Raw genomic sequence first — 55661 nt, 5'->3', positions numbered from 1 at the left:
ACGCCAATTTGCCTACACAAAGTCTTGAGGATTTGTCATCAAACAACCTGTCGGCCCCATCTGACAAGTCGACTGATATCAAGGAGAGATTTCCCCGTGTCCGACGATCAAAGCCGACTGGATCTGTTCATTGACCGTATGGTGTCGCAACGTGCCTGCCTGGATTTCGCCATTGCCGAGACGCGCGGCATGTCGGGTCCCGTGTTCGAACTTGGGCTGGGCAATGGGCGCACCTATCATCACTTGGCGCAATACGTGAAGAACCGCCCGGTCTATGTGTTCGAACGTGCGGTGGCGTCTCACCCGGATTCGACACCTCCTGAAGATCGCGTGATCCTGGGTGATGTGCGCGAGACATTGCCTGCTGCGCTGGATCGTTTTGGTGCGACCGCCAGCCTGATCCACGCTGACCTTGGCGGACATAACCGGAAAAAAAACGACGCCTTCGCCCGGTTCGTCTCACCCCTGATAGAGCCGCTGCTGGCCGAGGGCGGGCTGATGGTGTCCAGCGACCGGATGTATTTCGACACGCTGACCGAACTGCCTTTGCCGATAAATGCCGTTGACGGACGGTGTTTCATCTATCGCCGCTGACCCAAAGGGTTTCCCCATGCTGTTTTATGATTGCTCCACTGCCCCGAACCCGCGCCGTGCCCGCATGTTCATCGCGGAAAAAGGGCTGCAGATCGAAACCCGCGACATCTCGATAGCCAAAGGGGAACAGCTGGGCGACGCGTTCAGGGCGATCAACCCAAGCGCAACCCTTCCGGTTCTGGTTACTGATGAAGGCACGGTACTGGCCGAGAACCTTGGTATCGCCGCGTATCTTGAGGCGCGGTTTCCCGAGCCGCCGCTGATGGGACGCACCCCGGACGAGCAGGGTCTGGTCTTGATGTGGAACAGCATCGTCGAACAACAGGGCGGTATGCCCATTGCAGAGACGCTGCGCAACGCCCATCCCGCATTCGCCGATCGGGCGATTCCAGGCCCCGAGAATCACCCTCAAATCCCCGAGCTGGCGCAAAGGGGCGCGGCACGGGTCGGGTATTTCTTCGATCTGTTGGAAAGGCGATTGGCGGACAGCCGCTATATCGCTGGGGCAGAATTCACTCTGGCCGATATCACCGCCTTTGTATTTGTCGACTTCGCTCGCGTGATCAAAAGACGGATTCCACAGGAAAACTCGGCAACACTGGCGTGGTTCGAAGCGGTCTCATCACGGCCCAGCGCACAGCTTTAAAGCGTTGAAATCCGTATGTCGGCTGCGCGTGACCAGGACTGTACATAAATGTCTAGACAGAAGTGAATAGTGCGTCTAGCGTCCACAGCGTGTCATGCAGGAGAGGGCAGGATGAAATCTCAGTATCGCGTTGTGGTCATCGGGGGCGGCGTTGTGGGCGCCTCGGTTCTGTATCACCTGGCCAAGTTCGGCTGGTCGGATGTGGTTATGCTGGAACGGCGGCGGTTGGCGTCGGGTTCGTCATGGCATGCAGCTGGCGGGATTCACGCGTTGAACGCGGATCCGAACATGGCCTCTCTGCAGGCCTATACCATCGACCTGCTGAGCGAGATCGAAAAAGAATCCGGTCAGAATATCGGACTGCACATGACTGGTGGCCTGACCTTGGCCGGCACGCCCGAACGCTGGGAATGGCTGCAGGCGAACTATCGCATCTTCCAATCCATCGGCATTGATGACTGTGAGTTGCTGTCTCCGGAAGAGGCGCAACGGCGCTGCCCGATCATGTCCACCGACGGCGTTCTGGGTGCCATGTGGGCGGACCGTGAGGGTTATATCGACACAACCGGCACGGTGCAGGCCTATGCGACGGCGGCTAAAAAACGTGGCGCGGAATACTATGAAGAAACCAAGGTTGAGGAGCTGATCCAGACCGCGGATGGCTGGCAGGTGGTGACCGATCGGGGCACAATCACGTGTGAACATGTGGTCAACGCCGCGGGGCTTTGGGCCAAGCAGGTGGGCCGTATGGCGGGGATTGAGCTGCCGGTCTCACCGCTGAAACACCACTATCTGATTACCGACACGGTGCCCGAGGTGGCTGAGGCCGATTTCGAGATGCCGATGACCGTGGACCTCGAAGGATTCACCTATATGCGACAGGATCAGAAGGGCGTTCTGGTCGGCATATACGAAGTCGACCACGAACACTGGGCCATGGACGGCGCGCCGTGGAACTATGGCGAAGAGCTGTTTCAGGAACAGCTGGATCGGATCGAAAATGAACTGACGCTGGGCTTTGAACGCTATCCGTCGATCCAGAATGTCGGCATCAAGACATGGGTAAACGGCGCATTTACCTTCTCGCCCGATGGTAACCCGCTGGTTGGCCCGGTACCGGGCAAGCCAGGTTATTGGTCGGCCTGTGCGGTGATGGCGGGTTTCCTGCAGGGCGGCGGCGTTGGCAAGACGCTGGCCGAGTGGATGATCCATGGCGAACCCGAAGCCGACGCATGGCCGATGGATGTGGCGCGCTATGGCGATTTTGCCCAGAACAAACGCTATATCCGCGAAACCACCGGTCAGTTCTATTCCCGCCGTTTCGTGATGACTTACCCGAACGAGCAATTGCCCGCCGGACGTCCGCTGAAAATGGCCCCGGCCCATGACGCGATGACCGACGCCGGATGCAAGTGGGGTGTCAGCTGGGATCTGGAGGTGCCGCTGTACTTCGCGCCGAAGGGGTTCGAGGAAACACCGACGCTCAAGCGTTCGAACGCGCATGACATCGTGGCCCAGGAATGCAAGGTGATCCGCGAGGGCGTAGGCCTGCTGGATATCTCGGGCTTTTCGCGGTTCGAAATCAGTGGCCCAAATGCAGAGGTCTGGCTGGACAAAGTGATGGCCTCGAAACTGCCTGCACCGGGCCGTGCCAAGCTGGCCCCGATGCTGGGTGAGAACGGGCGGCTCAAGGGCGATCTGACTGTTCTCAACTGGGGCGATGGCACGTGGTGGATCATGGGCAGCTACTACCTGCGCGCCTGGCACATGCGGTGGTTCGATGATCACATGATCGACGGCGTCGATATTCGCGATCTGGGCGAGGAATACTGCGGTTTCGCCGTCGTCGGTCCAAGATCGCAGACCGTGGTCGAGAAACTGGCAGAACAGGATATCTCGGGGCTGAAATTCATGGGCTGCGGTGATTTCGACATCGGTCTGGTCCGCGCTCGCGTCGCGCGCATGTCGGTGACCGGCGAAAAGGGCTATGAGATCAACTGCCGCTATGGTGATCACATCAAGCTGCGCCGGATGCTATTGGAGGCGGGCGCTGACGAGGGCATCCGCGAGTGCGGTTTCAACGCGATGCTCTCGACGCGGTTGGAAAAGAGCTTTGGTATCTGGTCGGCAGAATTCACTCAGCTCTATACGCCCGGGATGACCGGGATGGACCGTTGGATCGATTGGGATAAGGATTTCGTCGGCAAGGATGCCGCCGTGGCTGAACGAGAGGGCAACGGCCCCGCGCAGGTTCAGGTGACGCTTGAGGTGGATGCGCTGGACGCGGATGCCAGCGGGTATGAGCCGATTTGGTCGGGCGAAGATCGGATAGGCTTTGTAACCTCTGGTGGCTATGGGCACTATACCGGCAAGTCGCTGGCAATGGCGCTGGTCAACCGCGACAAGGCCGAACCGGGCACGGAATTGACCGTGCATGTGGTTGGCGTCGAACGCTCCGCGAGGGTGGTTGCACCGTCCCCATACGACCCGCAGGGCAAGGCGATGAGGGGCTGATGGTGATTTCGCAGACATCCGAACGCGGTCGGCGACGGCGCGGGCGCGGTGTTGACGCCGCGCCGCCGCCCAGTCGCAATGTGAACTACCGCCAACTGACGAACCCGTTCCCGCCGATGGAGGTGTTTTCGGCGGACCAGATTGCGGACATGCACGAAACGGCCCTGCGGACGCTTGAGGAACTGGGGGTCAAGGTTCTGCTGCCCGAAGCCCGACGGATTTTTGCTGCGGGTGGCGCACGCGTGGATGAAGGCTCTGAAATGGTCTTCGTCGGGCGCGATATTGTCGAGGCCGCCGTCGCCTCGGCCCCCAACTCGATCGCCTGCCACGCGGGCGCGCGCCGCCGCGATTTCGCACTGGAACTGGGAAGTCTGGTGTTCCAGCCGGGGGCAGGGGCACCTAATGCCACCGATCTGGAACGGGGCCGCCGCCCTGCGACCGGGCAGGACTATCTTGAGTTTCTGAAACTCACGCATCATTTCGACGTGTTCCAGATGATCTCGCCTCAGGTCGAGCCGCAGGACGTGCCGACACATCTGCGCCACTACTTCACGACGCAGGCGCAGATGGAGCTGACGGACAAGTTCCCGTTCTTCTTCTCGCGCGGGACGCCGCAGGTTATGGACTGCTTCGAGATGCTTTCCACCGCACGGGGCCTGTCAGATGAAGATTTCCGCGGCAACGCGCATTGCTACACGATCATCAATACCAACAGCCCGCGGACGCTGGACATCCCTATGGCGCAGGGGCTGATCGACTTTGCCCGCCATGGGCAGATGTCGATCATTACACCTTTTACCTTGATGGGGGCGATGGCACCTATCACGGTGGCAGGAGCAATCACGCTTTCCCATGCCGAAGCCTTGGCGGCACTGACGCTGACCCAACTGACCAACCCAGGCGCGCCGGTGTGCTATGGGACCTTCACCAGCAATGTAGACATGAAATCGGGTGCGCCTGCCTTCGGGACGCCTTCGCATTTTCAGGCGTCACTGGCGGCCGGGCAATTGGCGCGGCATCTGGGGCTGCCTTGGCGATCTGCTGCCGGGTCAGCATCGAACATCAATGACGTACAGGCCGCGAATGAAAATCAGTTCGGCCTCTGGGGTTGCCTGATGGCTGGGGCGACAGTGATCATCCACTCGGCCGGGTGGCTCGAGGGCGGGCTGTCAGTGTCGTTCGAAAAGCTGGTCTGCGACGCCGAGGTGCTGAACATGGTCGCCGAACTTTGTGCCGGGGCGCAGGCGGGGGCCGCCGAGATCGGCTTTGACACCGCCCTGCGCGAGGTCGAACCAAGCGGACACTTCTTTGCAACCAGCCAGACGATGGAACGCTACAACACTGAATTCTACCAGCCCCACGTGCACGACTATGCCAATTTCGGCACGTGGACCGAGCGCGGATCGGTTGACGCCAATCATCGGGCAACGGGTGTATGGAAGGCCATTCTTGAAGATTTCAAAGCTCCTGCCGGCGATAGCGACCGGCTTGGTGCCTTGCAGGATTTCATCGCGCGCCGTACCGCCGAAGGCGGCGCGCCACCGGAGAGTTGAATGAACACCAAACCGATCCTGCACCGCGACGACCCCAAGGCCGAGCCCTTGGTCGGCAACATAAAGGTCACGCGTGACGACTGGCTTAACGTGGCGATGGATGTGCTGATTTCGGACGGGGTGGACCAGATCAAGGTGCTGAGCTTGGCCGAGCGGATGGCGGTCTCGCGATCTTCCTTCTACTGGTATTTCAAATCACGTCAGGAACTGCTCGACGCTTTGCTCTCCCGCTGGCAGGCCACGAACACGGTGGGTCTGATTGCACAGGCTGAGGCTCCGGCGGAAACCATTACGGCGGCGGTCTGCAATGTGCATCGCTGCGTGGTGAACACCGATCTGTTCGATACGGCGCTGGATTTTGCCGTACGGGATTGGGCGCGCAAATCGGGCAAGGTACGCCGTGCATTGGATCAATCGGACGCCCGGCGGTTGGAAGCTCTGCACGCCATGTTCGTGCGTTTTGGCTATTCTGCGGTTGAGGCAGAAACCCGTGCCCGTGTGCTGTACTACATGCAGATTGGATACGATCTCGCCCAGCTGAATGAGCCGATGGAAACCCGACTGCAGATGGTACCGCACTACCTTTACGTTTTCACCGGAGTCGAGCCACGACCCGAGGAAGTCGAAGAATTCAGCGCCTATTCAAAGCGCTATTGGGAAGGAGACAGAGAATGAGCCAACCAGACGCAATCATCATCGGTACCGGTGTCATAGGGGCAGCTATCGCGTTCGAAATGGCCAAGGCCGGTTGGAAAACCCTGTCGCTGGACCGCAATTCTCAGGTCGGCCATGGCTCAACTGCGGGGTCTTGCGCGATCATTCGGATGCATTACTCGACCTTCGACGGCACCGCTTTTGCGTGGGAAGGCTATCATTATTGGCGCGATTGGGCTGATTACTTGGGACTGCCCACGAAGGCCAATCTGGCACAGTTCCGCGAGACGGGATGTCTGGTGATGAAAACCGACGCCAACGGGATGTTGGAAAAACACATGAAGAACAGTGCCGATCTGGATTGCCCGTTCGAAGAGTGGTCGGCTGCGAAAATCACTGAACGCCTGCCGGTTTACTCGCTGGATAGTTTCGCGCCGGCGCGTCGCATGGATGACCCGGAATTCGGTCAGCCGAACGGGCGCAAGATGCAAGGCGGGGTGTATTGGCCTCAGGCTGGCTATGTCACCGATCCGGCCTTGTCGGCGCAAAACCTGATGGATGCCGCGAAACGGCACGGGGCTGAGGTGCGCACCGGGGCTGAAGTGGTCGAGATCCTGACCGAAGGCGGGCGCGTGTGCGGGGTCAAGTTGGCCTCGGGCGAAGAACTCCGCGCCAAGGTGGTGGTGAATGTGGCCGGACCGGGCTCGGCGATCATCAACAAGATGGCAGGCGTTTTGGATGACATGACCATCGAAACACGTCCCCTGCGGCAGGAAGTAGTACACGTTCCTGCGCCCGAGGGGTTCGATTTCGAAAACGATGGCACGATCGTGTCGGACAGTGATATAGCCTGCTATTGCCGTCCCGAGCACGGCAACCACATCCTGGTCGGCTCGGAAGACCCGGAATGTGACCCGCATCAGTGGTGCGAGGACGACGTCCACTATAACCACGACTTTACCGATCAATGGACGACGCAGGCCATGCGCTATGCGCAGCGGGTGCCCAGCCTGGGTATCCCTTCCAAGACACGTGGAGTTGTAGACCTGTACGACGCTTCGACCGACTGGATTCCGATCTATGACAAATCCAGCCTTCCGGGGTTTTACATGGCCTGTGGCACCAGCGGGAACCAGTACAAGAATGCGCCGATCGCAGGAAAGATGATGACGGCCCTGATCGACTATTGCGAAGGTGGGGCGGATCACGATGCCCAGCCGCTGCAGTTCGAGTTGCCTTATATCAAGCGGACGATCGACGTGGGTTTCTATTCCCGCAAGCGCCCGATCAACGAAGAAAGCAGTTTTTCGGTTCTGGGCTAGCCGGTACGAGAGAACGCACTAGCTATCTGGGGACCGCATGGAACGGGGCCCAGCATGGCCGAGCCGACGAACCGAGTTCTGATACTGGGCAGCGCCCCGGGCGCAGTGGCCGCGCAGCAGTGGCCGCGCGCGACATTTACGCACATCGTTGCCATCAACAATGCCTGGCGCATCCGGCCGGATTGGGACGTGTTGATCCATCCTGAGGATTTCCCGGCCCAAAGACGACCAGACAGGATCCGTGACCATCAGCGGGTTGTGACGGCCAGGGATTACGTTCCTGTTCAGAACGGCTTCGGCGGTTTCGTCTATGCCGGTGGTACGATGGCGTTCACTGCGGGGTATTGGGCGCTTGCGGTGACTCGCCCTGCGGTTCTGGCCTATTTCGGTTGTGACATGATCTATCCTGGAACCGGTAATACGCATTTCTACGGGACCGGTACGGCTGATCCGTTGCGTGCGGATGTCACCCTGCGGTCGCTCGAGGCGAAGTCAGCGCGTCTGGCGATGTTCGGCGCGGCACAGGGGTGCCGGGTCGTCAGGCTGTCGCATGGGGACAGTCGGTTACTGTTCCCGTCTGTGGGATTGGGAAATCTGACAGACGCCGGTTTGCCCGCTACCGATGCGATGGAAGGGGTTCTGAATGCGGAACAGGAGCTGGGATATATCGTCCCGTCGGGCCGGTATTGGGAGGTTGCGGAAAGATTCGATACCACGGAACTTGATGCGTTGGATCAGCTTTGGTTAGAGGCTTACTGTCATTCCACTCGGGAAATCATGGGGGATCAGGTGGCGAAACTCACCCAAGCCCAGACCATCGCAATATAGGTCAGGTTGTGCATACACTGGTCCAGCCCTGCTGCACGCCAGAACGCTGCCTGCGTTGGTGACAGCTGTTTCTTGTCCGAATAGCTGGCTTTGGCAAAGTCGATATTGAAATGCACGATCCATTCCAGTGCGGCAATGATCAGGATGAATGACCACGGCGCCCCGAACAGTAGAAAAACAATAACGGATCCGACAACATGCACGCCAGCATGCTGCGCACGGCCCCAGTGTAAATACACACCGCGACCGGACAACATTTTCGGAGTCTGGAGGAAATAGTCCGCAAACATATGTTTGATCTGCAATAAGCAGAGCATCAATAACACTGCGCCTATGCTGGCATTCAAATTGCTCCTCCCGATATCGTCCTGAAGCGAATCTTAGGGGCTAAACCGTTGCGGTGCAAATGAACTTGTTCACACATGGCGGAGATATGACCAAACTGGAAACCATTTGCGTCACGGGCCACGATTGCTGTAAATTCAGAGTGTTTGATTTGCGGTACTTTCTTCAGGATCGGTTCAATGATTCAGAATAGGGGCGGGTTCCATAGAACGTTCGATTTTCCGGTTTATTTGGAAGTATTCCAAACGCGATCAGCTTGTCCTGCTGGCCGTGACCTCTACGCTGTTTCCGTTGTTGTACCTGACGCTGGAACTGCCCAAACGCATCATCAACGATGCGATCGGTGCGGCCAGCCCTGTGGTGAACGTTCTTGGTTATGACCTGCCGCAGACCACGTTCCTGATCATCCTGTGCGGGGCGTTCTTGCTGGCTGTGCTGTGCCACGGCGTAATGAAGATGCGCATCAACACTATGAAAGGGGTGCTCAGCGAACGGATGCTGCGCCGCTTCCGGTATCAGTTGATCAATCGAGCCCTGCGCTTTCCTCAACCCTATTTCGAGCGGGTTAGCCAGGGCGAGATGGTTTCGATGATCACTGCGGAAAGCGAGCCGATGGGCGGGCTGATGGGCGATGCGATCAGCCAACCGGTGCTGCAGGCCGGTCAGATGATCACGATCCTGTCTTTCCTGTTTCTGCAAAGCGTCTGGTTCGGCCTGGCGGCCGTGTCGTTGATTCCGTTGCAGGCCTGGCTGATCCCCAAGCTGCAGCGGCAGATCAATCTGCTGAACAAGAAGCGCATTCAGGAAGTCCGTGTTCTGGCCGCACAGATCGGTGAGAACGCCGCCGGGGCCTCGACTCTGCGGGGCAATGGTGGTTGGCGCTATCGTCGGGCGATGATCTCGGAGCAGCTGGGGCGACTGTTCGGTATTCGGTTCGAGATCTACCAGAAGAAATTCTTCATGAAGTTCATCAACAACTTCATCTCACAGCTGACGCCCTTCATGTTCTACTTGGTTGGCGGCCTTCTGGTGTTGCAGGGCTCAGTCTCGCTGGGGGCGCTGGTGGCTGCGCTGGCGGCGTACAAAGACCTGAGCTCGCCGTGGAAGGAGCTGCTGACGTATTACAACCAGACGCAGGACATGTCGCTGCGTTGGGATGTGGTGATCGAACGGTTTGCTCCGCCCGGGATGCCCGATGAAAAGCTGTTTGAGGGCGAGTCCGAATCCCGTCCGCGCCTAAAGGGCGATATCGTGCTGGATCGTGTTTCGGTTCGGGATATGGATGGCAATCAGGTGCTGGATGATCTAAACCTCACCTTTGCGGGTCAGCAAACAATCGGCATTGCCGCCCCCAGCGAAGAAGACAGGCGCGCAGTGGCCGAATTGCTGACACGGGAAATCCTGCCCAGCTCGGGGCGGGTTGAAGTGGGCGGCGAAAACCTGGCGACCCTGCACCAAAGCGTCGTGGCCGCACGCATTGGCTATGCCTCGTCGCGCCCGGTCTTGTTTCAGGGCACGTTGGGGGACAACGTCATGATGCCGATGCGTCAGAGGCCGCTGACGACCCAATTCGATGACCCCGACTTTGCCGAGACACAGCGCGCAGGTAACAGCGCCGACCCTTTCCGGTCAGACTGGCTGGATCCATCCTTGGCCGGATTGGACAGTCCCGAGGCGTTGCGGGACTGGTGGCTGCATCTGATCGACGGGCTGGGGTCGGGGGCCGCTTTGTTCCAGCGCGGGTCGGATCAGGTATTCGACGCCGCTGAACACCCGGAGCTGGCGCAGAAACTGGTCGAGCTGCGCCCGCTCGTGCAACAGGCCGTGCAGGCAGCCGGGTTGGATCAACAGGCGCTGGTCTTCGACTGGTGCACGTATAATTCAGCATTGCCGGTCGCGGAAAATCTGCTGTTCGCTACCCCGAGGGTTCCGGTTACGCAGGACCTGCTGGCCCGCCAGACCGTTTTCCTTGGCCAACTGCGCGATTTGGGGCTGGACAAAACGCTGGTCAGACTGACCCAGGACGTGATCGAGATGCTGCGCCAGATTTTTGGTCTGGATGGAACGGATCATCCGTTGTTCCGCAAACTTGGTCTGGAAGCCAAGACTTATGAGACTGCGCTTGAGCTCGTCGAGAAAACCCGTAGCGAGGGTGTGTCGGGGCTGGATGACGAAAAGCTGGCGAACCTTTTGGCGGTACCGTTCGTGATCTCGGCCGAGCAAATCGGGCCCGCCTTTACGGATGAGCTAAAAAACCGCATCCTGGAACTGCGCCATAGTCATTCTGAAAAGCTGTTGGAGCGGTTGCAGGATGTCTTTTTACCACTGCACAAAGACGCTTTTGCCCCCGGTTTGACGGTGATGGAGAATGCCCTGTTCGGCAAAGTCAGCCAGATTGGCGGCGGACGCTCGGACGAGGCGCGCAAGCTGATTGTCGATGTGCTGGACGAAAACGGTGCGCGCCCGCTGGTGGTGGAACTGATCTATGACGTGCCGGTTGCGATCGGCGGCCAGAACCTGCCCGCTGTTTTTGCCGAGCCGCTGGCCTTTACCCGTGCGACGATCAAGAAACCCGACATTCTGATCCTGGAAAACGCACTGGCCAGCTATGACATGGCGACCCAGGTCGCCGTTTACAAGAACCTGCGCGAGTTGCTGCCGGATACAACCGTAATCTATCTGAATGACCATTTTGAGAACCCGGACAAGTTCGACATGTATGTCGAAATCCGTCAGGGTCGGGTGGTGACGGATGAAGGGGATGCCATGGTGGAAGAGGATAGTGCCGCCTCGGCCGATCTTGCACGCAAGCTGCGCGCGTTGGAGCAGACACCGCTGTTTTCCGGTCTCGACCGCAGACAGCTGCGCCTGCTGGCCTTTGGTGCGCGCTGGTACAATGCCAAACCGGGTGAGGTTGTGTTCCTGAAGGACGACCAGCCCACTGACGGCGCCTATGTGGTGCTTGAGGGTGAGGCTGGGCTGTACCTGCCGCAGATGGAAGGCCCTGATCAACTGATTACCAAGGTCGGGCCGGGGGCGCTGGTGGGTGAACTGGGGCTTATTCGAAAGGAACCCCGCGCCCTGAGCATGATTGCCGAGACCGAGCTCTCATGTTTGCGGATCGGTGAGGAAGAATTCCTGGCCGTGGTCGAAAATGACGCCGCGACCGCCTTCAAACTGTTGCAGGTGATTGCGGGTTATATCTCGAACTAACCATTCGGATTGCAGAACAGGTCGTAGAGCAACCTGATGACCCGCACCGTGTCACCGTCCTGGAGCGAGTAATAGATTGTCTTGCCATCCCTGCGGGTTGAGACCAGCCGTTCCTGACGCAGACGGGCCAGCATCTGGCTGACGGCGGCCTGCCGGATTTGCAATAGGTCCTCAAGCTCACCGACAGATTTTTCGCCCTCGCCCAGGTGACACAGGATCATCAGCCGCCCCTCATGGGCCAGTGTTTTTAGAAAAGCCGCAGCCCGCGCGGCGTTTTCCTGCATATCCTCGAGGGTTTCGGGGTGAGCGCTTGTGGTGTCGTGGGCTTTGATGGTCACGCGCGGCCTGTTTGGATTTTGGGTGCTGGCAATATGCCCCAAATCGGGTTTGCTTGTCACCCCTCGGTCGCTGGTGCACCGCCTTGAAAGGCGTTTCCGTTGACATAATCGCAAGGCTCTTCCTGCATTTGCAGATGCAGGCCATCGCCGGTGTAGGGATGCGCGCGCGCGAGGTCCTCATCCACCTCGATTCCAAGACCGGGCGCGGTTGGGGCAGTCACAAAGCCCTCATCCACGCGCAGCGTACCGTTGATCAATTGATCGTGGAACGGGGTTTCGATGGTTTCCAGCAGCAGAAGGTTCGGGATCGATGCAGCGAGATGGATATTGGCGGCCCATTCGACCGGCCCTGCGTAAAGATGCGGGGCCATCTGAGCGTTGAACACCTCGGCCATGGCGGCGACTTTCTTCATCTCCCATATGCCTCCGGCACGGCCCAACGCGGGTTGCAGGATTTCCGCGGCCCCTGCGCGCAGGACGGCCCCGAACTCGGCTTTGGTGGTCATGCGTTCTCCGGTCGCGACGGGGATGCGAACGTTGCGGGCGACGCGGGCCATGTCTTCGATCATGTCGGGCGGGGTGGGTTCCTCGAACCACAGCGGAGAGTACGGCTCCAACGCCTGACCCAACCGGATGGCGCCCGCTGTGTTGAACTGGCCGTGCGTGCCGAACAGCAGGTCGGCCTTGTCGCCCACAGCCTCTCGGATCGCTTTGCAGAATGCCACCGACAATGAGATATCGGACATCGCAGGCATATGCCCGCCACGGAGAGTGTATGGACCCGCAGGGTCGAATTTGACCGCCGTGAATCCGCGCCGCACCATCTCTGCCGCGCAATCCCCAGCCTGTTTGGGCGAGGTCCAGAAATCGGTCAGGTTATGCTGCGGCAGGGGGTAGAGGTACGTATAAGCGCGGATGGGTTCGTTCATCAACCCGCCCAGCAGGGCGTAGACCGGGCGGTCGCGGTCTTTTCCCAGAATATCCCAACAGGCGATCTCAAGCCCCGAAAACGCGCCCATGACGGTCAGGTCCGGGCGCTGGGTAAAGCCGCTGGAATAGGCGCGGCGGAACATCAGCTCGATATTCTCGGGGTTTTCGCCCAGCATATGCCGTTCAAACACGTCGCGGATGACGTGGCGCATCGCCTCAGGACCGACGGACGAGGCGTAACACTCACCCCAACCGGTGATCCCGGTATCGGTGGTAACTTTTACCAGTATCCAATAGCGCCCGCCCCAGCCTGGTGCGGGTGGCGCAGTGACGATGATGTCTAGGTCGTGAAGTTTCATCCGCCTCTACCCCCTATCGAACAGGATCACGTTACGCTTGGCCGATCCGGTCTTGGTGTCCTCGATCGCCTCGTTGATCTGGTCCAGAGCCCAGCGGCCCGAAATCAACTCGTCCAGTTTCAGCCGCCCCTGTTCGTACAGATCGATCATCCACGGGATATCGCGCTGTATGACCACATCGCCCATTTTCGAGCCGACAAGCCCCTGACCCAGCGCTGCCAGAACAACGGGTTCATAGCTGGACATTTGGCCGGAATGAGGCATTCCTATCATGATCGCTTTGCCGCCAGGGCCCAGGTAACGCGGGGCCTGATCATAGGCCGGGATCGCACCAACGGTAATCAGAACCGCATCCGCGCCACGCCCGCCCAACGCCTTGTGGGCGGCTTTCCACGGCTGTTCTTGGCCAGCCAGAACACCATGTGTCGCGCCGAATTCCTTGGCGATCTCAAGCTTCTCTTCGGTCATATCGACGGCCACGATCCGCCGTGCCCCGGCGATATGCGCGCCCTGAATCGCATTCAGTCCGACGCCGCCCGCACCGATGACAACCACGTCCTGACCGGGGCGGAGCTTGGCGGCGTTCACCGCAGCACCGACGCCGGTGATTACCCCGCAAGACAACAGGCTGGCCACGTCTTTTGGCATTGCGTCAGGGATCTTCACGATCTGCCGATAGCTGATCACCACTTTCTCGGCAAAAGCACCGCAGGCCATTGCCTGATCCAAGGCGCCGCCTTCTGCCGTGCGCAGCGGACCGTTGACCGAGTCATAAGGTGTTTCGCATATCGTCGGTTGACCTCCCGCGCAGGACGGGCAGGACCCGCAGGCCCGGATCAGCGTGACGACGACCGCATCACCCACCTGAAACCCACCGGCCGCGTCACCGGTTGCAGTGATCACGCCCGCGGCTTCGTGCCCGTAGACGGCCGGCAGGTGCCCGCCCCACGCCCCGCTGGCGTAAGTAATGTCCGAATGGCAGATCGCCACCGCATCCAGCGTCACCTCAACCTCTCCGGTGCCGGGCGGCGCGATCTGGATGTCTTCGATGACCAAAGGCTTGTTGAACGCCCGGCAGACGGCGGCTTTGATGGTTTGCATTCTTGTCCCTCACTCCCTTTGGTCCACGGTGGCGCGGGAAAATGACCGCTGCAAGACGGAAACCGTCATTCAGGTGTCGTTGTTACGCTGTGACAGGGCGCGCGCGCAGAAAAAGCGCGAACCCGAAGATCATCAACAGCATCGCCAAAAGGAATGGTGCCCCGGGCAGATAAAGTGCCGCATCGGCCTGCGCGAACTGCGCGAACACGCTGGTCATCACCATAGGTGAGATCACCATCGACAGCGCGTTCAGAGAAGAAAGCACCCCCTGCAGCTCACCCTGCTGAGAGTCCGGCGTGGCACGGGATGTCAGGGCCTGAAGGGCGGGGGTGACAACCGCCCCAAGCGCGGTGACTGGGATCAGCATCAACGCGATGAACCCGTTGGTCAGGAAGGCCAGCAGCAGGAAACTGGCGATCTCGAACCCCATACCGTAGATGATCGTGACCCGCTCACCCAGATATCGGGTTGCGGGGCGGATCAGGCCGCCCTGAACGGCTGCCATCCCTATCCCGTAGACACCCAGTGACAGGCCGATCATCTGCGGTGACCACCCGAAGCGTTCTGTTGTGAAATAGGCCCAGATCGCGGGATAGACGTAGATCGACACCGAATAGAGGAAGTAAACCCACAGCATCGGGCGGATGCCCGGCAGCGAGGCGATTGCCCGCAAGGAGTTCACCGGATTGGCGCGGCGCAGGCTGAAGGCCCTGCGGGTATTGTTGGTGACCGTTTCGGGCATCACCAGCAAACCTGTCAAAAAGGTTAGAGCCGATAGGCCGGCAGCGGCCCAGAAGGGTGCGCGCGTGCCATATTCACTCAACAGTCCTCCGATCACCGGGCCGAGTACGAACCCGATGCCAAATGCTGCGCCCAGCAGGCCGAAATTCGCAGCTTTTTCATGGGGTTTTGACACATCAGCCATGAAGGCTGCAGCCGTAGCGTGAGTCGCGGCCGTAATGCCCCCAATGATGCGCCCGGCCAATAACAGCCAGATGCTGCCCGCAATCGCCATCACCACGTAGTCCAGCGACATGATGAACAAAGATACCAACAGCACCGCGCGTCGCCCATATGCGTCGGACAGATTGCCCAGAATTGGCCCGAACAGGAACTGCATCGCGGCGAAAGCGGTGCTGAGGATCCCACCCCAAATCGCTGCATCGGCCAGGGTGCCGCCCTGAACCTCGACTATCAGGTCTGGCATGATCGGCAACACCAGACCGATGCCCATGGCGTCGATCATGACCGTACCGAGAACGAAGAGAAAAGGCAGACGCATGGCACCCATTCGCGAGTTTCACCCGGACCCTATCACGCTTGGTTCACCTGTGAAGTGCCTGTTACGCTTGGTTATGTTGCAGGCAGCTTCTGTTCTAGATCGTCCAGAATTTCGGCCAGATGGCGGGGGTGCGAGAAGAACGGAGAATGAGAACTTTCAATCGTCGCGCGCAACTCATCGGGGGCGATGTGGCCCATCTCTTCTTCATATTCCGTCGGGATTGTATGGTCGTCCGTGGCGCGAATATAAGCCTTGGGGACGCGTGCGAAATTCTCGGACAACGACAGCCGGGTTTCTTGCGGTGCAATCGCCTGCGGGCACAGACGCGCGAATGCAAACGGTACGATCTCTGGCGGGCAATCGTGGTACAAAAGGTCGTGCACTTTTTCTGGTCTGACCGTGTAGGACAGGCCGTCGGTGGATTTCTCAACCGCATCGACGATCAATTGACGTGGGGCCCGGCGGCGCATTTCAACCATGGAAAGACCATCCTGCGGGACATAGGCGCACAGATAGATCAGAGCACGCATGGCCTTGGGGTCAGCTTCGGCAGCTGCGCTGATCGGATAACCGCCCCAGGAATGGCCGACGATCACCGTCTGCGGGGTCGAGGCCGACAGCACCGCATCCCTGCAGCCATCCAGCGTGACATCGGAAATCGGCGTCGGGTCTGAGCCGTGGCTCGGCATGTCGATGGCGCGTGCCGAATGGCCCAGAGCCTCAAGCGCGGGCATCAGATCACGCCAGCACCAAGCGCCGTGACAGGACCCATGGACCAACAGAAAATCCGCCATTGTCACGCTCCTTCAAATATGTCCGATATCTGCCAGGAAGTCCCGCAGCAGGGCCGCGTATTCCGCCGGTTGTTCGACGCAGGGCAGATGGCCGGCCCGGCGCATCAGTTCGAATCTGGAGCCGGGGATCAATTCGATCGTCTCGCGGACCAGATCCGGCGGTGTAGAACCATCCTCGCTGCCCGCAATCCCCAGTGTGGGCAGGCGCAGGCCGCCGGTGGGGGTGTAGAAATCCGTGCCTGAAATCGCGGCGCAACAGCCCAGATACCCGTCGACCGGCTGCCGCACCATCATGTTTCGCCACAGCAGATGATCGGGCGAGGCGCGGAATTTCTTCGAAAACCATCGCTCCATCGTTGCATCGGCCAGCGCTTCGATACCGCCCTGACGCACCGCATCCATCCGATCCTGCCAGATCGAGGGGATGCCGATCTTGGCGGCGGTGTTTGACAGCACCAGTGCGCGGATCTGATCTAACCGCTTCACCGCCAAGCCCTGAGCGATCAGCCCGCCGACGGAGAGGCCGACGAAAACGCAATCCCGCACATTCAGATGATCCAACAGCGCCTCGGCATCGCGTATCAGTGCACCCATGGAATAGGGGGCCGGGGGCTGCGACGACAGCCCGTGCCCGCGCTTGTCATAGCGGATGATCCGCAGGCCCTTAGGCAGGTGGGGCAGTACGGCGTCCCAAAGGCGCAGATCGGTGCCCAGTGAGTTGGCAAAAACGATCGGCGCACCCTCCGGGTCACCATCGACCCGGTAGTGCAACTGCACTTCGCCAATATCCAAGATTTGCATGACACAATCCCCGCCGTCATACGTTAAGACATTACTGTGACCCAATCATTGATCCATGTCAGGTCAGGAATTCCAGTGCTTTTCCAAATACTTCGGGGTCCACATTTCCCCCTGATGCCACAACGATCACCGCATCGCCATCGATTTCATCACGGCGAAACAGGGCCGAAGCTAACGACACCGCACCGCCCGGTTCCAGCACCAGCTTCAGACGCAGGAATGCCTGCGCCATGGCCCGCATCGCTTCTTCTTCGGTGACCGAAAGGCCCGGCCCGCACAGGCGGTTCAGGATCGGAAAGGTGATCTGCCCCGGCTGCGGCGTCAGGATCGCGTCACAGATATTCCCCGAAGCCGCGCTGTTGTTCTGAATTTGTCCTGTCGCCAGCGAACGTTTGACGTCGTCAAAACCCTCGGGCTCACAGGGGCGGGCGCGCAGGCCGGGCGCGTGCCCCTCCAGCGCCAAAGCGATCCCCGAGGTCAATCCGCCGCCTCCGCAGCAGACCAGCACGTCGGCTTGTTCAACACCCACCTCTGCGGCTTGTCGGGCAAGCTCCAGGCCGGTGGTGCCCTGACCTGCAATCACCTGCGGCTCATCATAGGGGCGGATCAGGGTCAGGCCGCGCTCTGCGGCCAGTGCTTCACCAATTTCTTCGCGGCTCTCGTTGGCGCGGTCGTACAGAACCACCTCAGCCCCCAGCGCGCGGGTGTTGTTGATCTTCAGCAGTGGCGCGTCTGAGGGCATGATGATCACCGACGAAATCCCATGCTGTGCGGCGGCATAGGCCACGCCCTGCGCATGGTTGCCCGAGGAATAGGCGATCACGCCGCGCTGCCGGTCGGTTTCATCCAACGCCGAGATCGCGGACCACGCGCCGCGAGACTTGAAGCTGCCTGTATGTTGCAGGCATTCGGGCTTCACCAGCACCCGGCGCCCGGCCAGCTCGTCCAGAAAGGGCGAACTCAGCAGGGGTGTTTCCCGAACGTGGCCCTTCAGCCGCGCGGCGGCGGCTTCGATCATTTCCAGCGTGCTCATGCGGCGTCCACTACCTTGCGGATAAGGTCGAGTGATTGCGGTTCATCCAGAAACGGAACATGCCCGCGATCCGGAACTTCTACTGAGATAAGACCGGGATGGCGTTTGTGCATTTCGGTCAGCGTGTCTTTGCCGAGCACATCTGAATTCGAGCCTCGAATGACCCCGGTCGGGATGTCGTGCAGCGCCTCGAAGAACATCCACATATCCGGGATAGCCCCGGCAGCGGCCTGATCCAGCAGGGCCTTGCGCAAGGCGGGATCATAGCGCAGGGCCAGCCCGTCCTCGGTTTGCTCGTATTGAATCTCGGCCTGTTGCCGCCAACGGCTGAGGGGGACGCCGGGGAACTGCGGCTCCATCACCTGCTGCAGGGTTTGAGCGGCTTCGTCATAGGTTTTCGCCATCGGCTGTCGGCCGACATAATCCATTATCTTGGCCATGCCCGAGGTCTCGATCACGGGGCCCACATCCGTCAGAACAACAGCAGCCAAGCGTTCAGGATGGCTGGCCGCCAGAGCCATCGCGATCAGACCGCCGCGCGAGGTGCCCAGTACAGCCACGCGATCCAGCCCCAGATGATCCAGCAACTCGATCGCGTCATGGGACTCGCGCAGAACATTGTAGTTTATGAAGTCCGGGTCGAACGCCGACTGCCCGCGCCCTCGGTAATCCATCGTGATCATGCGCAGATCGGTGATATGCGGCGCGAGGAACGAGAAATCCCGGCTGTTGCGGGTCAGCCCGGCTAGGCACAATACCGGGGTCCCTGACCCGGTGTCGGTATAGTAGAGGCGCCTGTCATCGGAAGTTGTGAAGAAAGCCATTAAAGTCCAGCCAGTTGAGGGATCGCCGTCAGGTCGGACAGTACATGCGTTGGTGTCCATGGCAAGCGGTCCATTGGTTCTTTTGCCCGATTGACCCAGGCGGTCACGAAACCATAGCCACTGGCACCCGCAGCGTCCCAACCGTTCGAGCTGACAAACAGCACCTCATCGCGTTCACCGCCAAACTTTTGCTGCACCAGGTCATAAACGCTGGAATGGGGTTTGAAGACACCAACGCTTTCGACCGACAGCACGTCGTCCAGCACATCGCCAATCCCAGCCGATTGAACCGCGCCATCCAGCATGGGCAGCGACCCGTTGGACAGGATCGCGGTGTTCAGTCCTCCGACTTTCAGATCTGCGAGCATTTGGGGAACCTCAGGGTAGGCCTGCAATTCCCAATACAGGTCCAACAGACGCTGACGCAGAGTTGGGTCTCCGTCCAGCGCCGTGGCCTCGAGCGCCCAGTCCAGCCCGTCTTGCGTCACATCCCAAAAATCGGCGTGGGCGTCAGTGATCGCGCGCAACCAGGTGTATTGCAATTGTTTCAGCCGCCAGTGATTGGCCAGCTCGGGCCATTTCTGCTGCAATTTTTCGAACCCGGGTTCAGCGGCGGCCTGGCGTGCTGCGGCGGCGACGTCGAACAGCGTTCCATAGGCGTCAAATACGCATGTGGTGATTGGCATCAGAACCCCTCCCTCAGTCGCGCGCAGGGTGGCACAAGAGTTGCAAACACAAAAGGGGGAAGGGTTTACAATGACGTGTCACACCCTAGGCTTGACCGCTTATTCCCTTAACGGCCGGAGGCCACCAATGACCGAGATCAAGCAAGGCGACACAGTTCGCATCCATTACACAGGCACACTGTTGGACGGCAACGTCTTCGACAGTTCCGAAGGGCGCGATCCGCTGGAGTTCGTGGTAGGGTCAGACCAGATCATTCCCGGGCTGGACACGGCGATGCCCGGTCTGACCGTGGGTGAGAAAAAGCGGGTCGAGATCGCTTGCGTGGATGCCTATGGCCCGATCAATCCTGCAGCGCGCCAGCAAATCCCGCGCGAAGGCATCCCGGACGATATCCCGCTGGAACCCGGCACCCAGCTGCAAATGCAAACGCCCGATGGGCAGGCCGTGCCAGTGACGGTGGTGGATTCTGACGAGGCAACCGTAACGCTGGACGCAAACCACCCGCTGGCCGGTCAGGACCTGATATTCGATATTGAGGTCGTCTCAATCAACTGACCGCAGCGTGTCAGTGCGTTGGATCAGCCTGAAATCAGGCTGGTCCAGGATGTAAATGCTGCGCGTACATCTGCTTGTGTAAAGAACACAAACAGCATCAGCAGCATGGTTAAGGCCAGCAACGCGATACGACCGCGTTGTCCCAGAAACCCCTGTTTGCGCCGGGATGCCCGAGTGGTGTTCGAGAGGATATGTTCTGCTTTGCTCATGTCGCTATCCGTGCCCGCAAAAGATGGTGAAATCTTGGCGCGGGCAGGGAAAGATCGGGTCACATGTGATCGGGCTGCGGCATACCCAGAACGTGGAAGCCTCCGTCGACGCGAATGACCTCGCCCGACGTGCAGGCACCAGCATCAGAAGCCAGGTAAACGGCGGTGCCGCCGACGGCCTCCAAGGTAGCGTTCGAGCGCATCGGTGCGTTCTGATCGCAGAACTTGTAGGTCTTGCGTGCGCCGCCGATGGCTGCGCCCGCCAGCGTTTTCATCGGGCCGGGCGAGATGGCGTTGACGCGGATACCTTCGGGGCCAAGGTCGTTTGCCAGATAGCGTGTAGCCGATTCCAGCGCAGCCTTCGCCACACCCATGACGTTGTAGTTCGGAACAACCCGGTTCGACCCCTGGTAGGTCAGCGTCAGCAGCGTGCCGCCATTGTCCTTCATCAGCGGATAGGCGCGGCGCGCAACCTCGATAAAGGAATAGGCCGAGACATCCATCGAGTGTTTGAAGTTCGCCCGAGAGGTGTTCAGGAACCGGCCGGTCAGTTCGGACTTGTCCGAAAAGGCGATGGCATGGACCACGAAGTCAATCGTCGGCCAGCGCGCGCCCAATTCGCTGAACGCGCGGTCCAGCGACTCGTCATCGGTGACATCGGCATCCACCATGAAGTCGCTGCCAAGGCTTTGGGCCAGCGGCTCCAGCCGTTTGCCGAATGCCTCACCCTGATAGGTGAAAGCCAGTTCCGCGCCGGCTTCGTGCATGGCTTTGGCAATTCCCCACGCGATCGAGCGGTCATTGGCCACGCCCATAATCAGGCCGCGTTTGCCCTTGAGAAGTTCCGACATCTTGTTCACCCGTTATACTTTGACAGAACCATGGACCCGTTTGTGCCGCCAAAGCCGAAGCTGTTGGTCATGACACTGTCCAGACCTGCGTTTTCAACCACTTGAGTTGCAATTTCACCGGGCAGGATGCCTTCGGCAAGTGTGTCGACATTGATCGACGGAGTAATAAAGTCATTGTCCAGCATCAGCAGACAAAAGATAGCTTCGAGCGCGCCGGCTGCGCCCTGCGCGTGGCCAGTCATCGACTTGGTCGAAGAAATCGGCGGCACGTTGCCTTCACCGAAGATGCGGCGCACAGCTTCGACCTCGCCAACGTCTCCGACCGGGGTCGAGGTGCCGTGGGCGTTGATGTAATCGACCTTGCGGCCTTCGGGTACGGTTGCCAGCGCCAGACGCATCGCACGCTCGCCGCCTTCTCCCGAGGGGGCCACCATGTCGTGTCCGTCCGAGGTGGCGGCATAGCCGGTGACCTCGGCATAGATTTTGGCGCCGCGCGCCAGCGCGTGGTCTAGATCCTCCAGCACGACGATACCGCCGCCGCCCGAGATCACGAACCCGTCGCGATCCTGATCAAACGCGCGCGAGGCTTTTTCCGGCGCGTCGTTGTATTTCGAGGACATCGCGCCCATCGCGTCGAACAGGCAGGACAGGGTCCAGTCCAGTTCCTCGCCGCCGCCGGCAAACATTACGTCCTGCTTGCCCAGCATGATCTGCTCTGCCGCATTGCCGATACAGTGCAGCGAGGTCGAGCAGGCCGAGGTGATCGAGTAGTTGATGCCCTTGATCTTGAACGCGGTCGCCAGGTTCGCGGAAATCGTCGAGCACATGCATTTCGGAACCGCAAATGGCCCGATCCGTTTGGTCGCGCCGGTTTTCAGCACAGTCTGATGCGCCGTCAGCATCGCACTGGTCGACGGACCACCAGACCCGGCAACCAGACCGGTGCGCGGGTTCACGACCTGCTCTTCGGTTAGGCCAGAATCGGCGATCGCCTGGCTCATCGCGATATGGGCATAGGCGGCACCGGGTCCCATGAAGCGCAGGGTACGCTTGTCCACATGCTGGGACACGTCAATCTTGAGCGATCCCGCGATCTGACTGCGAAAGCCATGTTCGACCATCTGTTCATTGGCCTCGATGCCGGACTTGCCGGCCTTCAACGAGGCCAGAACCTCTTCGGCATTGTTCCCGATAGAGGAGACAACCCCCAGACCGGTGACAACTACTCGACGCATGTGCGTGCTCCTTATTTAAGGCCGGTCCGGCTTAGGCTTCGGACAGAACGACTTTCATGTCTTTGACGTCGTAAATCATTTCGCCGTCCGCTTCGACGATACCATCCGCCACACCCATGGTCAGGCGGCGGGTCTGGATCGCCTTTTTGAAATCGATTTTATAAGTCAGCATCTTGCGGTCCGGGCGCACCATGCCGGTCAGCTTTACTTCACCCACGCCCACGGCCATGCCGCGACCCTGCCAGCCGCGCCAGCCCAGGTTGAAGCCGGTCAGCTGCCACAGACCGTCCAGTCCAAGACAACCGGGCATGATCGGGTTGCCGGGGAAATGGCAGTCAAAGAACCACAGGTCCGGGGTGATATCGAACTCGGCCAGAACGTGACCTTTTCCATGCGCGCCGCCATCGGCCGAGATATCGGTGATCCGATCCATCATCAGCATCGGCGGGGCAGGCAATTGCGCATTGCCGGGGCCGAATAATTCGCCTCGGGCGCATTTCAGCAGATCGTCCTTGTCAAAGCTGCTCGGGAATTGGGCCATTCTGCCGCCTCTCCTGCCAGGGGTCCGTTTCTTTAATCTGGCCTCACCTAGCACCCGTATGCAAGGTCCTGCAAGAGCGGTCGCCCACATCATGTTGTGTTCAGGACATTCTTTGCGAATGAATTTCATTTGAAATTACCTGACCTGAGCACTTATATATATGTCAGCAACAAACGGGTTTCGGATTCATGACACCTCAAAGCCAGAGCAGAGCCACGAATTGGTTGGTCGACGCGGGATTGCGTCCGACACGTCAGCGCATGGCTCTGGCCGAACTTTTGGTCGGCGACGGCCGTCATCGCCACGTCACGGCGGAAAGCCTGTTTGAATCTGCAAAAATGAACGGTGATGCCGTATCCCTTGCGACTGTCTACAACACCCTGCGCGCGTTTTGCGAGGCTGGTGTCTTGCAGGAAATCACGGTGGACGGGTCGAAAAGCTATTTCGACACAAACACTCACGATCATCCCCATTTCTACTGGGAAGACGAGAGCCGCCTGAGCGATGCGCCCTCAGACCAGCTGGTAATTCAGCGCCTGCCCGAGGCCCCCGAAGGCGTTGAGATCGCCTCGGTCGATGTCGTGATCCGTCTGCGAAAAAAGTAACCTCACGTCACGATTTCATTTAACGCACGCTCCGCTATCGCAACTGGCGCGTCGGTGGGTCCTGTGCCATGTCGGGCCAGCACCACGGGTTCGGCTGCGAACGGATCCGAGACAGGCAGGCTCAGCAGCGGCATTCCGTCATAGCTGATGTCAGCGGGTGGATTGGCATAGCTGATCGCGACTCCTTCGCCATGTGCCGCAAGGCTGCGCTGAATCTCCAAGGAGGCCGCGCGGTGTGCCACCATTGGGCTTTCTCCGATCTGACGAAACAGTCCCAGCACATGCTGGGCGGACAACCCTTCCTCGGACAGGATCAGCGGGTGAGCGGCCAGATCCTTCAGGGAAACTTGGCTGTTTGTGGCCAAAGGGTGATCCGGCGACAAAAGTGCGCGCGGAGAGCTGGCGAACAAGGTGTGTCGAGTGAACGTCGCGTCCATGCTCAGCCCATAGGTCAGCGCGAGGTCGATCCGCCCGTCGATCAGGCCGGAAATCAGGCCCTCGAAACTGTCCACCCGGTAGGACACCGCCACATCCGGCATCTCGGCGCGCAACTGTCGCAGGGCGCGGGCCAGCAGAAACGGGGCCAGATCAACGAAACAGCCTAACCGCAAGCGCGCATTGCCCGCGCTGCTTTCGGCAGCGTTTTCCAACCGGGCAGCGCTGGCAAGCAACACCTCGGCCTCTTCAATGAAGCTGCGCCCTTGCGGGGTCAGCGCCATCGCTGCTCCGCGCCGACGGGCGAACAGGGAATAGCCCAGTTGGTCCTCGACCCGTGTCAGTGCGTTGGACAGCGCCGGTTGCGAGACATTCAGGTGTAACGCGGCGGCGGACAGGCTGCCATGCCGTCCGATGGCGCAGACATATTCGTATTGGCGCAGCGAGATATATAACATGAAGTTAAGTGTATCTTTGAAAGATATGACTTGAACAGAGGGCTTTCCCATGTCCACATCACCCAACCCCACGGTACGGAGATAGACATGACGCACCCTCTGGTCACGCAAGAGAAGATCGACACCTATCAGCAGGACGGCGTTGTCCTGATCAAAGGGCTGTTTGCCGACCATGTCGAGGCCCTGCGCGCAGGCGTCGCTGCCAACATGGCCGAGCCTGGGCCTTACGCGTCGGACAACAAGAAGCAAGGCGAAACCGGCCTGTTCTTTGACGATTACTGCAACTGGTCGCGGATTAATCAGTTTCGCGAGGTGATCGAAAACTCTCCGGCGGCCGAGGTCGCGGCGGACCTGATGCAATCGCAGACCGTTCAAATGTTCCACGACCACGTTCTGGTCAAGGAACCGGGCACCTCGATGGCGACCCCGTGGCATCAGGACGGGCCGTATTACTTTGTCGAAGGGCAGCAGACGATCAGCTTCTGGTCGCCGCTGGACCCGGTGAAACAGGCAACGCTGCGCTGCGTGGCGGGCTCGCACCGGTGGGAGAAAGAGGTTCTGCCAACCCGCTGGGTGTCGGAGGAGGGGTTTTTCCCGGACGAAGGCCAGTACATCCCAGTCCCCGACCCGGATGCCGAAGGTATGAAGGTTGTGGAATTCGAGATGGAGCCGGGCGACGCGGTGGCATTCAACTACCGCACGCTGCACGGCGCGCGCGGGAATCACTCCGACAGCCGCCGCAGGGCGTTTTCATTGCGTTTGGTCGGCGATGATGCGCGGTATGTGGAACGTCCGGGCCGGACATCTCCACCGTTTCTGGGGCATGACATGACCCCCGGCCAGCGCCTGCGCGAAGATTGGTTCCCGGTGCTGCTGCAGCGCTAGTCGCGGCTCAGAACCACTGGCCTGATTCGATCAGGCCAAGGTCGAGCAATTGACCAGAGGTCCACTGGAACGGCACTGAGTTGCGCCAGCAAAAACTCGGGATGTCGAAGGTCGATCCGGCGTTGGTTTTCAACGCTTTGGCCGCCCGGAATGAGCATACGGCAGCCGTCATATTATGATGCCACGGGCAGGAATAGGTGTTGTATTCCGGGTCGTTGAACGTGTGATCGGGGCGCAGTTCCAGACCCTTGCGGGATTTGAACAGGGCGATCCGGTCGATACGGCGGCGTTCATAGGGAATGTGATCCTCAAACCGCCAGCGCAGGCCGCCCGACATGTCCAACTGCCGCTCGACCGGGTGGCCTTCGGCGTCGTGGCGGGTGTGGGCGTAATAGCCCGTGCCGTCCAGCATCGCGCGGTCCGGGGCGACTCCGTTCGGAAAGGCATCCAAATCATCGGCATAGAGGTCGATGACATGGCTCAGCATCGCGTCACGGCGTTCTTCGGCGTGAAAGGCCAGCAATTCGCCCACCGTTCGCGTCTCGCAAAACGGAAAGAACAGGTATTCGGCGTTATAGCAGTAATACATCCAAATGCCGGGCGCGGCCTGTATGATTTTGTTGATGGTGTCGAACACGATCGCGCCGGGCACGCAGGTTAGCGTTACGCGGTGAATGCGTTCGGACAACTCCGGGTCCAGCGCAAAATCCTGCGGCATGAAGGCGATCACGGATTTGAACCCCAGGTGCAGATGATGCCGGATCGTGCTGTCGATCTCGACCGTGTCCTCGGCAAAGATCAGGGCGACCGGGCCTTTGGCCAGCGCCGATTTGCCTGAGTTCAGGAAAACGTCGAGTGAATCGTATTGCATTACCTGTCCGGTTCCACTTTGCTGGAATCTTCGGTCAAAATCGGGTATCCGCCCCGGCATTGCAAGCGGCGTTCGTAGGGTATAGATGACGCCGATCCCGCGAACGCAAAGGCCATACCCATGTCAGAACCCAAAAAGCTGTACATCAAAACCTATGGTTGCCAGATGAACGTCTATGACAGCGAGCGCATGTCCGAGACGTTGGGCGGGCAGGGCTACGTGGAAACGCAAAGCCCCGATGAAGCGGATATGATTTTGCTCAACACCTGCCATATCCGGGAAAAGGCTGCCGAAAAGGTCTATTCCGAGCTTGGCCGGTTCAAGGGTTTGAAAGCCGAAAAGCCTGATCTGAAGATCGGCGTGGCTGGATGTGTTGCGCAGGCCGAGGGTGAAGAAATCATGCGTCGTCAGCCTTTGGTCGATCTGGTTGTGGGCCCACAAAGCTATCACCGCCTGCCCGAGATGGAGGCAAAGACCCGCACTGGCGCCAAGGCGCTGGACACGGACTTCCCCGAAGAAGACAAGTTCGAGAAACTGAAGAACCGCCCCAAGGCCAAGCGTGGCCCGACAGCGTTTCTGACCGTGCAAGAAGGCTGCGACAAATTCTGCGCCTTCTGTGTGGTGCCCTATACCCGTGGTGCCGAAGTCAGCCGCCCGGCGGATCGCATTATCCGTGAAGCCCAAGATCTGGTGGAGCGCGGCGTGCGCGAGATCACTCTGCTGGGTCAGAACGTGAACGCCTATCATGGCTCGGGTCCGAACGGCGACATGACGCTGGCCGGTCTGATCTGGGAGTTGAACAAAGTCGACGGGCTGGAGCGCATCCGCTTTACCACCTCGCACCCCAATGACATGGCCGATGACCTGATCGAGGCGCATGGAACCTGCGAAAAGCTGATGCCGTATCTTCACTTGCCGGTGCAGTCGGGATCGGACAAAATCCTCAAACGGATGAACCGCAGCCACACGGCGGAAAGCTATCTGCGTCTGGTCGAGCGTATCCGTGCGGCGCGGTCCGATATCGTCATGTCCGGTGACTTCATCGTCGGCTTTCCCGAGGAAACCGAAGAAGATTTCCAAGCAACGATGGATTTGGTCGAAGAAGTCAAATACGGCTATGCCTATTCCTTCAAATACTCGACCCGCCCCGGTACGCCCGCGGCTGAGCGGCCTCAGGTCGATCCGCAGGCGGCGGATGACCGTTTGCAACGTCTGCAGGCCCTGATCACGCAGCATCAGCGGGAAATTCAGGATGCAATGGTTGGGCGAAGGGTTAGCGTTCTGTTCGAAAAATCCGGTCGCCTGCCCGGGCAAATGGTCGGAAAATCCGAATATCTGCACTCGGTTCATGTGTCTGATGCAGACGTCGCCGTCGGAGAGCTTAGGGATGTTCAGATCACCGGTTCGGGAACAAATTCGCTGGCGGGGGCAATGATCTGACCTGATCGACTGGTGCTGTCATAATGCCATAGTCAGCACTTGTTTCAATTTTTAACCCTTGATTCACAACCGTGAACTATGTTCCGAGAAGGGCCAGATTTTTTGGGGTCCAGCGCTCTGCGCTCCTGAAAATCCAGTTCTGTACCGGTCCGGTTTTCGGGTTGGGACGATGGAGGTAACGAGTGGAAATTCGAACACGTTTCTTTGAACCAAGCCGTCGGGTTGTTTTCTCGTCAGCGTTGGTGCTTTCCCTTCTATCCAGCGCAACTGTTGCGGGCAATCTGGAGCAGGGTGTGACTGACCCTCCGGTCGTCAGCCCGAAACGTTTCGGCAGCGATGTCAGCGCCTTCTACCTAGGTCTGAGCGGTGGATATGCAACGGGCGGCACGGACCGGTTTGGCCTGACGACCCCGGGCGGTACGTTCGAAATTGGAGAACTCGACCTGAACGGCAACTACGGTGGTGTCCGGGGTGGCTGGCGTGGCGTTCTGCCGGCCATCGGGGGACGCGACTATGTCTACGGGTTCGAACTCGGGTATGATTTTGGCACGCTCGATGACGACGCCATGACGGATATTGGCAGCGTTGCAATCACTGGATCGTCCGAGGTCTCGGACATCCTTTCGATTCGGTTTCGCAATGGTCTGACCAACAAAAGCGGCACGGTATTGTATTTCGTAACGGTAGGATACGTGCAGGGTGACGTGAAAACCACCAGCAGCCTGACTTCCGGCGTCACGACGCAACCATTCGAAGAAAGTGATACTCGGAACGGTTTTTCGGCAAGTATCGGTGCCGAGCACAACCTGAGCGAGAACTGGTCGATTACGGGTGAATACGAATACGTGCAGTTCGACTCGCGCCGGGTCGAATTCAGCAATGGTTTTTCGACGAAATCCACTCCGCGTTACCGCGGTTTGAGATTTGGGTTGAACTACACGTTTTGACCAAGCTCTCAACTAATGGCGATATCGCTTGGGCTACTATTCGGCGGTTTTGCCATCCGTTTTGGAAAATTTAAAACTGTGGCTTGCGCCCACCGAGAGTTGTTGTCTACGCTCGGGGTGAAACGCCAAGACAGGAGAACGGATTGGCCATCGGTGCCCTTACCCCACCGCAAGATGACATGCCCCAAAGTGAGGCGTTTGTTGAATTCCCTGACAATCGGTTGTTGATTGATTTGTGCGGTGAGTATGACCGCAACCTGACCGAAATCGAAAATAAGCTGTCCGTCCAGATTGTCCGACGCGGCAACCAGTTGGTTGTCATGGGCGATGAGGATTCGCAGAAGCAGGCGATTGAGGTGCTGCAAGCGCTTTATACCCGTCTTGAAGGTGGTCGCGATGTTGAGGCTGCCGACGTGGACCGCGAGCTTCGGATGGGCAGCTCCGAGACAGGAACCGGCAGCCGCGATGGCGACCAGCTTGAGATGTTCAAGGGCGGTACGGTCGAAATCAAAACCCGCAAAAAACTGGTCGAGCCACGCACGGACGCGCAAAAGGCCTATGTCCAGTCGCTGTTCAACAACGAACTGGCCTTTGGAATTGGTCCTGCCGGCACTGGTAAGACCTATCTGGCCGTGGCCGTTGGTGTGTCGATGTTTATCGGCGGGCATGTGGACCGGATCATTCTCAGCCGTCCCGCCGTCGAGGCTGGTGAAAAGCTGGGTTATCTGCCGGGTGACATGAAGGACAAGGTCGACCCTTACATGCAGCCGCTCTATGATGCGCTGAACGACTTCCTGCCCGGCAAGCAGCTGGCCAAGCTGATTGAAGAGAAGCGAATCGAAATCGCGCCGCTGGCTTTCATGCGCGGGCGGACGCTGGCCAACGCCTTTGTTGTCCTGGACGAGGCGCAAAACGCCACCACCATGCAGATGAAGATGTTCCTGACCCGACTGGGTGAGGGCAGCCGCATGGTCATCACCGGTGACCGCTCGCAGGTCGACCTGCCGCGCGGGGTTCAGTCTGGGTTGGCCGATGCCGAGCGTTTGCTGAAGACGATCCCGAATATCAGCTTCAACTATTTCACCTCGAAGGACGTCGTAAGGCACCCGCTTGTCGCCGCCATTATCGAAGCGTATGAGGCCGACTCGGGCCGTGAGACGGGCTAATCGTCCGCGGCCGCAGGCTTAGGACGTGGTGACATGAACCTTGAACTGACCATCGAAGACGGGCGCTGGCAGGAGCTGGAACCCTTGGCTGCGCGCGCCATTCATGCCGTACTGGATCATTGCGGTCTTGATGCTGACCTATGCGAGATCAGCCTGCTGGCCTGCGACGACACCCGGATCGCCGAACTGAATGCAGAGTTTCGGGAAAAGCCTGCGCCGACCAACGTGCTCAGTTGGCCAGCCGAGGAACTGGCCGCTGACCAACCGGGCCAGTCGCCACTGCCGCCCGACCCGGATTTCACCGGCGAATTCGCGCTGGGAGATATTGCGATCTCCTACGACACCTGCGCGCGTGAGGCGGCCGAGGTTGGCAAACCCATGGATGATCACGTCACACATCTGATCATTCACGGAACACTACATCTGCTGGGATACGACCACATCCGCGATGCAGACGCCGAATTGATGGAAGCGGTCGAGGTCGATATACTTGGCAAACTGGGTCTTGATGACCCATATAATGCATAGACGGGCCTTCAGGGCTGATAATTTGGAACGGGATTATGGGCGATACAGACGGCAGTTCTATGGCGGCGCAGAGCGCGCAACCGAAGAACGGCGGTGACAATGTCAAAGAGAAAGCTGGATTTTTTTCTCGCATAGTGGACGCGTTTTCGCCACAGGACGAGGATGAGGTCCACGTAGCCAACGGGCATGAGGCCGACACGACTCAACCGCGCGGCATGATCAACTTGCGGCGGATGCGGGTCGAGGATGTGGCCATTCCGACTGCCGAAATCATCTCGGTCCCTTCAACAATCACGAAAGATGAACTGGCGCAGGTGTTTCGTGATAGTGGCCTGTCTCGGATACCGGTGTACGAGGGAACGCTGGATACTCCATTGGGATTCGTCCACCTCAAGGATTTTGCGCTGACCCACGGGTTTAACGGCAGCGGCGCCGAGTTCGATCTCGTGTCGATGCTGAGGACTTTGCTGTTTGTGCCGCCCTCGATGCCAATTGGTGTGCTGCTGACAAAGATGCAGACAGAACGCCGCCACATGGCGCTGGTGATCGACGAATATGGCGGTGTTGACGGCTTGCTAACCATCGAGGACTTGATCGAGCAGGTGGTTGGTGAGATTGCCGATGAGCATGACGCCGACGAAGATCAGCTTTGGGTGCAGGAAAAGCCCGGCTGCTACATCGTTCAGGCACGTGTCCCTCTGGAAGAGTTCGAGGCCGAGATCGGGCGCTCACTGACCAGTCACGAGGACGTAGACGAGGAAGAGATTGATACCTTGGGCGGTCTTGTTTTCATGCTGTCGGGCCGTGTGCCTGCGCGGGGTGAGGTTGTTCTGCATCCCGAAGGTCCGGAATTCGAGGTGATCGATGCCGATCCGCGCCGAATCAAGCGTTTACGTGTCATGTTACCGGACCTTGCTGCATGAACCCTGCGCAGGGGTGGCCTTTTTGGCTGAGGTTTGTGTTTTCGGCCCTGTTGGGAGCTCTGGCGGCGTTTGGCCTCGCACCGCTTGGGATTTGGGCAGCCACCTTGGCCGCACTGGTGCTGTTGGCACCGCTGTTTCTGTCCTCTGAGACGCGGGGGCGGGCCGCTTGGCTGGGCTGGGCCTTTGCCACCGGATACTTCGCGCACGGACTCAGCTGGATCATCGAGCCGTTTTTTGTAGACGCCGAGCGCCACGCCTGGATGGCACCCTTCGCCTTGATCTTCATGGCAGGTGGGCTTGCACTGTTCTGGGCGCTTGCCTTTTGGGCCGCAAGGAGACCGGGAAAAGGTGCCGTTGGGCAGGCGGTTTTCCTGGCCTTGGCCGTGTCTCTGGCGGAATGCGCCCGAGGCTATGTGCTGACCGGGTTTCCCTGGGCCGGTCTGGCGCAGGTTTGGGTCGATACGCCGATGGTACAGCTTTTATCCCTGTTCGGACCATACGGTCTGGGCACTTTGACCCTTTTGGCAACGCTTCCCATGGGCGTGGCACTGGCGCAACGTGGCGGATTTGCGCTGCCACTGGGCCTGTCGATAGGAATTGCCTGTCTGGCGCTGGCCTATGCGGCCTCGCGTCCGACCGTCACCGAGACCGATCACACCGTGCGTATGATCCAACCCAACGCCCCACAACATCAGAAATGGGATCCGGACTATGCGCCGTTGTTTTTTGCGCGTCAGATTGGGTTCACCGCCGCGCAACCCCGACCGGACCTGATTGTCTGGCCGGAAACGTCGATACCGGCATGGCTGGGCAGTGCACAGCCGTATTTGGCTGCAGTCACAGATGCAGCGCAGGGCGTACCGGTATTTCTGGGTATCCAGCGGGGTGACGGGCCGCGCATCTACAATTCGATGATCTATCTGGACGAGCAGGGACAGCAACAGGGTCTGTATGACAAGCACCACCTTGCGCCGTTTGGAGAATACGTGCCGTTCGGAAACCTTTTGGCACGGTTCGGCATTTACGGGATGGCGACCACCGCTGGCCATGGTTTCAGCTCGGGACCGGGGGCCGCCTTGATGGATGCGGGAAAGCTGGGCAAGGCGCTGCCGCTGATCTGTTACGAGGCCGTGTTCACGCAGGATGTCTTGTCTGCACCGGGGCGCGCTGATTTTCTGCTGCAAATCACCAATGATGCCTGGTTCGGTACGCGGTCCGGCCCATATCAGCATCTGGCTCAAGCCCAGATGCGCGCGATCGAGCAGGGTCTTCCGATGATGCGCTCGGCCAATACCGGGGTTTCGGCGATGATCGATCCGCTGGGGCACGTTGTGGATTCGCTGGCTTTGGGGCAGGCGGGTTTTGTGGATGCAAAACTGCCGGCGCCGCTGCCCCCCACTGTATACGCCCGGATCGGCGATATCCCGGTCTTTGTTCTGCTGGCGGTTTTGTTCGTGCTGCTTTGGTGCAACGTCCGGCGAAAACACGCTTAAATTCTGATTGACCCTGTGAAGCTGTAGGCGTATCCCCTCGCTTGCCCGTCACAACGGCTTCCTGGCGTGATGGGGAAATCTCAATGGAGCACTTTCATGTCCCGACAGAACTACACATTTACTTCGGAATCCGTATCCGAAGGGCACCCGGATAAGGTTTGTGACCGGATTTCCGATGCCGTCCTTGACGCATTTCTGAACGAAGAACCCGAAGCACGCGTGGCGTGCGAAACCTTTGCCACGACCGACCGAGTGGTGATCGGTGGCGAAGTAGGTCTGTCCGATCAGGAAAAGCTGCACGATTATATGGGCCGCATCGACGAGATCGCGCGCGCCTGTATCAAGGATATCGGCTACGAGCAGGATAAGTTTCATCACGAAACCGTCGAGGTGACAAACCTGCTGCACGAACAGTCCGCCCATATTGCTCAGGGCGTGGACGCCTCGGATAACAAGGATGAGGGCGCTGGCGACCAGGGCATCATGTTCGGTTACGCCACCACCGAAACCCCTGCGCTGATGCCGGCACCGATCCAGTACTCGCACGCGATTCTGCGTCGTCTGGCCGAAGTGCGCAAGAACGGCACCGAGCCCGCACTGGGCCCGGACGCGAAATCGCAGCTGTCGGTTGTGTACCGCGATGGCAAGCCGGTCGGCGTCAGTTCGATCGTGCTGTCGACCCAGCACCTGGATGAGGCGCTGAGCTCGGACGACATCCGCGCCATCGTCGAACCCTATATCACCGAAACCCTGCCCGCAGGCTGGCTGACCGCAGAAACCGAATGGCACGTGAACCCGACGGGCAAATTCGTGATCGGCGGCCCGGATGGCGACGCGGGTTTGACCGGGCGCAAGATCATCGTCGACACCTACGGCGGTGCCGCGCCTCATGGTGGTGGTGCGTTCTCGGGGAAAGACCCGACCAAGGTGGACCGCTCGGCCGCTTATGCCGCGCGCTATCTGGCCAAGAACGTGGTTGCTGCGGGCATGGCGGAACGCTGCACCATTCAGCTGAGCTATGCGATTGGTGTGTCCAAACCTCTGTCGATCTACGCCGATACGCACGGCACCGGCGAGATTGCGGACGCTCTCATCGAAACTGCCGTCGGACAGGTGATGGACCTGACCCCGCGCGGTATTCGCGAGCACCTGAAACTGAACAAGCCTATCTACCAGCGCACGGCTGCTTATGGCCATTTCGGACGTGAACCCGATGCGGATGGCGGATTCAGCTGGGAGCGTACTGACTTGGTCGATGCGCTGAAAACCGCGGTCTGATCCAATGCAATACAAAGCGCGCCGATGTCGGCGCGCTTTTTCGATTCGGCGCCGGGGTTGCAACGTGACGACCCGCGCAGTATGGGCACCGCCATGAGCACCCAGACACCACAACGCCCCCGCAGAAACTTCTATGGCCGCTTCAAGGGAAAGACCCTGAAGCCCAGCCAAAAGACGTATCTGAACGAAGACCTCGACGCCCTGTCGCCCGGCGCAGTGGACTGGGAGACCAATCCCGAACGCCATCCGCTGGACCTGCAGGCGCTGTTCGGCGGCAAGGAGGTCTGGCTTGAGGTCGGATTTGGCGGCGGTGAGCATCTGGTGCATCAGGCCGCCAGCAACCCCGATATCGGTATCATCGGGGCTGAACCCTATATCAACGGCGTCGCCATGCTGCTGGGTAAAATTCGTCAGGCCGGCGTCGAAAACCTTGCGGTGCACCCCGGTGACGCACGCGATCTGTTCGACGTGCTTCCCGAAGCCAGCATTTCGCGCGCCTTTTTGCTGTACCCCGACCCCTGGCCCAAAACGCGGCACCACCGCCGTCGCTTTGTCACGCCCGAACATCTGGAACCGCTGGCGCGCGTGCTGAAGCCGGGGTCAATCTTCCGCGTGGCAACTGACATCCCCGACTATGTTCGCCAGACGCTGGAGGAAGTTCCGCACGCAGGTTTCGAGTGGCTGGCTGAACGCCCCGCAGACTGGCGCGAACCGTGGGAGGACTGGATTTCCACTCGATATGAACAGAAAGCTCTGCGCGAAGGCCGCACACCACATTACCTTACGTTCCGCAAAACCTGACCGCTACGGCGCGGGATCGCGCAGGCTGGGGAAGGCTCGGCCTTTTGCAAACCATGCCAGCCCGAATGCCCAAAGCGCGATGGTTTCTACAAAAAAAGTCAGGTTATGGGATTTCCATCCCGTCTGGGCGCCTTCACCAGAAAAGGCGACGATACCCAGAGTCAGAACGCACAACAGGATCGTGATGCCGCATAACGAATACAAAGTATTGCGTCGCTTTTTCGTCTGGATCATTTGCCCGTGTCTTAAGTGACGCTCCGGAACCACGCGGCGTAAAACGAAAAGGCAATAAAGGCCAAGATAGATAAACAGGATGCCCGCAGCCCAGGCATGTAAGTGCGGCGCGCCCGAAAACAGGGTGAAGAATGCTTCGGGTTCGGGGTCCGACAGGACCGGCGGCGGCGTTTGGTTCACATCGGCAAAAATCCGAGACTTAAAGCTGACGGGTTCTTCGCAGCCAGACCCGCTTGTTGGGAAAACCGCGACAAAACATGCGCCTATTCCGGCGATGAATGACCCAAGATCCTCAAGCCAATGATCTCCGGTATAGGCGATTAGGAAACCACCGATAAAAACCATTAAACCGACGAAGATGGTCCCAAGGAATTGGGCATAGTAGAAATGGCTTATGCTGTCGCGAAAACAGCTGCCACCAAACACTGCGCCGCTGGCAAGGATGATCGGCAGGCCAAAGGCCACGAGGCCGACCAGAAAGGCCAGGCGCATCTGCAGAACACTGTCTGTCTTTAGTGGATCTTTGGGCTGAAAGAACTTTTCCGTTCCGCTGGAAAGCATGGTTTGAAGCTGTGACATGGAAAAAACCTTGGACATTGAATTATGAGCAACAAAAAATGAACTCGTCCTTGAGTTTGACCATTGTAGCCCAGAAACTCCTGATCGCCCAAACCTCGCTCCCTCTGGCGGTCGTATTGCCGCTGGACCAAGCGGCCCCAATTCGCTAATCGGCTTGAGCACTGATAGCGAAAACAGGAGCCCCCATGTCCGGACACGGCACGCCAATCCCGATGACCTCGCATCCCTGCGGCCCGCTGACCGGCACAGCAGAGGTGCCCGGCGACAAGTCGATCTCGCACCGGTCGCTGATCCTTGGCGCTATGGCGGTGGGTGAAACCAAAATCTCGGGCCTGCTTGAGGGCGAGGATGTTCTGGACACCGCCAAGGCGATGCGCGCCTTTGGGGCCGAGGTGACGGACCACGGTGGTGGTGAATGGACCGTGCATGGTGTCGGCGTCGGTGGTTTTGCCGAGCCGGATCAGGTGATCGACTGCGGCAATTCGGGTACCGGAGTGCGACTTATCATGGGGGCAATGGCGACCTCGCCCATCACCGCGACCTTTACCGGCGACGCGAGCCTCAACAAACGCCCGATGGCGCGGGTCACCGATCCGTTGGCGCTGTTTGGTACGCAGTCGGTTGGCCGTGCCGGTGGGCGTCTGCCGATGACGATCGTGGGTGCGGCGGAACCCGTGCCGGTCCGCTATGAAGTCCCAGTACCGTCGGCGCAAGTGAAATCCGCCGTGCTGCTGGCTGGCCTGAACGCGCCCGGCAAGACGGTGGTAATTGAGAAAGAGGCCACGCGTGACCATTCGGAGCGGATGCTGGCCGGGTTTGGCGCCGAAATTTCCGTCGAGGATACCGATGAGGGGCGGGTGATCACTCTGACCGGCCGCCCCGAGCTAAAACCCCAAGTCATCGCCGTGCCGCGCGACCCGTCCAGCGCAGCCTTCCCGGTTTGCGCGGCGCTGATCACGCCGGGTTCGGATGTGTTGGTGCCAGGTATCGGCCTGAACCCGACCCGTGCGGGGCTGTTTACCACTCTGCGCGAGATGGGCGCAGATCTGACCTATGAAAACGAACGCGAAGAGGGCGGTGAGCCCGTTGCCGATCTGCGCGCCAAGTATTCGCCCAACATGAAGGGTATCAACGTGCCGCCGGAACGCGCGGCCTCGATGATCGACGAATACCCGGTTCTGTCCGTGGTTGCGGCCAATGCCACAGGCACCACGATGATGGGCGGCGTGAAAGAACTGCGCGTCAAGGAAAGCGACCGGATTGATGCCATGGCCAAGGGCCTGCGCGCCAATGGCGTGACCGTTGACGAGGGCGAGGAATGGTGGTCGGTCGACGGGCTGGGCATCGGCAATGTCCCCGGCGGCGGTACGTGCGAGAGCTTTCTGGACCACCGCATCGCCATGTCGTTCATGGTGATGGGGATGGGCGCGCAGACCCCGGTCTCGGTCGATGACGGCGGCCCGATCGCGACCTCATTTCCGATTTTCGAACCGCTGATGGCGTCTCTGGGCGCCAAGGTCGAACGCACGTGAGCTTTACTGTCGCCATTGACGGCCCCGCGGCGGCGGGGAAGGGCACGATCTCGAAAGGCGTTGCCGCACACTTCGGGTTCGCGCATCTGGATACGGGGTTGCTCTACCGCGCGGTTGGGCGTCGCACTCTGGACGGTACCGACCCGGTCGAGGCCGCGCAGGCGCTGACGGCTGACGAGCTGGAGCAGGGTGATCTGCGTACGGCCGAGATTGCGCAGGCGGCGTCGAAAGTGGCTGTAATCCCTGAGGTCCGGTCGGCGTTGGTCGACTTCCAACGCGCTTTTGCCCGTCGTGCCGGGGGCGCGGTTCTGGACGGGCGCGATATCGGAACGGTGATCTGCCCTGAGGCCGAGGTGAAGCTGTTCGTCACCGCCAGCGCCGAAGTTCGGTCCGAGCGGCGTTTTCTGGAATTGAGCGCCAAGGGATCGGAAGTCACCCGCGAAATGGTGCTGGCCGATGTGCGCGAACGCGATGCACGGGATGCCGAACGCAGCACTGCACCGATGAAACCCGCCGACGATGCCGTACTGCTGGACACGTCCGATCTGAGTATCGAGGCTGCGCTAGCTCAGGCCGTGGCCTTCATCGAAAAGAAAAAGCCCGCGACGCCATAGCACTGCGGGCTTTCAGGATTACAACTCGCCGACGGCGACGCTTTTGATATTCGCCCACTGATCGTCAGCGGTTTTTGCCGTGGCTGTCACGTCCTTCAGGAAGGCCGCGCGGGTTTCGGCGTTCAGGAAAAGGTACAGCTTGCCATCCGCGACGAGATATTGATCCGGATCGCCGTCAAACTTCTTGCCCACCGAAACGCCGAACGAACAGAACCCGCCGTGCTGAGGCAGGTAGGCGGCGGGGTTGGTCTCGAACGCTTCGCGGTTCGCAGCGCTGGTAAAGTAGTAGGATGCCCCGTCATAGGTGGCGGAATGGGTGGCAAAGCCCTCGACCGGATTGCCGTCACTCACCAGCGCGACCAGATCGACGCCGTGCGCGGCCAGCGGCGCACCGGCCGCCGAGATACCGTTAGAAACGTTTATCTCATCCGCGGCAAAGGCGGGTGCCGCGATCAGAGGCAGGGCGGCGAGGACGGTTGTCAGAACCAGAGATTTCATTGGGATTTCCTTTCCTGTTCAGGTTTGGATCAGCCGGGCGGCCAACCGCTGAAACATAAGTAGAGGGGTAGTTCTGAACGGGCTATCGCAGGAAGCCCGCCAAATCTTGCAGATCGTTCAAACCTGCGGTGGGGCGGGATAAGTCCTTCACCAAGCTTTGTTTGGTCACTCCGCCAGCCGGCCCCTATGGTTGGAGCGTAGCCTGCAGGAGAGATGCGATGATCCGACTAGCCCTAACTCTGTTTTTTCTGGCCGGAAGCCTGGCTGCTCAGGAGGCCGAGCCACCGATGGACTATGAACGTCTGGGCAAGATCATCTTCGCGCTCGACCCTGAGGCACAGCCGCGCGGGCCAGGGTTCCAACTGACCGTATCGGACGTTCCGGTTCTGATCATCACCGACAGCAATGCCGACCGGATGCGCGCGATGATCCCGATCCGCAGCGCCGAGGGCCTGACCGCCAAGGACATGCACCGCATGATGCAGGCCAATTTCGACAGCGCTCTCGACGCGCGCTATGCGATTGCCAACGGAATGCTGTGGGCAACATTCATTCATCCGCTGTCACCGCTTGAAAAGGACCAGCTGATCTCGGGGTTGGCGCAGACGGTGAACATCGCCAAGACCTATGGCTCGCTTTATTCCGGCGGTGCGCAGCAGTTCGGCGGAGGGGACAGCGGTAGCCTTCAGCGGAACCTGATCGAGGAATTGCTTAAGAAAGGCGAAGAAATCTAAGCCGGAACAGAAGCAGGTGTTCGATCGCCCAGCAAATACCGCAGTACGTCCAAGTAGTCGAAGGCCAGCGACACGGCGATGGTCAAGACCACCACACGGATTATCCATTTGGGAGCGACGGGGATGTCTTCGCGCGCCTGTTGTTTCCAGAGGTAATAGGCAAGCGGTGTCCAGAACACGGCGTGGCCGAGCCCCATCAAACGGACATAACCAAGCTGGTTGAAGATCAGCAGAACGCCGGCCGCCGCCAGCAAACTGCACAGGATCGTAATAATCGCTGTCAGGCGTGTCTGCCGCCAAATCAATAATGAGATCGGTAACAGGAAGGCGCCAAAGCTCAGAATGTTCATCCATATCTGAACCCACTGGGGTTGATGTGCAACGATGACGTTGAACTCTTCCATGATCTGACAATTCCGGTCTGTGTGTCTGCCAGACCAGTGGTGCCGGGGTGATGCAAGGTGTGCAACCGGGCAAGGCTGCTATCAACCGATTGTGAGGTCAGCGATGTTGTCCCTGTTCTTCGCGCTAAGTGCTTTCGACTTGCGAGACCGGAGCCAACCCGCTATAGAGCACCCGTCTTAACAAGGGCGGCTAACGTCCGGATGACGTATCTGAGCAGGGCCGGGTTACCTCGGCCCTTTGTGTTTGTGTAGTCAGATGCGCCCCGGGTTACGCCTCAAGGCACCATGAAACAAGACCGGCGGAGACAACCGCTCGGCCAGCAAAAACGTACTGTAAAGGAAAACAACGCCACATGGCTAACGCATCCATGGAGGAATTCGAAGCCCTCCTTAATGAAAGCTTCGAAATGGACACACCCGAAGAGGGTTCTGTTGTCAAAGGCAAGGTTCTGGCGATCGAAGCCGGCCAAGCCATCATCGACGTCGGCTACAAAATGGAAGGCCGCGTTGATCTGAAAGAATTCGCAAATCCCGGCGAAGCCCCTGAAATCGCTGTTGGCGACGAGGTCGAAGTCTACCTGCGCGCCGCAGAAAACGCCCGTGGCGAAGCCGTCATCTCGCGCGAGATGGCCCGCCGTGAAGAGGCATGGGACCGTCTGGAAAAAGCATATGCCGACGACCAGCGCGTCGAAGGTGCTATCTTCGGTCGCGTCAAAGGTGGCTTCACCGTCGATCTGGGTGGCGCAGTTGCGTTCCTGCCCGGCTCGCAGGTTGACGTGCGCCCCGTGCGCGACGCTGGCCCGCTGATGGGTCTGAAGCAGCCGTTCCAGATTCTGAAAATGGACCGCCGCCGTGGCAACATCGTTGTGTCGCGCCGCGCAATCCTGGAAGAATCGCGTGCCGAACAGCGTGCCGAAGTTATCGGCAACCTGTCCGAAGGTCAGACCGTCGAGGGTGTCGTCAAGAACATCACCGAATACGGCGCATTTGTTGACCTGGGCGGCGTTGACGGCCTGCTGCACGTCACCGACATGGCATGGCGTCGTGTGAACCACCCGTCCGAGATCCTGACGATCGGCGAAACCATCAAGGTTCAGGTCATCAAGATCAACAAAGAGACCCACCGCATCAGCCTGGGCATGAAGCAGTTGCAGGAAGATCCGTGGGATCTGGTTGCTGCCAAGTACCCGCTGGGCTCGGTACATCAGGGTCGCGTCACCAACATCACCGACTACGGCGCGTTCGTTGAGCTGGAAGCCGGTGTCGAAGGTCTGGTGCACGTCTCCGAGATGTCCTGGACCAAGAAAAACGTCCATCCCGGCAAGATCGTTTCGACCAGCCAGGAAGTCGACGTCATGGTTCTGGAAATCGACGGCGCCAAGCGTCGCGTGTCTCTGGGCCTGAAACAGACTCAGCGCAACCCGTGGGAAGTGTTTGCAGAAACGCACCCCGAGGGCACGCAGGTCGAAGGCGAAGTCAAGAACATCACCGAATTCGGTCTGTTCATCGGCCTCGAAGGCGACATCGACGGCATGGTTCACCTGTCCGACCTGTCCTGGGACGAGCGTGGCGAGGATGCCATCCAGAACTACCGCAAAGGCGACATGGTTTCGGCCGTTGTCTCGGAAGTTGACGTCGAAAAAGAGCGTATCTCGCTGTCGATCAAAGCCCTGGGCGGCGACAAGTTCGCCGAAGCCGTGGGCGGCGTGAAGCGTGGTTCGGTCATCACTGTCGAAGTCACCGCGATCGAAGATGGTGGCATCGAGGTCGAGTACGAAGGCATGAAATCGTTCATCCGTCGTTCGGACCTGTCGCGTGACCGTGCCGAACAGCGCCCTGAGCGTTTCTCGGTCGGTGACAAGGTCGACGTTCGCGTCACCAACGTTGACAGCAAGACCCGCCGTCTGGGCCTGTCGATCAAGGCACGCGAGATCGCCGAAGAGAAAGAGGCCGTGGAACAGTACGGTTCTTCCGACTCGGGCGCATCGCTGGGCGATATCCTGGGTGCAGCGCTGAAGTCCGGCGACTAAGCCAAGGCATCAGCCTTAGCCGAATTTACGGCCCCGCGTATCCGCGCGGGGCCGTTTTTGTTGCGAATCAATATGTTCCAAATTCCGGGCTTATTTCGGGTGTGGTTCGCGCTTTAAGCGCGGAATTCGCGTGAACAAGCGAAAAATCGCGCGGTTTAGCAGCAAAATGAAGGCTTTGCACAAAGAGTTTACGTTCCCCCGATCCGACTTTTTTCCTATACTGTTCAGAACAATAGAGATGGTTAACCGATCGCCTGGGAGGGTAGCGCTCATGATCCGTTCAGAACTGATTCAGAAAATCGCCGACGAGAACCCGCATTTATATCAACGCGACGTCGAGCGGATCGTGAATACCGTGTTCGAAGAAGTGACGGATGCCATGGCGCGCGGTGACCGTGTGGAACTGCGTGGCTTCGGTGCCTTTTCGGTGAAACAGCGCGACGCGCGTGTCGGCCGCAATCCCCGCACGGGTGAGACTGTTCAGGTCGAAGAAAAATGTGTGCCGTTTTTCAAAACTGGCAAGTTGCTTAGGGATCGATTGAACGGTAAAGCCTAAGTCATGATGCGCTACCTTCGATATGCTTTCCTGGCGATCCTCGGGATCGTTCTTATTTCCGTCTCGCTGGCCAATCGCGAAACGGTTGAACTGTCGCTGATGCCGGAACCCTTTGCCGAGCTTGTGGGTTTTAACTTCAGCACGTCGCTGCCGCTGTTCGTGGTGGTGTTGGGCGGCGTTGTCGCAGGCCTGATCATCGGTTTCCTCTGGGAATGGCTGCGCGAGCACAAGCACCGCCGGGATGCGTCCGTGAAGAAAAACGAAGTGCGCAAGCTTGAGCGTGAAGTCAAAAAGCTCAAGAAAAAGCAGAACGAAGGTCAGGACGAAGTTCTGGCCCTGCTGGACGAGGCCAGCTGAGGCAAACCAATGCCCCAAGACGCAAGTGTCAAAATCTGCGGCCTGACCGCCCCCGATCACGTGCGCGTGGCAGCCGAGGCTGGCGCACGTTATGTCGGGTTCGTGTTCTTCCCAAAATCGCCACGGCATCTGGACATTGAGGCCGCCACCGAACTGGCCCATCTGGTGCCTTCTGGCGTGGCCAAGGTCGCGCTGACCGTGAACGCGTCGGATGAGGAACTGGACCGGATCGTGGCCAGCGTACCGTTGGACATGTTGCAACTGCACGGCAAGGAAAACCCGGATCGCGTGGCCGAGATCCGCGAACGGTTCGGCCTGCCCGTGATGAAAGCCATTGGTGTGGCCGAAGCTGAAGACCTTGTGGCAATCGACCTGTACTCGGAAGTGTCGGACCAACTGCTGATCGACGCCAAGCCACCGCGCAACGCCGAGTTGCCGGGCGGCAACGGCCTGGCTTTTGACTGGCGCCTGCTGGCCGGGCGCAAGTACTGGCGGCGCCCGTGGATGCTGGCCGGGGGGTTGACGGCTGATAACGTTGCCGAGGCCATGCGCATGACTGGCGCGCGGCAGGTCGATGTCTCTTCGGGCGTGGAAAGCGCGCCCGGCGTGAAGGACGCAACCCTCATCCGCGCCTTTATCGACGCCACCCGGTGATCTGATCGCCCGGTGCCTGCGTATCTCCGATAGGGGAGGGCGCGGCAATGCTGGCAGCGATTGGCGGAGTTTCATTGAAACGGTGGTATTACGGGCCGGAGTTTTTTTGGCGCGCCCATCAGGCGTTGCTTCAGGCGCGCGGCGATCCGTTGTGTCTGAAAGCGGATGTCTTTCCGTATCAGGGGCTCTATTTCTCGCTCAGTGTCTGGCACGATGCCGAGGCGATGCTGACCTTTGCCCATTCCGGTCCGCACCGACGCGTGGTGCAGGCCGCTGTACGACTGGCCGAGGTGAGTGAGTTTCACCACTTCCCCTGCATTGCAGTGCCCAGTAGAGAGCAGGCGTTGCAAATCTGGGCGCAGCACCTTGAAGCGGCGGAATAATACGTTTTGCCATGGCAAATCCCGCCGCCACCTCCTATGAACAATGGGCACGACGATGGAGACACCCATGGCCAACGATCTTTTCAATTCCTTCATGTCCGGCCCCGATGAACAGGGCCGCTTTGGCATCTTCGGCGGGCGGTTCGTCAGCGAAACGCTGATGCCCCTGATCCTGTCGCTGGAGGAGGAGTATGAGAAGGCCAAGGACGATCCCACCTTCTGGGCCGAGATGGACGATCTGTGGGCGAACTACGTGGGCCGCCCCTCGCCACTGTATTACGCGGAGCGCCTGACCGAGCATCTGGGCGGTGCTAAGATCTACCTGAAACGCGACGAACTTAACCACACCGGCGCGCACAAGATTAACAACGTGCTGGGCCAGATCATTTTGGCGCGGCGCATGGGCAAGACTCGGATCATTGCTGAAACCGGAGCCGGTCAGCACGGCGTGGCCACTGCCACCGTCTGCGCCAAGTTTGGCCTGAAGTGCGTGGTCTATATGGGCGCGCATGACGTGCAGCGTCAGGCCCCGAACGTGTTTCGTATGCGCCTGCTGGGGGCCGAAGTGATTCCGGTGACCTCTGGCCGCGGCACGCTGAAAGACGCGATGAACGACGCGCTGCGTGACTGGGTTACCAATGTGCGCGACACCTTTTATTGCATCGGCACCGTGGCGGGGCCGCACCCCTATCCGGCGATGGTGCGCGATTTCCAGTCGATTATCGGAAAGGAAGCCAAAGAGCAGATGATGAAGGCCGAAGGCCGTCTGCCTGACACGATCATTGCTGCAATCGGTGGCGGCTCGAACGCGATGGGCTTGTTCTACCCGTTCCTCGACGACAAGGACGTCAACATCATCGGTGTTGAGGCCGGTGGCAAGGGCGTGAACGAAAAGATGGAGCATTGCGCCTCATTGACCGGTGGGCGTCCGGGCGTATTGCACGGCAACCGCACATATCTGCTGCAGGACGATGACGGGCAGATTCTGGAAGGCTATTCGATCTCAGCCGGTCTGGATTATCCGGGTATCGGTCCCGAACACTCGTGGCTGCACGAAATTGGCCGCGCCAACTATGTCTCGATCACCGACAAAGAAGCGCTGGAGGCGTTCCAGCTGTGCTGCGCGACCGAAGGCATCATCCCGGCTCTGGAACCGTCCCACGCGCTGGCCCATGTAATGAAAATCGCCCCCGAACTGCCCAAGGATCACCTGATCTGCATGAACATGTGCGGACGTGGCGACAAGGACGTGCAGACCGTGGCCAAGTATCTGAACTTCGACATGTCGGATACCGAAGGCCGCAGCGCCGATTGACCAGGCGGTAAAATTTGAAATTTGTGACAAGAGCGGCGCACCTTTGACGGGTGCGCCGCTTTGTTTTTGTCGCGCTACCTTTTCGAATATTGCGCAGATGGGTAATTTTGTTGCGCGCTCGCCACAGGTGTGATTTTGACCCTCAAAAAAATATTGAACGAATCCAGACCCTTCGCCTAAACCGGCCGTTACCGGTCACAACGGGCCGGACCCTAGCGGGCAGAGGTGATCACTCTCTCGGTGCGGACGGCGCTGCCGAAACCGTATGCTAGGGCCGAAACCGGGGATTGGGACATGCTTTGAAGCTCAGTTGGATAGAGCGGCAGATTTCCCATCTGTAGGCGAAGGTTCGACTCCTTCCAAAGCCGCAAATGTAGCTCAACGGTAGAGTAATCGACTGCGAATCGATGTGTTGCGGGTTCGAATCCCGCCATTTGACAAAGCTGTTCAGTCAGCACCGGCCTTCCACGCCGGCCGTGAAAACGGTCCAAATTATAAGGGTCCGGGTGTTCCCCAGCAGGGGCGGCACTGCGCAACGTCAGGCTTTGGCCCGGCGGGGCGGGGGCCTTCGCTGCTCTGGCCTTGGGCCGGAGGGCGGATGACGGTGCCGCCGGATCGGTGCCCCGCTTGGCCTTCGGGCAGGGCGGCGCATGGAGCCCGCGCCCCTCTCTCTGACCCTCCCGCGCAGGGGCAAGGCGCGGGGGATACCCGGATCCTTCCCGCCTTCATCCGAAGGTTTCACACCTGTCACCCAATCGGGGTGCAACCCATTGAAAACATGAAAAGGAGTTCGCGTTTGCGACGACGATAGAGCGAGACGAAAAGGAGAAATGACATGACACTGTTCCAAGATCTGATAGACCGGCTGACCGGTCATCACTGGCTGACGCTGACCGAGACCCAGCGGATGCTGGTCCTGCGCAACGGGGTGTTCGATGCAATCCTCGGCCCCGGGAAGCACCGGCTGCCACGCAAGGATGTGCTGACCGAGCTGCACGATCTGGAAAAGCTCTTTTTCGTGTCGCCCTATGAGCGGGCGCTGATGCAGAATCGGCCCGAGCTGGCCGCCAAGCATCTGACCGAGTTCCGGGCCGAGCCTGACGAAGTTCTGGTTCTGCTGCGGGATGGGGTGGCTGTTCGGGTGCTGAACCCCGAAGCACGGGTGCTTGTATGGAAGGCCGCAGGGCCGTGGAAGATCGAGCATCACGCGTTGACCGAAACCATGGTTGTGCCCAAAGCGACGGCGCAGCGGCTGGTTCGGGCCGGGCTGCGGCTGAACCTGACGCAGGTTGAGGTGGCCGAAGGGCATACCGGGCTGCTGACGGTTGACGGGGTACTGGTGGATCAGCTGGCCCCCGGTGCGCATGCCTTCTGGAAAGTCGGGCGGAACGTCGAGGTCAAACAGATCGACCTGCGGCAACGGACCCATGAGGTGACAGGGCAGGAGATCCTGACCAAGGACCGGGTGACCGTCCGGGTCAACCTCAGCGCTGATTACCGGGTCGTTGATCCGGTAAAGGCGGTGGGGGCGGTCAAGGACTTCGATCAGGCCCTGCACCGGGCGCTGCAACTGGCGTTTCGGAAGACTTTGGGGGCGATGACACTGGACCGGCTGCTGGCCGAGAAGGTGACCGTCGACACCGAGGCCGCGGATCGGGTGCGGACACAAATGGCCGGGATCGGTATCGAAGTGGGTGAGATCGCGTTGAAAGACGTCATCCTGCCCGGTGAGATGCGGGAAATCCTGACCGCCGTGGTCGCCGCCGAGAAACAGGCCGAGGCCAACGTCATCCGGCGGCGGGAAGAAACCAACGCCACGCGGTCCCTGCTGAACACCGCGAAGGTGATGGCGGAAAACCCGGTGATGCTGCGGCTGAAAGAGCTGGAGGCGCTGGAAACCATCGCCGGGAAGGTCGAACGGCTGACGGTCCACAACGGGACCGAAGGGCTGATGTCCGACCTTGTCAAACTGCGGGAGTGATCCCGAATAAGGGCCGGTCCGGGATGTCCTGGGCCGGTCTGGCTATTCCGCAACCGCGTGTTCGGTCAGCAGCCGCAGTGGCACCACGTCGAGCGCGCGCTGGTGTGTGGCTTCAAGATGTACCTTTGGCGCGCAGCCTTCGTCATGGGCCTGCAGAAAACGCCCGGCGCACAGACACCAGCTGTCACCCGGTTTCAGGCCGGCAAAGTTGAACTCGGGGCGCGGGGTGCTCAGATCGTTTCCGACATACTTGGAGAACGCGAGAAACTCGGCCGTCATTACCGCGCAAACCGTGTGGCTGCCCTGATCCTCGGGGCAGGTGTTGCAGGCCCCATCGCGAAAGAATCCGGTCAATGGATCACGGGAACACGGGGCAAGCACACCTCCCAAAACGTTGATACTGTCCTGTTTTTGCATGGATCCACCTTACAGGCTTTGCGCGATCTTGCGGAACATTTCTATATTCTGGTCGCTGACGCCTGGATCGCGGAATTTCCGGTCTGCTCCGGTGGACACAATCAGCACGTCGCGGGATTGGTCAAAATAGATGTATTGTCCGTAGATTCCACGCGCAAAGAACTCACCCTCATGTGCACCTTTGGGAATCCACCATTGATAGCCATACCCGGTTTCACCCGCCTGTGTCGGGGCGCTGGGCCAGGTTGACTCGCGAATCCATTCAGCCGGAACAAGCTGTTGTCCGTCATGCGTGCCGTTCTGCAGGATCATCTGCCCAAAGCGCGCAAAATCCCGCGTGGTAAAGTTCAACCCAGCCAGCACAAAGGCAACGCCCGCCCCGTCGGTGATGTAATACCCGTCCCGTTCCAGCTGCAGCGGTTGTATGATCTTTTCGGTCATCAGCTCGGGCACATTGCGCCCGGTTGCGCCGCGGATCACCATACCCAGCACGTGGGTATCGATCGACACATATTGCCAAGTCTCACCCGGGGGTGCGAAACCGTCTTGTAGTGAAGCCGCGAAATCATCCAGTTCACCGCCCAGTGCTATTATCCGGCCCATTCGGTTGATGTCGGAATTGTAGTCAAAGTAGTCTTCATCAAAGGTAACGCCGCTGGCCATGTTCAGTACGTTCCGGATCGTCGCACCGTCATAGGCAGAGCCCGCCAGTTTTGGCGCGTATTTCACGACCGGGTCGTCCAGCGACTCGATAGCCCCTTCGGCCAGTAGGACGCCGAACAACGCCGAAAGGTAGCTCTTGGCAACCGACCATGAAATTCGCCGATCCTCGGGAGACGTGCCCAGATAGTATTCTTCGAACCGGATCTGCCCGTCCTGCATCACCAGCAGAGAGGTTACCGCGCGATCCTCGATCCATTGGTCAGTGCCGTCGGGCAGGTCAAAGCCGGGGCCATAGGGCAGCTCCCATGTCTGGCCATCGCCGCGCGGCAGATCGACCGTCAGAAAAGCCTCATCCATATGAGAGAAATTGTGGACGATTTTTTCTTCGGAAAACAAAGAATTCACGGCCATCAGCCGTTGAATCTCTTCGCGTTTCCAGACCCCGACAACAACTGCAGCCAGCACCAACATCAGCAGGATGCGCAGCACCCACTTGAACAGAGCCTTCATCTTTCGCCTCCCTCATTCCTGCGGCATTGGAACCCGCCCGATGTGGTTCCGCAATTGGGACGTTGCGGCAAGGTCAACAGCCCTATTTGAACTTGTCCAGCAGCTTTTGCATGGCCGAGCGTTCGTCGACCTCGGGTTCCGGCGCGGGGGTGGCGTCCGATTTTGGTGTTTTGGCCGGAGATTTCGAAGACCGCGGCGGCGCGGTGCGCAGGGCAACTGCGTTCATGAACTTGCCGCTTTCCTCATCAGCCAGATATCCAGCGCCGTCAGACACTCCACGCAGCACGTCGTCCAGCCAGTCGGCATCGGCCTTGGCGAAATCGCTCAGGACATATGGAGAGACCAGCTCTTTCCGCCCCGGATGCCCGATCCCCAGCCTGACCCGGTCATAGGCCGGGCTGATATGTTCGTGGATCGAGCGCAGCCCGTTATGCCCGGCATGTCCACCGCCCGCCTTGACGCGCACCTTACCAGGGGCAAGGTCCAACTCGTCGTGAAAGATGGTCACGTCAGTCGAGTCCAGCTTGTAGAACCGCATCGCCTCGCCTACCGACTGACCAGACCGGTTCATGAAAGTTTGCGGCTTGATCAGCAGCACCTTTTTGCGGCCCAAACGCCCCTCGGCGGTCTCAGCCTGAAATTTGGACTTCCACGGACCAAAACCGTGATCTTCGGCGATCCGGTCCACGGCCATAAAGCCGATATTGTGCCGGTTGCGGGCGTATTTCGACCCCGGGTTCCCCAATCCGACAAACAGTTTCATAGTCTCGTCCTTGTGCGATGCACGTGGTTGATGGCACGGAATGCCATCTGTTTTCCAGCCCAAGGGCCAAAAGAAAACGGGGCCCGGTAAAGGCCCCGTTTCATAATCCGGAATGTTGGGTCCGGACTTATTCTTCTGTTTCTTCCTGACCGACGACTTCTACTTCGTCTGCAGCCACTTCTTCGCCTTCTTCTTCATCGTCGCTGGACGACAGGCCGGTCGGTGCCGAGACATTCGCGATCACGAAGTCACGGTCGATGGTCGGCTTGGTGCCTGCGGGCAGGTCAACGGAGGAAATGGTCACAACGTCGTTGATCTCCATACCGGTCAGATCAACGGTGATCTTCTCAGGGATGTCGCCGGCGGTGCACAGCAGTTCGACTTCCGGTCGGACAACAGTCAGAACGCCGCCCTTCTTGATGCCAGGGGCTGCTTCTTCGTTGATAAACTCAACCGGGATGAACAGCGCGATCTTGGTGGTCCGACGCAGGCGCATCAGGTCCAGGTGGGTCGGCAGGTCCTTGACGACGTCACGCTGAACGTCACGGCAGATGACGCGGACGTCTTCGTGGCCTTCAACTTTCAGGTTCCACAGGGTCGACTTGAACCGGCCTGCTTTCAGGCGCTTGAACAGGACGTTGAACGGGATCTGAATCGGCAGCGGCTCTTTATCGCCACCAAAAACAATGCCCGGAACCATGCCGTCGCGGCGTGCTTGACGAGCGGCGCCCTTGCCTGTCCCCGTCCGTTCCAGAGCTACGAGATCAGGAATCTCTCCAGCCATGATAATTCTCCAAATGTTAGGGCGGGCATCCTCCAAGGCTGTATGCCCGCGTGAAGCCGCGTCCTTAGCTTGATTCACTTGATTTGGAAAGGGCTTTTTGAGCTTTCGCTTTTAGGTTCAAGTCAGTCCTGCCAGCGACCGCCGAAGTCTTCGGGGATCAGCAGGTTGTGCCGCCCCAGATCGCCAACGTTGCGTTCGCCGCACAGCGCCAAAGTAGTATCCAGTTCCTTGTGGATGACGTCCAGCGCAGTTGTCACGCCTTTCTGCCCCATCGCGCCCAGCCCATAGACAAAAGCGCGACCAATATAGGTGCCCTTGGCCCCCAGAGCCAAGGCCTTGAGGACGTCCTGACCAGAGCGGATGCCACTGTCCAGATGGACCTCGATATCATCGCCGACCGCGTCCATGATTTGTGGCAGCATACGGATGGAACTGAGTGCGCCATCCAACTGCCGTCCGCCGTGGTTAGACACAACGATGGCATCAGCGCCAAGTTTAGCAGCCATCCTGGCGTCGTCGGCGTCCAGAATGCCTTTGAGGATGACCTTGCCGCCCCATTGCTCCATCAGCTTTTCGACCTTGCTCCAGTCGAGGCTGGGGTCGAATTGCTCGGCCGTCCATGCGCCGAGGGAGGAGGCATCCGAGATACCCTCGACGTGACCGACGATATTGCCGAACTCGCGCCGCTTTGCGCCCAGTATCTCGATGCCCCATGACCATTTTGTCATCAGGTTCGCGATGGTTTTGGCCGTCAGTTTCGGCGGTGCGGACAAGCCGTTTTTCAAGTCCTTGTGGCGCTGGCCCAGAATCTGCAGGTCCAGCGTGATCACCAAAGCCGAGCATTTCGCATCCTTGGCGCGTTGGATCAGGCGGCTGACATAGTCCTGATCCTTCATCGTATAAAGCTGAAACCAGAAAGGTTTCGTCGTGTGCTCGGCCACATCCTCGATTGAGTTGATCGACATGGTGGACAGGGTAAAGGGCACGCCAAATTCTTCGGCGGCTTTGGCGGCTTTCATCTCGCCATCCGCATGTTGCATGCCCGTCAGCCCGACCGGGGCCAGCGCGACGGGCATCGCGACGTCCTCTCCAATCATCTGCGAGGCGGTCGAGCGTCCGTCCATGTCCACCGCAACCCGCTGTCGCAGGCGGATATCCGAGAAATCCAAGCTGTTGTCGCGGAAGGTCTGCTCGGTCCAGCTGCCGCTTTCGGCATAGTCGTAGAACATCCGCGGCACACGGCGTTCATAGATGCGCCGCAGGTCTTCGATGGTGGTGATTACGGGCATGGGACCGCGCCTTTGGTTGAGTGGTTACATATTTCTACTGAGGCATCCGGCATGGCGCAATTGTCTGAAGACAAGAAAAAAACCGCAGCAGGCCAGTTGCTTGCTGCGGTCTGTTGAAAGGGTTCGATGCCAATCGATCAGGCGGAATGCGCGCCGTCGGCAAGGGTCTTCACAAAATCCAGAACTTCGGCCACGGGTTTGCCTGCCGCGATCTGGCTGACAATGGCCGAGCCAACCACAGCACCATCGGCGACGCTGGCGATGGCCTTGGATTTCTCGGGCGTGTTGATGCCAAAGCCTACGATCACGGGCAGATCGGTAGCGGATTTGATCCGCGCCACTTCTGGGCCGACATTCGTGGCTTGAGCCTCGGCCGCGCCGGTGATGCCGGTGATCGACACATAATATACAAAGCCCGAGGTGTTCTGAAGCACGCGGGGCAGGCGTTTGTCGTCGGTTGTAGGGGTCGCCAGCCGGATGAAGTTCAGCCCCGCCGCCTGCGCGGGCAGGCAAAGCTCTTCGTCTTCTTCTGGTGGCAGGTCCACCACGATCAGCCCGTCGATGCCAGCGGCTTGCGCATCGACCAGAAACTTATCAACGCCTCGGCTGTAGATCGGGTTGTAATAGCCCATCAGAACAATGGGTGTCGTGTCGTCGGTTTCGCGGAACGCACGCGCCAGGTCCAGAGTGCGCTGCAGGGTCATGCCCCCTTCCAGCGCCCGTTGACCAGCAGCCTGAATGGTCGGGCCGTCCGCCATGGGATCAGTAAAGGGCAGCCCCAGTTCGATCACGTCGACACCCGCGCCGGGCAGGCCTTTCACAATCTCAAGCGAGGTGTCGAAATCGGGGTCGCCTGCCATGATATATGCGACAAAGGCCTTTTTTCCCTCGGCCTTCAAGGCGGCGAACTTAGCGTCAATACGGGTCATCTGCAGTCCTTGCATTCAGAGTTGAACCTGATGTGCAGAAACTTTGCCCGGAAATCAATCCCGCCGGGTCAGATTGCCTCAGAACTGGTAGTGGTATCGCAGCAGGCCCGAGTTGACGCCGGGGTTTTCGTTGTTCGTGCTGGCGTTGGATTTGTGGGTGATTGCAAAGGACACCTTGTTGCCATTGTCCAGAGTGTACCCGAGGCCCAGCAGGCTGCGGATCTGGAATTCTCCGCCAAGATCGTTCAGGTCATCGCTATGGGAAAAGTACCCCGGCATGACACTACCTTCGACGAACCAGCGGTCGGCAAAGGTGTAGAAGCCGATCAGCCCGATGCCGATATGGACATTGCTTGCGGTATCCACTGTCAGGGCGCCGCCCCAGTTTGCGGAAAAGCGGGTGGCTTCGTGAAACGGGCGGTGATGATATTCAAGCGCGAATACCGCTTCGTCATCTGCTTCGCTGTCGGAAAAATCTGAGAACCCGGCGCCAAATACAAGGGATTGTGCTTGCGCCGTCTGGGCGGCCAGCAGCAGCGCAAGAGTTACGATAATTTTCTTCATGCCTACCATTCACTATTTGTTTGTTCATAACGTTCTATACGACGATCTTAGAGTGCGATTTCGAACCCCGGCAAGCTGCTGGGTAGTGAACATTTTCGTGATGTTGCAGATTGGACTTGGCCGGGTTGCTTGCAGTCCGGCTTGCGCATCGACCCGGACCTGCATAGAAGCACCCCTCGAATGGCTTCAGGAGACTGTCATGGGCTTTAAAATGGGAATCGTGGGTTTGCCGAATGTGGGCAAGTCGACACTCTTCAATGCGCTGACCAAAACCGCAGCCGCTCAGGCGGCAAATTTCCCGTTCTGCACGATTGAGCCCAACGTCGGTGACGTTGCTGTGCCTGATGACCGTCTGGATAAACTGGCGGCGATTGCAAGCTCGAAACAGATCATCCCCACGCGGATGACCTTCGTGGATATCGCGGGTCTGGTGAAGGGGGCCTCGAAGGGTGAAGGGCTGGGCAATCAGTTTCTGGCCAACATTCGTGAAACCGACGCCATCGCCCATGTACTGCGCTGTTTCGAAGATGGTGACGTGACCCATGTGGATGGCCGTGTTGACCCGGTGGCTGATGCCGACACCATCGAGACCGAACTGATGCTGGCCGATCTGGAAAGCATCGAAAAGCGCCGTGCCAATCTGGTGCGTAAGCTGAAGGGCAACGATAAGGAAGCGCAACAGCAGGACCGCCTGTTGTCCGCCGCGCAGGAGATGCTGGAAAGCGGCAAGCCTGCACGTCTGGTCGAGGTTTCGGACGAGGACGCCAAGGCCTGGAAGATGCTGCAACTGTTGACGACCAAACCTGTGCTCTACGTCTGTAACGTGTCTGAGGAAGAGGCCGCCGAGGGCAACGAATACTCAGCCAAAGTTGCCGAAATGGCCGCCGCGCAGGGCAACGCCCATGTCATCATCAGCGCCAAGATCGAAGAAGAGATCAGCCTGCTGGAAGACGATGAAGCCCAGATGTTCCTAGAGGAAATGGGCCTTGAAGAACCGGGCCTCGATCGCCTGATCCGCGCCGGTTATGACCTGCTCAAGCTGGAAACCTATTTCACGGTTGGCCCGAAAGAGGCCCGCGCCTGGACCATCCGCACCGGCACCGCCGCGCCGCAGGCCGCTGGCGTGATCCACGGTGACTTCGAAAAAGGCTTCATCCGCGCCGAGACCATCGCCTACGACGATTATGTTTCTGCCAATGGCGAGCAGGGTGCAAAAGAGGCGGGCAAGATGAGAGCCGAAGGCAAGGGCTACATCGTCAAGGATGGCGATGTCATGCACTTCTTGTTCAACACCTGAACGGCGACAGTTTCGGCCTGGCATTCTGCACGCTCGACATAAGGCGATTGGATGCCTCGTTTTGAGATTGAGAGCAGGCGTTTGATGTGAGATGCACGGAGCATGGGCGTAAACAATTTTATGCAGGCTAAAAGAAACCAACCGTCAAAACGGCAACGCTGGCAAGTCGGGGCGCTGGTTGAGATTCCGTTAGGTGAATGCTGTTGGGCTTTTGGGCAATTGGGGGAAGAGTATTTCGTTGCGGTTCTCGAAGGCTACTTTTCAGAGCGGCCGAAAATCGAGGATCTGATTGAACTACCGGTACTGTTCAAATCTTTTGTCTGTCGTGATGTTATTAGCAGAGGTTATTGGCTGAAAGTCGGCCGAGTTGAATCTCGTTGCGATGTCATCAGGGAGGACCTTCGCTTCAAACAGGACAAAACATCTGGGGTCCTTTCGCTTTGTCATTCTGACTTTGCAGAGCAAGGCGGGGAGCGACCAGCGCTTTTGAGCGAGTGCCTTGGGCTGGAAAGCGTTGCTGTTTGGGAAGCGAGCCACGTTGAAGATCGGATCATCGCTACACATGACGGCCAAGTGTGCAAATGGGTCAGTTCCTTGGCGATCGACTTACAAAAAGTTCCTGCGCACCAAAACGACATTCGCTAAAAGTCGTCTTAGCACTAACCACGACTTTGAATCTGGGTTACATTCTCCTGCCATTTACTTTCTGACGCAGTATGCCGAGTGTTCGTGCGGCTTCGAATTTCCATTCAGTCAACACATTTCTACGCATAGAAAACCCCGTTAGTATGGATTTTGATCCGCCAACCGAGAAGACCCCAAATGATCGAAATCCGCGACCTCCAACTCCTCAGCGCCCTGGCGCGGCATCAGCATTTTGCCAAGGCGGCCGAGGAATGCGGGATTTCGCAGCCTGCGTTCTCGATGCGCATCCGAAATCTTGAGGACCGGTTGGGTGTTTCCATTGTTCGTCGTGCCAACCGATTTCAGGGCCTGACCGAAGAGGGCGAGATGATCGTCCAGCGTGCGCGGCGGATCCTCGACGAAACCAAGGCGCTGGAACAGCAGGTTCTGGCCGCCAAGGGCGAGATCACCGGCACGCTGATTCTGGGCGTTATCCCAACGGCGACTGCATTCACTGGCCGCCTGACCAAACGATTGCGGCAGGCGCACCCCCGGATCGTTACGCGAATCGAAACCATGTCGGCCACAGCGATTCAACATCGGCTGGATGAGGGCAGTTTGGATGCGGGCATCACCTATGGTGACAGCATCGGCACCGATCTTCGGCAGGTGCAGCCATTGTACCAAGAGACCTATGTACTGTTGATCCCGTCTCACATGACCAGCGAGACCGGTCCGATCCCATGGGCGCGGGTGGCCGAATTCCCGCTTAGCCTGTTGGAGCCGCAAATGCAGAACCGACGCATTTTGGATCGGATTTTCGCCGAACAGGGGTTGCACCCGCAAGTTGTTGCAGAAACCAGTGGTTTCACTGCCTCGATGGTCATGGCACGCGAGGGGTTGGCTGCCAC

58 protein-coding genes, 1 tRNA gene and 1 riboswitch (1 of these 60 only partly in view) are annotated in these 55661 nt (G+C 59.2%); of the genes, 33 read left to right on the top strand and 26 right to left on the bottom strand.

All coding sequences use genetic code 11. The features are described from left to right. Positions 1–96: 96 nt before the first annotated feature. From ACR0IK_RS17130 to ACR0IK_RS17100, 7 genes are all read left to right on the top strand, one after another. Complete coding sequence (locus tag ACR0IK_RS17130; RefSeq protein ID WP_480642411.1) at positions 97–594, top strand: class I SAM-dependent methyltransferase; 498 nt, start codon at positions 97–99, stop codon at positions 592–594. Between the two features lie 16 nt (positions 595–610). Continuing rightward, positions 611–1240, top strand: a complete 630-nt coding sequence (locus tag ACR0IK_RS17125; protein WP_480593763.1) for a glutathione S-transferase — start codon at positions 611–613, stop codon at positions 1238–1240. Between the two features lie 111 nt (positions 1241–1351). Further along, positions 1352–3754, top strand: a complete 2403-nt coding sequence (locus ACR0IK_RS17120) for a GcvT family protein (RefSeq protein ID WP_480593762.1) — start codon at positions 1352–1354, stop codon at positions 3752–3754. Beyond that, positions 3754–5307, top strand: coding sequence for a trimethylamine methyltransferase family protein (locus ACR0IK_RS17115; RefSeq protein ID WP_480642410.1), 1554 nt, complete (start codon positions 3754–3756; stop codon positions 5305–5307). Before ACR0IK_RS17120 ends, ACR0IK_RS17115 begins: the two co-directional genes overlap by 1 nt. Further along, positions 5308–5982: a TetR/AcrR family transcriptional regulator gene (locus ACR0IK_RS17110; RefSeq protein WP_480593760.1), complete on the top strand. Its 675-nt coding sequence runs from the start codon at positions 5308–5310 to the stop codon at positions 5980–5982. Beyond that, on the top strand, positions 5979–7283 hold the full coding sequence (locus tag ACR0IK_RS17105) for an NAD(P)/FAD-dependent oxidoreductase (RefSeq protein WP_480642408.1): 1305 nt from the start codon (positions 5979–5981) through the stop codon (positions 7281–7283). Before ACR0IK_RS17110 ends, ACR0IK_RS17105 begins: the two co-directional genes overlap by 4 nt. Before the next feature lie 54 nt (positions 7284–7337). Continuing rightward, positions 7338–8111 (top strand): hypothetical protein, encoded by a 774-nt coding sequence (locus ACR0IK_RS17100; protein WP_480642407.1) that lies wholly within the window; start codon positions 7338–7340, stop codon positions 8109–8111. Here the strand turns inward: ACR0IK_RS17100 and ACR0IK_RS17095 are convergent. Further along, a complete protein-coding gene (locus ACR0IK_RS17095) occupies positions 8069–8401 on the bottom strand; it encodes a DUF3307 domain-containing protein (protein ID WP_480642405.1) in 333 nt (110 codons plus the stop codon). The genes ACR0IK_RS17100 and ACR0IK_RS17095 overlap by 43 nt on opposite strands. Before the next feature lie 244 nt (positions 8402–8645). Between ACR0IK_RS17095 and ACR0IK_RS17090 the strand changes: the two genes are divergently transcribed. Continuing rightward, entirely contained in the window at positions 8646–11669 is a 3024-nt protein-coding gene (locus ACR0IK_RS17090; protein ID WP_480642443.1) for an ABC transporter transmembrane domain-containing protein, read from the top strand. Here the strand turns inward: ACR0IK_RS17090 and ACR0IK_RS17085 are convergent. From ACR0IK_RS17085 to ACR0IK_RS17045, 9 genes are all read right to left on the bottom strand, one after another. Further along, positions 11666–11953: an ArsR/SmtB family transcription factor gene (locus ACR0IK_RS17085; protein WP_480593799.1), complete on the bottom strand. Its 288-nt coding sequence runs from the start codon at positions 11951–11953 to the stop codon at positions 11666–11668. The two genes, ACR0IK_RS17090 and ACR0IK_RS17085, sit on opposite strands and share 4 nt — an antisense overlap. 110 nt (positions 11954–12063) lie before the next feature. Next, positions 12064–13296: a mandelate racemase/muconate lactonizing enzyme family protein gene (locus ACR0IK_RS17080; protein ID WP_480642403.1), complete on the bottom strand. Its 1233-nt coding sequence runs from the start codon at positions 13294–13296 to the stop codon at positions 12064–12066. 6 nt (positions 13297–13302) lie between these two features. After that, on the bottom strand, positions 13303–14397 hold the full coding sequence (locus tag ACR0IK_RS17075) for a Zn-dependent alcohol dehydrogenase (RefSeq protein WP_480642401.1): 1095 nt from the start codon (positions 14395–14397) through the stop codon (positions 13303–13305). A gap of 82 nt (positions 14398–14479) precedes the next feature. After that, entirely contained in the window at positions 14480–15679 is a 1200-nt protein-coding gene (locus ACR0IK_RS17070; RefSeq protein ID WP_480642400.1) for a TCR/Tet family MFS transporter, read from the bottom strand. Positions 15680–15750: 71 nt separating this feature from the next. Further along, a complete protein-coding gene (locus ACR0IK_RS17065) occupies positions 15751–16473 on the bottom strand; it encodes an alpha/beta fold hydrolase (protein WP_480642399.1) in 723 nt (240 codons plus the stop codon). Positions 16474–16485: 12 nt separating this feature from the next. Next, positions 16486–17274: a 3-oxoadipate enol-lactonase gene (gene pcaD, locus ACR0IK_RS17060; RefSeq protein WP_480593748.1), complete on the bottom strand. Its 789-nt coding sequence runs from the start codon at positions 17272–17274 to the stop codon at positions 16486–16488. 58 nt (positions 17275–17332) lie between these two features. Further along, positions 17333–18307, bottom strand: a complete 975-nt coding sequence (locus ACR0IK_RS17055; RefSeq protein WP_480642398.1) for a threonine ammonia-lyase — start codon at positions 18305–18307, stop codon at positions 17333–17335. Continuing rightward, the gene (locus ACR0IK_RS17050; RefSeq protein ID WP_480642397.1) at positions 18304–19131 is read right to left on the bottom strand and encodes an alpha/beta fold hydrolase; all 828 of its coding nucleotides are present in this window, start codon (positions 19129–19131) and stop codon (positions 18304–18306) included. The genes ACR0IK_RS17055 and ACR0IK_RS17050 overlap by 4 nt, the downstream gene beginning before the upstream one ends. Further along, positions 19131–19817: a haloacid dehalogenase type II gene (locus tag ACR0IK_RS17045; RefSeq protein WP_480642396.1), complete on the bottom strand. Its 687-nt coding sequence runs from the start codon at positions 19815–19817 to the stop codon at positions 19131–19133. The genes ACR0IK_RS17050 and ACR0IK_RS17045 overlap by 1 nt, the downstream gene beginning before the upstream one ends. A 127-nt stretch (positions 19818–19944) precedes the next feature. On the opposite strand from ACR0IK_RS17045, the gene ACR0IK_RS17040 reads away from it, so the two are divergent. After that, on the top strand, positions 19945–20373 hold the full coding sequence (locus ACR0IK_RS17040; RefSeq protein WP_480593738.1) for an FKBP-type peptidyl-prolyl cis-trans isomerase: 429 nt from the start codon (positions 19945–19947) through the stop codon (positions 20371–20373). A gap of 23 nt (positions 20374–20396) precedes the next feature. On the opposite strand, the gene ACR0IK_RS17035 is transcribed toward ACR0IK_RS17040, so the two are convergent. From ACR0IK_RS17035 to fabA, 4 genes are read right to left on the bottom strand one after another with little or no spacing between them, the layout of a single operon-like run. Continuing rightward, positions 20397–20582 (bottom strand): hypothetical protein, encoded by a 186-nt coding sequence (locus tag ACR0IK_RS17035; protein WP_480593736.1) that lies wholly within the window; start codon positions 20580–20582, stop codon positions 20397–20399. Positions 20583–20641: 59 nt separating this feature from the next. Next, positions 20642–21433 carry an enoyl-ACP reductase FabI gene (locus ACR0IK_RS17030; protein WP_480593734.1) on the bottom strand — a complete coding sequence of 264 codons (792 nt, stop codon included), beginning with the start codon at positions 21431–21433 and terminating at the stop codon, positions 20642–20644. Between the two features lie 5 nt (positions 21434–21438). Further along, positions 21439–22668, bottom strand: coding sequence for a beta-ketoacyl-ACP synthase I (gene fabB, locus ACR0IK_RS17025; protein WP_480593732.1), 1230 nt, complete (start codon positions 22666–22668; stop codon positions 21439–21441). A 31-nt stretch (positions 22669–22699) separates the two neighbouring features. After that, positions 22700–23209: a bifunctional 3-hydroxydecanoyl-ACP dehydratase/trans-2-decenoyl-ACP isomerase gene (gene fabA / locus ACR0IK_RS17020; protein ID WP_170326986.1), complete on the bottom strand. Its 510-nt coding sequence runs from the start codon at positions 23207–23209 to the stop codon at positions 22700–22702. Positions 23210–23397: 188 nt separating this feature from the next. Between fabA and irrA the strand changes: the two genes are divergently transcribed. Next, complete coding sequence (gene irrA / locus ACR0IK_RS17015; RefSeq protein ID WP_480642395.1) at positions 23398–23814, top strand: iron response transcriptional regulator IrrA; 417 nt, start codon at positions 23398–23400, stop codon at positions 23812–23814. A 2-nt stretch (positions 23815–23816) separates the two neighbouring features. Here the strand turns inward: irrA and ACR0IK_RS17010 are convergent, their stop codons facing one another. Further along, the gene (locus ACR0IK_RS17010; RefSeq protein WP_480642393.1) at positions 23817–24707 is read right to left on the bottom strand and encodes a LysR family transcriptional regulator; all 891 of its coding nucleotides are present in this window, start codon (positions 24705–24707) and stop codon (positions 23817–23819) included. Positions 24708–24794: 87 nt separating this feature from the next. On the opposite strand from ACR0IK_RS17010, the gene ACR0IK_RS17005 reads away from it, so the two are divergent. Continuing rightward, positions 24795–25592 (top strand): phytanoyl-CoA dioxygenase family protein, encoded by a 798-nt coding sequence (locus ACR0IK_RS17005; protein ID WP_480593723.1) that lies wholly within the window; start codon positions 24795–24797, stop codon positions 25590–25592. A 7-nt stretch (positions 25593–25599) separates the two neighbouring features. On the opposite strand, the gene ACR0IK_RS17000 is transcribed toward ACR0IK_RS17005, so the two are convergent. Next, positions 25600–26463 (bottom strand): hypothetical protein, encoded by an 864-nt coding sequence (locus tag ACR0IK_RS17000; RefSeq protein WP_480593719.1) that lies wholly within the window; start codon positions 26461–26463, stop codon positions 25600–25602. Between the two features lie 120 nt (positions 26464–26583). Between ACR0IK_RS17000 and miaB the strand changes: the two genes are divergently transcribed. From miaB to trmB, 8 genes are all read left to right on the top strand, one after another. Continuing rightward, positions 26584–27903 (top strand): tRNA (N6-isopentenyl adenosine(37)-C2)-methylthiotransferase MiaB, encoded by a 1320-nt coding sequence (miaB, locus tag ACR0IK_RS16995; RefSeq protein WP_480642391.1) that lies wholly within the window; start codon positions 26584–26586, stop codon positions 27901–27903. Positions 27904–28196: 293 nt separating this feature from the next. Then, positions 28197–28850, top strand: a complete 654-nt coding sequence (locus ACR0IK_RS16990) for an outer membrane protein (RefSeq protein ID WP_480642389.1) — start codon at positions 28197–28199, stop codon at positions 28848–28850. Positions 28851–28993: 143 nt separating this feature from the next. Further along, positions 28994–30016: a PhoH family protein gene (locus tag ACR0IK_RS16985; protein ID WP_480593715.1), complete on the top strand. Its 1023-nt coding sequence runs from the start codon at positions 28994–28996 to the stop codon at positions 30014–30016. A gap of 33 nt (positions 30017–30049) precedes the next feature. Then, a complete protein-coding gene (gene ybeY, locus ACR0IK_RS16980; RefSeq protein ID WP_480642388.1) occupies positions 30050–30544 on the top strand; it encodes an rRNA maturation RNase YbeY in 495 nt (164 codons plus the stop codon). Positions 30545–30579: 35 nt separating this feature from the next. Next, positions 30580–31467: a hemolysin family protein gene (locus ACR0IK_RS16975; protein ID WP_480593713.1), complete on the top strand. Its 888-nt coding sequence runs from the start codon at positions 30580–30582 to the stop codon at positions 31465–31467. Further along, positions 31464–32960: an apolipoprotein N-acyltransferase gene (gene lnt / locus ACR0IK_RS16970; RefSeq protein WP_480642386.1), complete on the top strand. Its 1497-nt coding sequence runs from the start codon at positions 31464–31466 to the stop codon at positions 32958–32960. Before ACR0IK_RS16975 ends, lnt begins: the two co-directional genes overlap by 4 nt. Before the next feature lie 42 nt (positions 32961–33002). Continuing rightward, a riboswitch (SAM-SAH riboswitch) is annotated at positions 33003–33051 on the top strand. A gap of 5 nt (positions 33052–33056) precedes the next feature. Next, positions 33057–34238, top strand: a complete 1182-nt coding sequence (gene metK, locus ACR0IK_RS16965) for a methionine adenosyltransferase (protein ID WP_480593710.1) — start codon at positions 33057–33059, stop codon at positions 34236–34238. 93 nt (positions 34239–34331) lie between these two features. After that, positions 34332–35039: a tRNA (guanosine(46)-N7)-methyltransferase TrmB gene (gene trmB, locus ACR0IK_RS16960; RefSeq protein ID WP_480642384.1), complete on the top strand. Its 708-nt coding sequence runs from the start codon at positions 34332–34334 to the stop codon at positions 35037–35039. Positions 35040–35042: 3 nt separating this feature from the next. Here trmB and ACR0IK_RS16955 read toward each other — a convergent pair whose 3' ends face one another. After that, the gene (locus ACR0IK_RS16955) at positions 35043–35852 is read right to left on the bottom strand and encodes a hypothetical protein (RefSeq protein ID WP_480642383.1); all 810 of its coding nucleotides are present in this window, start codon (positions 35850–35852) and stop codon (positions 35043–35045) included. Positions 35853–36037: 185 nt separating this feature from the next. Here ACR0IK_RS16955 and aroA point away from each other — a divergent pair, with 185 nt between their 5' ends. Both aroA and ACR0IK_RS16945 read left to right on the top strand, forming a co-directional pair. Next, the gene (gene aroA, locus ACR0IK_RS16950) at positions 36038–37384 is read left to right on the top strand and encodes a 3-phosphoshikimate 1-carboxyvinyltransferase (RefSeq protein WP_480642382.1); all 1347 of its coding nucleotides are present in this window, start codon (positions 36038–36040) and stop codon (positions 37382–37384) included. Continuing rightward, positions 37381–37998: a (d)CMP kinase gene (locus ACR0IK_RS16945; protein ID WP_480642380.1), complete on the top strand. Its 618-nt coding sequence runs from the start codon at positions 37381–37383 to the stop codon at positions 37996–37998. The genes aroA and ACR0IK_RS16945 overlap by 4 nt, the downstream gene beginning before the upstream one ends. A gap of 18 nt (positions 37999–38016) precedes the next feature. On the opposite strand, the gene ACR0IK_RS16940 is transcribed toward ACR0IK_RS16945, so the two are convergent. Then, complete coding sequence (locus tag ACR0IK_RS16940; RefSeq protein WP_480593702.1) at positions 38017–38496, bottom strand: YHS domain-containing (seleno)protein; 480 nt, start codon at positions 38494–38496, stop codon at positions 38017–38019. 218 nt (positions 38497–38714) lie between these two features. Between ACR0IK_RS16940 and ACR0IK_RS16935 the strand changes: the two genes are divergently transcribed. Continuing rightward, positions 38715–39230, top strand: a complete 516-nt coding sequence (locus ACR0IK_RS16935) for a hypothetical protein (RefSeq protein WP_480642379.1) — start codon at positions 38715–38717, stop codon at positions 39228–39230. Here ACR0IK_RS16935 and ACR0IK_RS16930 read toward each other — a convergent pair. Then, positions 39227–39634, bottom strand: a complete 408-nt coding sequence (locus ACR0IK_RS16930) for a hypothetical protein (protein WP_480593699.1) — start codon at positions 39632–39634, stop codon at positions 39227–39229. The genes ACR0IK_RS16935 and ACR0IK_RS16930 overlap by 4 nt on opposite strands. A 353-nt stretch (positions 39635–39987) precedes the next feature. Between ACR0IK_RS16930 and rpsA the strand changes: the two genes are divergently transcribed. The 8 genes from rpsA to ACR0IK_RS16890 all read left to right on the top strand — a co-directional run bounded on the left by rpsA (position 39988) and on the right by ACR0IK_RS16890 (position 46910). After that, positions 39988–41664, top strand: coding sequence for a 30S ribosomal protein S1 (rpsA, locus tag ACR0IK_RS16925; RefSeq protein WP_170326968.1), 1677 nt, complete (start codon positions 39988–39990; stop codon positions 41662–41664). Between the two features lie 271 nt (positions 41665–41935). After that, positions 41936–42220, top strand: a complete 285-nt coding sequence (ihfB, locus tag ACR0IK_RS16920) for an integration host factor subunit beta (RefSeq protein ID WP_037310872.1) — start codon at positions 41936–41938, stop codon at positions 42218–42220. Positions 42221–42226: 6 nt separating this feature from the next. After that, entirely contained in the window at positions 42227–42577 is a 351-nt protein-coding gene (locus ACR0IK_RS16915; protein ID WP_480593798.1) for a lipopolysaccharide assembly protein LapA domain-containing protein, read from the top strand. Between the two features lie 9 nt (positions 42578–42586). Next, entirely contained in the window at positions 42587–43231 is a 645-nt protein-coding gene (locus tag ACR0IK_RS16910; RefSeq protein WP_480642378.1) for a phosphoribosylanthranilate isomerase, read from the top strand. A 47-nt stretch (positions 43232–43278) separates the two neighbouring features. After that, a complete protein-coding gene (locus ACR0IK_RS16905) occupies positions 43279–43614 on the top strand; it encodes a hypothetical protein (protein WP_480593697.1) in 336 nt (111 codons plus the stop codon). Between the two features lie 67 nt (positions 43615–43681). Further along, positions 43682–44929 carry a tryptophan synthase subunit beta gene (trpB, locus tag ACR0IK_RS16900; RefSeq protein WP_480593695.1) on the top strand — a complete coding sequence of 416 codons (1248 nt, stop codon included), beginning with the start codon at positions 43682–43684 and terminating at the stop codon, positions 44927–44929. Between the two features lie 367 nt (positions 44930–45296). Then, positions 45297–45369: transfer RNA gene (locus ACR0IK_RS16895), tRNA-Arg, on the top strand. 395 nt (positions 45370–45764) lie between these two features. Continuing rightward, entirely contained in the window at positions 45765–46910 is a 1146-nt protein-coding gene (locus tag ACR0IK_RS16890) for a slipin family protein (protein ID WP_480642376.1), read from the top strand. Between the two features lie 42 nt (positions 46911–46952). Here ACR0IK_RS16890 and ACR0IK_RS16885 read toward each other — a convergent pair whose 3' ends face one another. The 7 genes from ACR0IK_RS16885 to ACR0IK_RS16855 form a co-directional block, all read right to left on the bottom strand. Further along, positions 46953–47327, bottom strand: a complete 375-nt coding sequence (locus ACR0IK_RS16885) for a DUF2237 family protein (RefSeq protein ID WP_480593692.1) — start codon at positions 47325–47327, stop codon at positions 46953–46955. A gap of 9 nt (positions 47328–47336) precedes the next feature. Continuing rightward, positions 47337–48500 carry a serine hydrolase domain-containing protein gene (locus ACR0IK_RS16880; RefSeq protein WP_480593690.1) on the bottom strand — a complete coding sequence of 388 codons (1164 nt, stop codon included), beginning with the start codon at positions 48498–48500 and terminating at the stop codon, positions 47337–47339. Positions 48501–48582: 82 nt separating this feature from the next. After that, on the bottom strand, positions 48583–49263 hold the full coding sequence (gene pth / locus ACR0IK_RS16875; RefSeq protein WP_480642375.1) for an aminoacyl-tRNA hydrolase: 681 nt from the start codon (positions 49261–49263) through the stop codon (positions 48583–48585). Between the two features lie 127 nt (positions 49264–49390). After that, on the bottom strand, positions 49391–50047 hold the full coding sequence (locus ACR0IK_RS16870) for a 50S ribosomal protein L25/general stress protein Ctc (RefSeq protein WP_480593688.1): 657 nt from the start codon (positions 50045–50047) through the stop codon (positions 49391–49393). Positions 50048–50169: 122 nt separating this feature from the next. Further along, entirely contained in the window at positions 50170–51336 is a 1167-nt protein-coding gene (locus tag ACR0IK_RS16865) for an alpha-hydroxy acid oxidase (RefSeq protein WP_480642373.1), read from the bottom strand. Positions 51337–51473: 137 nt separating this feature from the next. After that, a complete protein-coding gene (gene trpA / locus ACR0IK_RS16860) occupies positions 51474–52265 on the bottom strand; it encodes a tryptophan synthase subunit alpha (protein ID WP_480642372.1) in 792 nt (263 codons plus the stop codon). A 78-nt stretch (positions 52266–52343) separates the two neighbouring features. Beyond that, positions 52344–52829, bottom strand: coding sequence for an acyloxyacyl hydrolase (locus tag ACR0IK_RS16855; protein WP_480642371.1), 486 nt, complete (start codon positions 52827–52829; stop codon positions 52344–52346). A 199-nt stretch (positions 52830–53028) separates the two neighbouring features. Here ACR0IK_RS16855 and ychF point away from each other — a divergent pair, with 199 nt between their 5' ends. From ychF to ACR0IK_RS16840, 3 genes are all read left to right on the top strand, one after another. Next, complete coding sequence (gene ychF / locus ACR0IK_RS16850) at positions 53029–54126, top strand: redox-regulated ATPase YchF (protein ID WP_480593684.1); 1098 nt, start codon at positions 53029–53031, stop codon at positions 54124–54126. A 102-nt stretch (positions 54127–54228) separates the two neighbouring features. Further along, the gene (locus tag ACR0IK_RS16845; protein WP_480642370.1) at positions 54229–54771 is read left to right on the top strand and encodes a hypothetical protein; all 543 of its coding nucleotides are present in this window, start codon (positions 54229–54231) and stop codon (positions 54769–54771) included. A gap of 177 nt (positions 54772–54948) precedes the next feature. Continuing rightward, a protein-coding gene (locus tag ACR0IK_RS16840) for a LysR family transcriptional regulator (protein ID WP_480642369.1) crosses the window boundary here: on the top strand, positions 54949–55661 show its 5' portion. Its footprint extends 169 nt past the window's final position; 713 of the gene's 882 nt are visible here — the first part of the coding sequence; the start codon lies at positions 54949–54951; the stop codon falls past the right edge of the window.

Source organism: Ruegeria sp. BF7 (assembly GCF_056538605.1).
The sequence above is the reverse complement of the archived record's forward strand: the minus strand, read 5'-3'. Positions and strand labels throughout refer to the sequence as shown.

Bases quoted from the DNA above. Each gene is read 5' to 3' on its own strand.
- ACR0IK_RS17125 (WP_480593763.1), top strand. From the start codon at position 611: ATGCTGTTTTATGATTGCTCCACTGCCCCGAACCCGCGCCGTGCCCGC.
- ACR0IK_RS17120 (WP_480593762.1), top strand. From the start codon at position 1,352: ATGAAATCTCAGTATCGCGTTGTGGTCATCGGGGGCGGCGTTGTGGGC.
- ACR0IK_RS17115 (WP_480642410.1), top strand. From the start codon at position 3,754: ATGGTGATTTCGCAGACATCCGAACGCGGTCGGCGACGGCGCGGGCGC.
- ACR0IK_RS17110 (WP_480593760.1), top strand. From the start codon at position 5,308: ATGAACACCAAACCGATCCTGCACCGCGACGACCCCAAGGCCGAGCCC.
- ACR0IK_RS17105 (WP_480642408.1), top strand. From the start codon at position 5,979: ATGAGCCAACCAGACGCAATCATCATCGGTACCGGTGTCATAGGGGCA.
- ACR0IK_RS17100 (WP_480642407.1), top strand. From the start codon at position 7,338: ATGGCCGAGCCGACGAACCGAGTTCTGATACTGGGCAGCGCCCCGGGC.
- ACR0IK_RS17095 (WP_480642405.1), bottom strand. From the start codon at position 8,401: ATGTTTGCGGACTATTTCCTCCAGACTCCGAAAATGTTGTCCGGTCGC.
- ACR0IK_RS17085 (WP_480593799.1), bottom strand. From the start codon at position 11,953: ATGCAGGAAAACGCCGCGCGGGCTGCGGCTTTTCTAAAAACACTGGCC.
- ACR0IK_RS17080 (WP_480642403.1), bottom strand. From the start codon at position 13,296: ATGAAACTTCACGACCTAGACATCATCGTCACTGCGCCACCCGCACCA.
- ACR0IK_RS17075 (WP_480642401.1), bottom strand. From the start codon at position 14,397: ATGCAAACCATCAAAGCCGCCGTCTGCCGGGCGTTCAACAAGCCTTTG.
- ACR0IK_RS17070 (WP_480642400.1), bottom strand. From the start codon at position 15,679: ATGCGTCTGCCTTTTCTCTTCGTTCTCGGTACGGTCATGATCGACGCC.
- ACR0IK_RS17065 (WP_480642399.1), bottom strand. From the start codon at position 16,473: ATGGCGGATTTTCTGTTGGTCCATGGGTCCTGTCACGGCGCTTGGTGC.
- pcaD (WP_480593748.1), bottom strand. From the start codon at position 17,274: ATGCAAATCTTGGATATTGGCGAAGTGCAGTTGCACTACCGGGTCGAT.
- ACR0IK_RS17055 (WP_480642398.1), bottom strand. From the start codon at position 18,307: ATGAGCACGCTGGAAATGATCGAAGCCGCCGCCGCGCGGCTGAAGGGC.
- ACR0IK_RS17050 (WP_480642397.1), bottom strand. From the start codon at position 19,131: ATGGCTTTCTTCACAACTTCCGATGACAGGCGCCTCTACTATACCGAC.
- ACR0IK_RS17045 (WP_480642396.1), bottom strand. From the start codon at position 19,817: ATGCCAATCACCACATGCGTATTTGACGCCTATGGAACGCTGTTCGAC.
- ACR0IK_RS17040 (WP_480593738.1), top strand. From the start codon at position 19,945: ATGACCGAGATCAAGCAAGGCGACACAGTTCGCATCCATTACACAGGC.
- ACR0IK_RS17035 (WP_480593736.1), bottom strand. From the start codon at position 20,582: ATGAGCAAAGCAGAACATATCCTCTCGAACACCACTCGGGCATCCCGG.
- ACR0IK_RS17030 (WP_480593734.1), bottom strand. From the start codon at position 21,433: ATGTCGGAACTTCTCAAGGGCAAACGCGGCCTGATTATGGGCGTGGCC.
- fabB (WP_480593732.1), bottom strand. From the start codon at position 22,668: ATGCGTCGAGTAGTTGTCACCGGTCTGGGGGTTGTCTCCTCTATCGGG.
- fabA (WP_170326986.1), bottom strand. From the start codon at position 23,209: ATGGCCCAATTCCCGAGCAGCTTTGACAAGGACGATCTGCTGAAATGC.
- irrA (WP_480642395.1), top strand. From the start codon at position 23,398: ATGACACCTCAAAGCCAGAGCAGAGCCACGAATTGGTTGGTCGACGCG.
- ACR0IK_RS17010 (WP_480642393.1), bottom strand. From the start codon at position 24,707: ATGTTATATATCTCGCTGCGCCAATACGAATATGTCTGCGCCATCGGA.
- ACR0IK_RS17005 (WP_480593723.1), top strand. From the start codon at position 24,795: ATGACGCACCCTCTGGTCACGCAAGAGAAGATCGACACCTATCAGCAG.
- ACR0IK_RS17000 (WP_480593719.1), bottom strand. From the start codon at position 26,463: ATGCAATACGATTCACTCGACGTTTTCCTGAACTCAGGCAAATCGGCG.
- miaB (WP_480642391.1), top strand. From the start codon at position 26,584: ATGTCAGAACCCAAAAAGCTGTACATCAAAACCTATGGTTGCCAGATG.
- ybeY (WP_480642388.1), top strand. From the start codon at position 30,050: ATGAACCTTGAACTGACCATCGAAGACGGGCGCTGGCAGGAGCTGGAA.
- ACR0IK_RS16975 (WP_480593713.1), top strand. From the start codon at position 30,580: ATGGGCGATACAGACGGCAGTTCTATGGCGGCGCAGAGCGCGCAACCG.
- lnt (WP_480642386.1), top strand. From the start codon at position 31,464: ATGAACCCTGCGCAGGGGTGGCCTTTTTGGCTGAGGTTTGTGTTTTCG.
- metK (WP_480593710.1), top strand. From the start codon at position 33,057: ATGTCCCGACAGAACTACACATTTACTTCGGAATCCGTATCCGAAGGG.
- trmB (WP_480642384.1), top strand. From the start codon at position 34,332: ATGAGCACCCAGACACCACAACGCCCCCGCAGAAACTTCTATGGCCGC.
- ACR0IK_RS16955 (WP_480642383.1), bottom strand. From the start codon at position 35,852: ATGTCACAGCTTCAAACCATGCTTTCCAGCGGAACGGAAAAGTTCTTT.
- aroA (WP_480642382.1), top strand. From the start codon at position 36,038: ATGTCCGGACACGGCACGCCAATCCCGATGACCTCGCATCCCTGCGGC.
- ACR0IK_RS16940 (WP_480593702.1), bottom strand. From the start codon at position 38,496: ATGAAATCTCTGGTTCTGACAACCGTCCTCGCCGCCCTGCCTCTGATC.
- ACR0IK_RS16935 (WP_480642379.1), top strand. From the start codon at position 38,715: ATGATCCGACTAGCCCTAACTCTGTTTTTTCTGGCCGGAAGCCTGGCT.
- ACR0IK_RS16930 (WP_480593699.1), bottom strand. From the start codon at position 39,634: ATGGAAGAGTTCAACGTCATCGTTGCACATCAACCCCAGTGGGTTCAG.
- rpsA (WP_170326968.1), top strand. From the start codon at position 39,988: ATGGCTAACGCATCCATGGAGGAATTCGAAGCCCTCCTTAATGAAAGC.
- ihfB (WP_037310872.1), top strand. From the start codon at position 41,936: ATGATCCGTTCAGAACTGATTCAGAAAATCGCCGACGAGAACCCGCAT.
- ACR0IK_RS16915 (WP_480593798.1), top strand. From the start codon at position 42,227: ATGCGCTACCTTCGATATGCTTTCCTGGCGATCCTCGGGATCGTTCTT.
- ACR0IK_RS16910 (WP_480642378.1), top strand. From the start codon at position 42,587: ATGCCCCAAGACGCAAGTGTCAAAATCTGCGGCCTGACCGCCCCCGAT.
- ACR0IK_RS16905 (WP_480593697.1), top strand. From the start codon at position 43,279: ATGCTGGCAGCGATTGGCGGAGTTTCATTGAAACGGTGGTATTACGGG.
- trpB (WP_480593695.1), top strand. From the start codon at position 43,682: ATGGCCAACGATCTTTTCAATTCCTTCATGTCCGGCCCCGATGAACAG.
- ACR0IK_RS16890 (WP_480642376.1), top strand. From the start codon at position 45,765: ATGACACTGTTCCAAGATCTGATAGACCGGCTGACCGGTCATCACTGG.
- ACR0IK_RS16885 (WP_480593692.1), bottom strand. From the start codon at position 47,327: ATGCAAAAACAGGACAGTATCAACGTTTTGGGAGGTGTGCTTGCCCCG.
- ACR0IK_RS16880 (WP_480593690.1), bottom strand. From the start codon at position 48,500: ATGAAGGCTCTGTTCAAGTGGGTGCTGCGCATCCTGCTGATGTTGGTG.
- pth (WP_480642375.1), bottom strand. From the start codon at position 49,263: ATGAAACTGTTTGTCGGATTGGGGAACCCGGGGTCGAAATACGCCCGC.
- ACR0IK_RS16870 (WP_480593688.1), bottom strand. From the start codon at position 50,047: ATGGCTGGAGAGATTCCTGATCTCGTAGCTCTGGAACGGACGGGGACA.
- ACR0IK_RS16865 (WP_480642373.1), bottom strand. From the start codon at position 51,336: ATGCCCGTAATCACCACCATCGAAGACCTGCGGCGCATCTATGAACGC.
- trpA (WP_480642372.1), bottom strand. From the start codon at position 52,265: ATGACCCGTATTGACGCTAAGTTCGCCGCCTTGAAGGCCGAGGGAAAA.
- ACR0IK_RS16855 (WP_480642371.1), bottom strand. From the start codon at position 52,829: ATGAAGAAAATTATCGTAACTCTTGCGCTGCTGCTGGCCGCCCAGACG.
- ychF (WP_480593684.1), top strand. From the start codon at position 53,029: ATGGGCTTTAAAATGGGAATCGTGGGTTTGCCGAATGTGGGCAAGTCG.
- ACR0IK_RS16845 (WP_480642370.1), top strand. From the start codon at position 54,229: ATGGGCGTAAACAATTTTATGCAGGCTAAAAGAAACCAACCGTCAAAA.